At 73.8% G+C, this 56925-nt stretch carries 48 protein-coding genes and 1 riboswitch (1 of these 49 only partly in view); of the genes, 21 read left to right on the forward strand and 27 right to left on the reverse strand.

Annotation, left to right across the window (positions count from 1 at the left end):
* Nucleotides 1-189 precede the first annotated feature (189 nt).
* Nucleotides 190-960 carry a DUF5995 family protein gene (locus AB0C25_RS11250; RefSeq protein ID WP_357372019.1) on the reverse strand — a complete coding sequence of 257 codons (771 nt, stop codon included), beginning with the start codon at nt 958-960 and terminating at the stop codon, nt 190-192.
* A gap of 135 nt (nt 961-1095) precedes the next feature.
* Nucleotides 1096-3990 (reverse strand): AAA family ATPase, encoded by a 2895-nt coding sequence (locus tag AB0C25_RS11255; protein WP_357372021.1) that lies wholly within the window; start codon nt 3988-3990, stop codon nt 1096-1098.
* Between the two features lie 194 nt (nt 3991-4184).
* Between AB0C25_RS11255 and AB0C25_RS11260 the strand changes: the two genes are divergently transcribed.
* On the forward strand, nt 4185-6476 hold the full coding sequence (locus AB0C25_RS11260) for an adenylate/guanylate cyclase domain-containing protein (protein ID WP_357372023.1): 2292 nt from the start codon (nt 4185-4187) through the stop codon (nt 6474-6476).
* On the opposite strand, the gene AB0C25_RS11265 is transcribed toward AB0C25_RS11260, so the two are convergent.
* Nucleotides 6460-7023 (reverse strand): YciI family protein, encoded by a 564-nt coding sequence (locus AB0C25_RS11265; protein ID WP_357372025.1) that lies wholly within the window; start codon nt 7021-7023, stop codon nt 6460-6462. The genes AB0C25_RS11260 and AB0C25_RS11265 overlap by 17 nt on opposite strands.
* 56 nt (nt 7024-7079) lie before the next feature.
* The gene (locus AB0C25_RS11270) at nt 7080-7898 is read right to left on the reverse strand and encodes a class I SAM-dependent methyltransferase (protein WP_357372027.1); all 819 of its coding nucleotides are present in this window, start codon (nt 7896-7898) and stop codon (nt 7080-7082) included.
* Between the two features lie 151 nt (nt 7899-8049).
* Between AB0C25_RS11270 and AB0C25_RS11275 the strand changes: the two genes are divergently transcribed.
* Complete coding sequence (locus AB0C25_RS11275; protein WP_357372029.1) at nt 8050-11334, forward strand: BTAD domain-containing putative transcriptional regulator; 3285 nt, start codon at nt 8050-8052, stop codon at nt 11332-11334.
* A gap of 60 nt (nt 11335-11394) precedes the next feature.
* Nucleotides 11395-12117, forward strand: coding sequence for a hemerythrin domain-containing protein (locus AB0C25_RS11280; protein ID WP_357372031.1), 723 nt, complete (start codon nt 11395-11397; stop codon nt 12115-12117).
* Between the two features lie 33 nt (nt 12118-12150).
* On the opposite strand, the gene AB0C25_RS11285 is transcribed toward AB0C25_RS11280, so the two are convergent.
* Nucleotides 12151-12717, reverse strand: coding sequence for a dienelactone hydrolase family protein (locus tag AB0C25_RS11285; RefSeq protein WP_357372033.1), 567 nt, complete (start codon nt 12715-12717; stop codon nt 12151-12153).
* 171 nt (nt 12718-12888) lie between these two features.
* Between AB0C25_RS11285 and AB0C25_RS11290 the strand changes: the two genes are divergently transcribed.
* The gene (locus AB0C25_RS11290) at nt 12889-13431 is read left to right on the forward strand and encodes a hypothetical protein (RefSeq protein WP_357372035.1); all 543 of its coding nucleotides are present in this window, start codon (nt 12889-12891) and stop codon (nt 13429-13431) included.
* A gap of 95 nt (nt 13432-13526) precedes the next feature.
* Here the strand turns inward: AB0C25_RS11290 and AB0C25_RS11295 are convergent, their stop codons facing one another.
* The 3 genes from AB0C25_RS11295 to AB0C25_RS11305 form a co-directional block, all read right to left on the reverse strand.
* Nucleotides 13527-14186 (reverse strand): HAD-IB family phosphatase, encoded by a 660-nt coding sequence (locus tag AB0C25_RS11295; protein WP_357372037.1) that lies wholly within the window; start codon nt 14184-14186, stop codon nt 13527-13529.
* A 37-nt stretch (nt 14187-14223) separates the two neighbouring features.
* Nucleotides 14224-15531, reverse strand: coding sequence for a phenylacetate--CoA ligase PaaK (gene paaK / locus AB0C25_RS11300; RefSeq protein WP_357372039.1), 1308 nt, complete (start codon nt 15529-15531; stop codon nt 14224-14226).
* A gap of 78 nt (nt 15532-15609) precedes the next feature.
* Complete coding sequence (locus AB0C25_RS11305; protein ID WP_357372041.1) at nt 15610-16059, reverse strand: MarR family transcriptional regulator; 450 nt, start codon at nt 16057-16059, stop codon at nt 15610-15612.
* Between the two features lie 136 nt (nt 16060-16195).
* On the opposite strand from AB0C25_RS11305, the gene AB0C25_RS11310 reads away from it, so the two are divergent.
* From AB0C25_RS11310 to AB0C25_RS11340, 7 genes are all read left to right on the forward strand, one after another.
* Nucleotides 16196-17416 carry an MFS transporter gene (locus tag AB0C25_RS11310; RefSeq protein WP_357372043.1) on the forward strand — a complete coding sequence of 407 codons (1221 nt, stop codon included), beginning with the start codon at nt 16196-16198 and terminating at the stop codon, nt 17414-17416.
* Nucleotides 17417-17558: 142 nt separating this feature from the next.
* Entirely contained in the window at nt 17559-18317 is a 759-nt protein-coding gene (locus AB0C25_RS11315) for a class I SAM-dependent methyltransferase (RefSeq protein WP_357372045.1), read from the forward strand.
* Nucleotides 18318-18431: 114 nt separating this feature from the next.
* Nucleotides 18432-18908: a CrcB family protein gene (locus tag AB0C25_RS11320; RefSeq protein ID WP_357372047.1), complete on the forward strand. Its 477-nt coding sequence runs from the start codon at nt 18432-18434 to the stop codon at nt 18906-18908.
* Entirely contained in the window at nt 18905-19267 is a 363-nt protein-coding gene (crcB, locus tag AB0C25_RS11325; RefSeq protein ID WP_357372049.1) for a fluoride efflux transporter CrcB, read from the forward strand. The genes AB0C25_RS11320 and crcB overlap by 4 nt, the downstream gene beginning before the upstream one ends.
* Before the next feature lie 78 nt (nt 19268-19345).
* Nucleotides 19346-19870, forward strand: a complete 525-nt coding sequence (locus AB0C25_RS11330) for a PadR family transcriptional regulator (RefSeq protein WP_357372051.1) — start codon at nt 19346-19348, stop codon at nt 19868-19870.
* On the forward strand, nt 19867-20547 hold the full coding sequence (locus AB0C25_RS11335) for an ABC transporter ATP-binding protein (RefSeq protein ID WP_357372053.1): 681 nt from the start codon (nt 19867-19869) through the stop codon (nt 20545-20547). The genes AB0C25_RS11330 and AB0C25_RS11335 overlap by 4 nt, the downstream gene beginning before the upstream one ends.
* Complete coding sequence (locus AB0C25_RS11340) at nt 20544-22700, forward strand: FtsX-like permease family protein (protein ID WP_357372055.1); 2157 nt, start codon at nt 20544-20546, stop codon at nt 22698-22700. Before AB0C25_RS11335 ends, AB0C25_RS11340 begins: the two co-directional genes overlap by 4 nt.
* 3 nt (nt 22701-22703) lie before the next feature.
* On the opposite strand, the gene cobA is transcribed toward AB0C25_RS11340, so the two are convergent.
* From cobA to cobN, 12 genes are read right to left on the reverse strand one after another with little or no spacing between them, the layout of a single operon-like run.
* Nucleotides 22704-24491, reverse strand: coding sequence for a uroporphyrinogen-III C-methyltransferase (gene cobA, locus AB0C25_RS11345; RefSeq protein WP_357372057.1), 1788 nt, complete (start codon nt 24489-24491; stop codon nt 22704-22706).
* Nucleotides 24488-25084 (reverse strand): precorrin-8X methylmutase, encoded by a 597-nt coding sequence (locus tag AB0C25_RS11350; RefSeq protein ID WP_357372059.1) that lies wholly within the window; start codon nt 25082-25084, stop codon nt 24488-24490. The genes cobA and AB0C25_RS11350 overlap by 4 nt, the downstream gene beginning before the upstream one ends.
* Nucleotides 25081-25296 (reverse strand): 4Fe-4S binding protein, encoded by a 216-nt coding sequence (locus AB0C25_RS11355; RefSeq protein ID WP_357372061.1) that lies wholly within the window; start codon nt 25294-25296, stop codon nt 25081-25083. The genes AB0C25_RS11350 and AB0C25_RS11355 overlap by 4 nt, the downstream gene beginning before the upstream one ends.
* On the reverse strand, nt 25293-27137 hold the full coding sequence (gene cobJ, locus AB0C25_RS11360) for a precorrin-3B C(17)-methyltransferase (RefSeq protein WP_357372063.1): 1845 nt from the start codon (nt 27135-27137) through the stop codon (nt 25293-25295). Before cobJ ends, AB0C25_RS11355 begins: the two co-directional genes overlap by 4 nt.
* A complete protein-coding gene (gene cbiE / locus AB0C25_RS11365; protein WP_357372716.1) occupies nt 27134-28465 on the reverse strand; it encodes a precorrin-6y C5,15-methyltransferase (decarboxylating) subunit CbiE in 1332 nt (443 codons plus the stop codon). Before cbiE ends, cobJ begins: the two co-directional genes overlap by 4 nt.
* 5 nt (nt 28466-28470) lie before the next feature.
* Nucleotides 28471-29622 carry a cobalt-precorrin-5B (C(1))-methyltransferase gene (locus tag AB0C25_RS11370; RefSeq protein ID WP_357372065.1) on the reverse strand — a complete coding sequence of 384 codons (1152 nt, stop codon included), beginning with the start codon at nt 29620-29622 and terminating at the stop codon, nt 28471-28473.
* Entirely contained in the window at nt 29619-30452 is an 834-nt protein-coding gene (cobM, locus tag AB0C25_RS11375; RefSeq protein WP_357372067.1) for a precorrin-4 C(11)-methyltransferase, read from the reverse strand. The genes AB0C25_RS11370 and cobM overlap by 4 nt, the downstream gene beginning before the upstream one ends.
* A complete protein-coding gene (cobI, locus tag AB0C25_RS11380; RefSeq protein ID WP_357372069.1) occupies nt 30449-31246 on the reverse strand; it encodes a precorrin-2 C(20)-methyltransferase in 798 nt (265 codons plus the stop codon). The genes cobM and cobI overlap by 4 nt, the downstream gene beginning before the upstream one ends.
* Nucleotides 31243-32598 (reverse strand): cobyrinate a,c-diamide synthase, encoded by a 1356-nt coding sequence (locus AB0C25_RS11385; protein ID WP_357372072.1) that lies wholly within the window; start codon nt 32596-32598, stop codon nt 31243-31245. The genes cobI and AB0C25_RS11385 overlap by 4 nt, the downstream gene beginning before the upstream one ends.
* On the reverse strand, nt 32592-33203 hold the full coding sequence (gene cobO, locus AB0C25_RS11390; RefSeq protein WP_357372074.1) for a cob(I)yrinic acid a,c-diamide adenosyltransferase: 612 nt from the start codon (nt 33201-33203) through the stop codon (nt 32592-32594). Before cobO ends, AB0C25_RS11385 begins: the two co-directional genes overlap by 7 nt.
* Nucleotides 33203-35542 (reverse strand): VWA domain-containing protein, encoded by a 2340-nt coding sequence (locus AB0C25_RS11395; protein WP_357372076.1) that lies wholly within the window; start codon nt 35540-35542, stop codon nt 33203-33205. The genes cobO and AB0C25_RS11395 overlap by 1 nt, the downstream gene beginning before the upstream one ends.
* Nucleotides 35539-39207, reverse strand: a complete 3669-nt coding sequence (gene cobN, locus AB0C25_RS11400) for a cobaltochelatase subunit CobN (protein WP_357372078.1) — start codon at nt 39205-39207, stop codon at nt 35539-35541. Before cobN ends, AB0C25_RS11395 begins: the two co-directional genes overlap by 4 nt.
* A 262-nt stretch (nt 39208-39469) precedes the next feature.
* Nucleotides 39470-39599, reverse strand: a riboswitch (cobalamin riboswitch).
* 381 nt (nt 39600-39980) lie between these two features.
* Here cobN and AB0C25_RS11405 point away from each other — a divergent pair.
* The gene (locus AB0C25_RS11405) at nt 39981-40655 is read left to right on the forward strand and encodes an MBL fold metallo-hydrolase (protein ID WP_357372718.1); all 675 of its coding nucleotides are present in this window, start codon (nt 39981-39983) and stop codon (nt 40653-40655) included.
* An 11-nt stretch (nt 40656-40666) separates the two neighbouring features.
* Here the strand turns inward: AB0C25_RS11405 and AB0C25_RS11410 are convergent, their stop codons facing one another.
* Nucleotides 40667-41002 carry a hypothetical protein gene (locus AB0C25_RS11410; protein ID WP_357081086.1) on the reverse strand — a complete coding sequence of 112 codons (336 nt, stop codon included), beginning with the start codon at nt 41000-41002 and terminating at the stop codon, nt 40667-40669.
* A 207-nt stretch (nt 41003-41209) separates the two neighbouring features.
* Between AB0C25_RS11410 and AB0C25_RS11415 the strand changes: the two genes are divergently transcribed.
* From AB0C25_RS11415 to ileS, 6 genes are all read left to right on the forward strand, one after another.
* Nucleotides 41210-41704 carry an RNA polymerase sigma factor gene (locus tag AB0C25_RS11415; RefSeq protein WP_357372720.1) on the forward strand — a complete coding sequence of 165 codons (495 nt, stop codon included), beginning with the start codon at nt 41210-41212 and terminating at the stop codon, nt 41702-41704.
* Nucleotides 41697-42410: a hypothetical protein gene (locus AB0C25_RS11420; RefSeq protein WP_357372080.1), complete on the forward strand. Its 714-nt coding sequence runs from the start codon at nt 41697-41699 to the stop codon at nt 42408-42410. The genes AB0C25_RS11415 and AB0C25_RS11420 overlap by 8 nt, the downstream gene beginning before the upstream one ends.
* 232 nt (nt 42411-42642) lie before the next feature.
* Nucleotides 42643-43173: a hypothetical protein gene (locus AB0C25_RS11425; RefSeq protein WP_357372082.1), complete on the forward strand. Its 531-nt coding sequence runs from the start codon at nt 42643-42645 to the stop codon at nt 43171-43173.
* A gap of 19 nt (nt 43174-43192) precedes the next feature.
* The gene (locus AB0C25_RS11430; RefSeq protein WP_357372084.1) at nt 43193-44005 is read left to right on the forward strand and encodes a metallophosphoesterase; all 813 of its coding nucleotides are present in this window, start codon (nt 43193-43195) and stop codon (nt 44003-44005) included.
* Between the two features lie 20 nt (nt 44006-44025).
* Complete coding sequence (locus tag AB0C25_RS11435; protein ID WP_357372086.1) at nt 44026-44688, forward strand: hypothetical protein; 663 nt, start codon at nt 44026-44028, stop codon at nt 44686-44688.
* A 163-nt stretch (nt 44689-44851) separates the two neighbouring features.
* Nucleotides 44852-47998 (forward strand): isoleucine--tRNA ligase, encoded by a 3147-nt coding sequence (ileS, locus tag AB0C25_RS11440; RefSeq protein WP_357372088.1) that lies wholly within the window; start codon nt 44852-44854, stop codon nt 47996-47998.
* Between the two features lie 19 nt (nt 47999-48017).
* On the opposite strand, the gene AB0C25_RS11445 is transcribed toward ileS, so the two are convergent.
* Nucleotides 48018-48914, reverse strand: coding sequence for an aldo/keto reductase (locus AB0C25_RS11445; RefSeq protein ID WP_357372090.1), 897 nt, complete (start codon nt 48912-48914; stop codon nt 48018-48020).
* 79 nt (nt 48915-48993) lie between these two features.
* Nucleotides 48994-50262 (reverse strand): MFS transporter, encoded by a 1269-nt coding sequence (locus tag AB0C25_RS11450; RefSeq protein ID WP_357372092.1) that lies wholly within the window; start codon nt 50260-50262, stop codon nt 48994-48996.
* Nucleotides 50263-50423: 161 nt separating this feature from the next.
* Between AB0C25_RS11450 and AB0C25_RS11455 the strand changes: the two genes are divergently transcribed.
* Nucleotides 50424-51413, forward strand: a complete 990-nt coding sequence (locus tag AB0C25_RS11455; protein WP_357372094.1) for a LacI family DNA-binding transcriptional regulator — start codon at nt 50424-50426, stop codon at nt 51411-51413.
* Nucleotides 51414-51485: 72 nt separating this feature from the next.
* On the opposite strand, the gene AB0C25_RS11460 is transcribed toward AB0C25_RS11455, so the two are convergent.
* Both AB0C25_RS11460 and AB0C25_RS11465 read right to left on the reverse strand, forming a co-directional pair.
* Nucleotides 51486-52610: an FUSC family protein gene (locus tag AB0C25_RS11460; protein ID WP_357372096.1), complete on the reverse strand. Its 1125-nt coding sequence runs from the start codon at nt 52608-52610 to the stop codon at nt 51486-51488.
* Nucleotides 52611-52846: 236 nt separating this feature from the next.
* The gene (locus AB0C25_RS11465) at nt 52847-53473 is read right to left on the reverse strand and encodes a TetR/AcrR family transcriptional regulator (protein WP_357372098.1); all 627 of its coding nucleotides are present in this window, start codon (nt 53471-53473) and stop codon (nt 52847-52849) included.
* 66 nt (nt 53474-53539) lie between these two features.
* Between AB0C25_RS11465 and AB0C25_RS11470 the strand changes: the two genes are divergently transcribed.
* The gene (locus AB0C25_RS11470; protein ID WP_357372100.1) at nt 53540-54703 is read left to right on the forward strand and encodes an FAD-dependent oxidoreductase; all 1164 of its coding nucleotides are present in this window, start codon (nt 53540-53542) and stop codon (nt 54701-54703) included.
* Here AB0C25_RS11470 and AB0C25_RS11475 read toward each other — a convergent pair.
* Together AB0C25_RS11475 and AB0C25_RS11480 are read right to left on the reverse strand one after the other, a co-directional pair.
* Nucleotides 54700-55140 (reverse strand): NUDIX domain-containing protein, encoded by a 441-nt coding sequence (locus AB0C25_RS11475; RefSeq protein ID WP_357372103.1) that lies wholly within the window; start codon nt 55138-55140, stop codon nt 54700-54702. The two genes, AB0C25_RS11470 and AB0C25_RS11475, sit on opposite strands and share 4 nt — an antisense overlap.
* Entirely contained in the window at nt 55137-56126 is a 990-nt protein-coding gene (locus AB0C25_RS11480; protein ID WP_357372105.1) for an adenosine deaminase family protein, read from the reverse strand. The genes AB0C25_RS11475 and AB0C25_RS11480 overlap by 4 nt, the downstream gene beginning before the upstream one ends.
* 208 nt (nt 56127-56334) lie before the next feature.
* On the opposite strand from AB0C25_RS11480, the gene AB0C25_RS11485 reads away from it, so the two are divergent.
* Nucleotides 56335-56925, forward strand: partial view of a DUF3153 domain-containing protein gene (locus tag AB0C25_RS11485; RefSeq protein WP_357372107.1) — the 5' portion only. The gene runs 228 nt beyond the window's last position; the window shows 591 of its 819 coding nt (coding positions 1-591); it begins with the start codon at nt 56335-56337; the stop codon falls past the right edge of the window.

The following is a 56925-nucleotide window of genomic DNA, read 5'->3' on the forward strand; positions in this document are numbered from 1 at the left end:
CTCCCTTTCCGCCCCCCCCCCCCGGGGCGGGCGGCCGGTGGCCGCGGGCCGCCCCCCCCCGGCGCCGGCGGCCTCCACCCTCGGGTGGCCGGCCGCGGCCGGCCACCCGAGGGTGGGTGAATCTGATGGGACGCGCCCCCGCGCTCCGCCACCCCCCACGGGGCGGAACGCGGGGACCCCCCGTCCCGGCTACTGCAGAAACGCCCCCAGGGGCGACAGCAGTAGCCGGCCGAGCGCCGCGGCGTTGTCGTCCAACCGCGTGCGCTCACATTCGCGGGCGTCCGGATCGTGCCGGCACCGCCAGATCTTCTGCGCGTTACGCCAGGCGACATTGCGGGTGTACTCGACCAGCTCCCCCTGGTACCAGTCGTCGATGTCGCCGTTGAGCATGTCGATGAGCAGCTGCCACTGCTCCAGATAGCCCCGGCGCAGACCGGGGATCTTGTCCGCGAAGATCCTGTTGATCTCCAGGTAGTCGTGGTGCTGGTCACTGCCGTCGACCGGCTCCGACTCCAGGTGGTCGAACGTGGTCACCAGCGCGAAGGGCAGGTCGAAGTTGATGTGCGCGTTGACCCCGGCCGCCGCCGACGGCAGCGGACGGGCGTCCGGCCCACGCATCCGCTCGAAGAGGCACGACCACGCCTTCGGGGTGCCCGGGCTGGAGTCGGTCCAGAGCCGCATCGCGTCGAAATACCGCGCGGCGAACTCCACGTCCAGCCGGGACAGGAAGGCCGGGTCGACGAAACGATCCTCGTACAGCCCGTCCAACACGCTGCTGGTGATGGTCAGGTAGAGCCTGTTGAAGTCGGCCAACGGGCAACTGGCCTCCAACGGAGGAAACCGCACCAGCAGGTCCTGAAGTTTGGTGAGGTGATCGACCACGGCCGGCACGTCCGCGGGATGGTCCGCGAGCAGGTCGACGATGTCCCGGTGCACGGGACCCCAGACCGGTGCGGTCATCTCTCCTCCATAGTGGTCGGCGGCATCCCCCGTGCCGTCGTCGACGCGGCCCAGCCTTTCAGCCGACACCCACTCACCGAATCAGTAGAACGACGTATCCCGGCGCGCACACGCGCCAGTGGACGGTGCGGAACGTCAGCTTCGGACGTTGCGCAACTGGATCGCGCTGGCCTGGACCCGCGTACGGACCTGGAGCTTGTCGAAGATGTGCGACACGTGCACGCCAATGGTCCGCTCGCTGATGAACAGCCGCTGCCCGATCTCCTTGTTGGTCAGGCCCTCCGCGACAAGCGCGAGCACCTCCCGCTCCCGTGCCGTGAGCGGCGCCAACTCGTCGTCGGACGCCTCGGCCGGCGCGCTCCGCCCGCCGCTGACTGCCTCGTGCTCCTCCAGCGACACCCGGGCCCGCCCGGCCAGCTCGCGGATCTCCGAGGTCAGCGGCACCGCGCCCAGCCCCTGCGCCACCCGGTACGCCTCCCGCAACAGCTTGCCGGCGGTGGCCAGCCGGCTGCGGCGGGCCAGCAACGCCTCGGCCTGCCGCAGCCGCGAGTACGCCGCCGGGTAGGGGTGGTGGCGTCGGTCCCACTCGGCGACGGACGCGGCCCACAGGTCCGGGTCACTGCTGTCGAGGCGGCTCACCTCGGCGGCGCAGAGCGCCAGGAACCCCTCCACCACCGACCGCACCGGACCGGCCGCGCCGACGCTCTTGCGGGCCACCCGGTCCGCCACGTCACGCAGCCGGCGTACCACCGTCGGGTCCACCGCCACGGTACGGCTGGCGTGTGCCTCGGCCTCGGCCCGCAGCCCGTGCCAGACCAGCGCCGACAGGATCGTCACGTCGTCGGACCGGCTCTCGGTGAGGCCCCGCTGCACCGCCAACCGCGCCACATCGTGCCGGCCTTCCCACATGGCCAGCCCGGCGCGCAGGGTGAGCAGCGGAATGACGTGCCGCGCCCCACCACCGGCGAGCAGGGTCGCCACCGCGTCGAGGTCACGGCTGGCGGCGTCGATGTCGCCGTAGCCCACCGACAGCCGGCACCGGGCCAGCAGCAGCTCGACGGCGTCCGCACCGGACGGTCGGTGCCGCAGGGCGGCGGCGACCACCTTCTCCGCCTCGGCCCACTGGCCCACCCGGAACAGGCCGTTGATGGCGACGGCCAGCAGCCGGGTCTCCCAGGTGCGACCCAACCCCAGCTCGGCGACCCGCTCGGCACCACGACGGGCGACCACCACACCCTCTTCGAGGATGTTCAGTGGCCCGGTCAACAACTCCGCCAGGTGCAGGTACGCGCAGGCCACATCCTCGGGTTGGCCGGCGCGCTCGGCGGTGTCGAGGGCGTCGCGCATCACCGCGAGCCCCGCGTCCGGGTCCTCCAGATAGGCGTCGCTGAAGCCCAGCGCCGAGCTGGCCAGCACCACCTCGGTGGCGGAGCCCTCCACGTCGGCGGCCAACGCCAGCGCCTCCCGGGCCCACCGTCCGGCGTCGGCGTAGCGGCCCAGGTGCAGGAGCAGCTCGGCGAGGCGGGCGGCGGCGGTGGCCCGGTCGCGCGGGGAACAGTCGGCCGCGGTCAGCGCCCGCTGGTATTCCTCCTCGGCCGGCGCCGAGCGGCCGGCGGCGGCCAGGTAACGGGCCCGGCGGATGTGCAGCGCGCTGGGCTCGCCCCCCGGCAACGCGGCCACCTCTTCCAGGAGGACCAGCGCGCGGGCGTGTTCCCCGCAGTGGTGGGCGGCCTCGGCGGCGTTCTTGAGCAGCTCGACCCGGTCCACCGCCAGCGGTCCCGGGTCGGCGGCCAGTTGCAACGCCGCCGACCAGTGCCGGTGCGCCTCGGCGTAACCGTGCAGCCGCTCGGCCTCCTGCGCCGCCGCCACCGCGGCCGGCAACGCGCGCGCCGGCTCACCGGCCAACCGCCAGTGGTGCGCCAGCCGGGCCTGGTGCAGCTCACCCGGCGCGGCGGTCAGCGCCTCGGCGTAGCGGCGGTGCAGCCCGGAACGCTCGGCCGGCAGCAGTTCGTGCGCGAGCACCTCGGCGACCAGGCGGTGCCGCAGCCGGTAACCGTCGTCGGCGCCGACCAGCAGCCGGTGGGCCACCGCGGCGCGGGCCGCGTCGATCAGCTCGTCCTCCGGCAACCGCAGCACCTGCGCCAGCAGCCAGTGCTGGACCGGCTCGACGCCGGCGGCCACCGCGTGCACCACCGCGTGGGCGTGCTGGGGCAGCGCGTCGACCCGGTCGAGGAAGATCTCCCGCAGCGTCTCGGACAGGCCGTCGCGGCCGTCGCGGAGATCGCGGGCCAGCTCCTCGATGACGAACGGGTTGCCGCCGCTGCGCTGCCAGATCTGCTCGGCCGCCTCGGCGGGCAGCGTCCGGCCGACCACCGCGGCGGCGAGCTCCTCGGTGTCGGCCCGGCCCAGCGGAGCCAGGTCGAGCACCCGCACCGTACGCAGCCGACGCAGCTCGGTGAGCACCCGGCGCAGCGGGTGCGCGCCCTGCAGCGACTCGGCGCGCACCGCCGCCAGCACGGAGAGCTGGAGGTCGCCGAGCCCGGCCAACAGGTAGAGCAGCAACTGTCGGGTGCTGCGGTCGACCCACTGCAGGTCGTCGAGGATGAGCACCAGTGGTCTGCCCTCGGCGATCAGGTGCAGCCCGCGGCTGGCCCGCTCCAACAACGCGCCCGCGCCGTCCGGGCCGGCGGTCTCGTCGGCGAACATCTGCAGCAGCCCTCGTACCGCGGAGGAGGTGCGGGCGTGCGAGGTGGACAGATCGGCGTCGAAGCGGCGCAGCGCCTGCAACAGCGGGTGCAGCGGGGAGGCGTCGCCGATGTCCAGGCAGCTGCCGGTGAGCACCACGGCACCCTGCGCGCGCAGCCGTTCGGCGACCTCACCCAACAGCCGGGTCTTGCCCACACCGCTCTCACCGGTCAGGAAGACGCCGGCGGTCTGCCCGTGCGCGGCGTCACCGTGCAGCGCGGCCCGAACCGTCTGCACCAGCTCGGCCCGGCCCACGAGCGGTGCGGTGTCCCCATCGCTGGCCATGGCACGCAGCCTAATCACAGGTCCCCGAACCGTTCTACGGCCAACTGCCGCTTGTGGTACTCCTCGCGTCGACTTTGCGACAAAAGGTTGCGGGTGGCCGACATACGTCGTTCGGCAGATCCCCGGTCAGCCCAGGAATGCCAATCTCCGGAGGTCACCTGGCATCAGCGGGGGGAAGGGTTGGTGCGAAGCCCATGACCACCATCGCTACTACCAGCATAATCATCGCCGGCGACGCGCGGCGGCCCGTGACCCCGCACTGGCCCGTGCCGGAGGAGAGACGCACCGTCACGGTGCTCTTCGCCGACATCGTCGGCTCCACGGCGTTGGTGAGCCGACTCGACCCGGAGGACGTCCGCGCGATGCAGCGGGTCTACTTCGACACCGTCACCGGCGTGCTGCACCGCTGGCAGGGCGTGGTGGAGAAGTACGTCGGCGACGCCGTGATGGCGCTCTTCGGCGCTCGGCGCTCCGACGGCTTCGACGCGTACCGCGCGGTGCGGGCCGGACTCGAGATCCAGGCCGCGCTGGACCGCCGGCCGATGGTCGGGGACATCCGACTGCGGGTGCGCGTCGGTGTCGCCACCGGCGAGGTCGTGGTCGACCTGGGCGACGCGGTCAGCGGCGGGCACGGCGTGGCCAGCGGCGCGGTGATCACCACCGCGGCCCGCCTCCAGGAGTACGCGCCACCGGGTGCCGTCGCGCTCTGCGCGGCCACCGCACGGGCCACCGCCGGCCTGATCAACAAGCGTCAGCTGCCACCGGTGCCGGCCGCCGGCCGGATGTCGCCGGGGCCGCTCTGGCACGCCATCGGCCCCGTCCGCCCCGGCCCGGACCGGCACGACGGTCCGCTGATCGGTCGCCGCCGCGAACTGGCCACGATCCGCGACCAGCTGACCCTTGCCATCCGGGTGCGCAACCCGTGCTGGGTCTCGCTGGTCGGACCCACCGGCAGTGGCCGCAGCCGGCTGCTGCACGAGTTGACCCGTGGGCTGACCACCGTGTTCGGCGCGCCGGTGCGCTGGTCGGTGGCGGCCTGCCAGCCGTACCCCGATCAGGTTCTGGAACCGGTCGCCGAGCTGCTCCGCGGTGTCGCCGGGGTACGTCGCGGTGACGGCCCGGCGGCGGTCCACGACCGGCTCGTCGCCGCCCTGACCGCCCTGTTCCCACCGGCCCGGGTCGCCGCCGCGGTCCCGACGCTGCAGCGGATGCTGACCAACCCGGACGATTCGGCCGGGGCGATGGCCGGCGCGGCGATCTGCCGCGACGTCCTGCTGCGCCTGGCCACCCAGGCGCCGCTCGTCGTCGCGGTGGACGACGTGGACCGGGCGGCGCCCGCGGTGAGCGGATTCCTGCGGGCGCTGTTCGACGCGGCGACGGCACGGCGGCTACCACTGGCCGTGGTCACCCTGCACCAACCGCAGTGGGCCGACATCCGGCCCGGCCCGGCCCGTCGGATGGCGGTCCGACCGCTGGCCACTGTGCAGTCCGGGCGACTGCTGCGCCATCTCCTGACCCGGTCCGGTCAGCCGGTGACCCTGGTGGACCGGCTGCTGCCGCTGGTGGGTGGTCGGCCCGGGCACGCGACGGCGTACGTCGCGTCGATCGTGGCCGGGGCCGACCCGGCGGTGCTCCCGCTGCCCGAGGCGGTCCGCCGGACCGTCGGCGCCGAGGTGGACCACCTCGATGGTGAGCGGCGAGCGGTCCTGATGGCCGCCGGTGTCCTCGGCGGCGTGGTCTCCGGCGCGGCGGTCGACCGCGCGCTCGGCTGGTCGCCCGGCCGGTCGGTGTCGGCACTCCGCCGGCTGGTCGCCGCCGGACTGCTCATCCCCCAGCGCACCGGGGGGTACGCGTTCGCCTCGCCCGCGCTGCGCCAGGTCGCCGCCGAGCGGTTGCCCCGCGCGCTGCGGGCCGTCTTCACCCGCCGGGCCGCCGACGCCCCACGCCGCGACATCGCCCGGCGGCCCCACCGCGCTGCCGCGAACCCCGCTGGTGCCGCTCGTACGGCCGGCAGCGGCTCGACCGGGCGGTCCGTCGAGGTCGTGCGGCTGGACGCCGCGCGTTCCCGGGTCGGCCGCGACACCGCCCTCGTGGCGTTGGCCCCCGCGCCAGGATCCGGCCCGCCACGCCTCCCCGCCCCGACGATGGCGACTCCGCCAGCCGCGCCGCCCCGGGGAACCAACCGTGCGCCGGGCGTCAACCGGCTCCGAACCGTCGCGCCGGCCGGCGGCATGCCACCGACCTCGTCGGTGCCGGTGGCGGTGGCGCAGGCCAATACGGGCGGTCACTGGCCCTCGGCCGTCGACCGCATCCCGGTGGCGATCCGCGTGGTGCCTGCCGTGGCGGGGTCGACGAGACCCGGCACCGGCGTCGGCGGACTGCCCGATCGGGTACGCGCCTTACCCGTCCCACCGTTGATCCGCCAGCCGGACGGCCTGGGCTACGGGCACCCCGGCTCAGGCGGGTACGTCACGACGAACGACTGACCCCGGGCGGCCGCCCGCCGAACTGCCAGTTGTGCACCTCGACGTCGGCGTACCGGTCCACGGTCAGGATGGCGCGCGCCGCGTCCGGCGTCGGCGCCCGGACCAGCGCGGCAGTGCCGAGCCACGTGCCGCCGTCGTCGGACAGCAGCGGCCCGTACGCGATCAGCTCGTCCGGGTCGGGCGGCATGGGCAGGTCGACGGCCTGCCCCGCGCCGAGACCAAGTACCAGGTAGCGGTTGCCGCCCTCCCGACCACCGGGGAAGTCCCACATGGTGCGGCCCAGCGTGTTGCGCCATCGGCGCAGCAGCACATCCCGGTACACGCCGGCCTGGTAGTTGGGCTCCTCGAAGGCGAACGTCCGCGCGGCCGCCGGATCGGGCAGGTCGACGATGTGCACGCTGCCGGTGGCGGTGTCACCGGACAGGGTCGGGCCGCGGGCGATCAACTCCTCCGCGTACCGGTCCATGTAGGACCAGTGCTCGGCCAACAACTCGTCGCGCAACGTGCCGGAGTCGGGCCGGTCGCGGTGGTAGCACAGGAACTCCATGCCACGCATTCTCGACGTGGCGCCGGACCTCCGGGCGGTCGGGTGTCGCCCGCCGCCTACGGCACGGACGCCGAGGCCAGCAGCGCCGCGGTCGGCAGGACGAGCAGGCCGTCCGCGTCGCGGTAGGCGGCGGTCAGCTCGTCGTACGCGGCACGAATGCGGGTGACCACGTCCGGCGGCTGGGCCGCCAGCACCAGGCCCGCCTTGCTGATGCCGTTGGCCGGGCCGCTCCACCAGGCCTCCGGGTGGGTGCGGTGCGCCCAGGTGATCGTGTCGCAGCCAGCATCGGCGAGACCGGCGGCGTCGAGCAGAGCCGCGAACCCGTCGGGGGTACGCGGGAAGTCCCGCTCCGCGTCCACCGTCGGCACGGAGGTCGGACGCTCGACCCCGGCGGCGTCGAACACCGCTCCCCAGAGCCGCTGCGCCTCGGGTGGCGGGTCGGGCCAGATCGTCACCGCGATCCGCCCGGCCGGCCGGACGACCCGTCGCAGTTCGCTGATCGCGGCCACCGGATCACCGACGTGATTGATCACGAAGTTCGCCACCGCCGCGTCGAAGTGCCCGGTGGGAAACGGCAGGTGGGGCAGAGTCGCGAGGCGGACCTCGACGTCGGACGGGACCCGGCCGCGCACCAGCTCGACCATGCTGGGTTCGGCGTCCACGGCCACGACGGTGGCTCCCCGAGCGCTCGCCAGCGCGGCCACGGTGCCGGAGCCGGTGCCCGCGTCCAGCACCCGCATGCCCGCGGCGACGCCCGCGGCGTCCAGCAACGCCGGGGCGGGATGGGCGCAGAGGGCGGCGAAACTGCCGTCGTACGCCGCCGCCCGCCCGGCCCAGCGCGACCGCTCGTGCTCGTCGAACGCCGTCGTCGGCACCGCGCCACCCCCGCTCAGGATCTTGATGGTGGCGACGATATCGAACGGGATGTGTCCGGGGGTGCCCCGCGCCCTCGCGGGACGCCGCCCGTACCCCTGGTGAGCTGGGTGTCCGGTGTCCACCGGCAGCGGTGACTAGGATTGGCCGGTCATGCTGCTACGGGTGCTCGGGCCGCTTGAGGTCGAGGTCGACACAGGCGGACCGGTCGACCTCGGCGGCCCCCGCCAACGCGCCGTGCTCGCGCGGCTGCTGGCGGCCCGAGGCGAGGTCGTCTCCGTCGGTCAGATGATCGAGGACCTGTGGCGGGGTGACGCGCCGCCGCGGGCGATCGCCTCCGTCCAGACGTACGTCTCGCACCTGCGCCGCCTGTTGGAGCCGTCCCGCGAGCGCCGCACGCCGGCGCGGGTCCTGGTCACCGCGCCGCCCGGCTATGCGATCCGGGTGCCCACCGAGGCCGTCGACGCCGGCCGGTTCGAGACGCTGCTCGTCGGGGCGCGCACGGTCAGCGCCACCGATCCAGGTCGGGCGCGGCTGCTGCTGAGCAGCGCGCTCGACCTGTGGCGCGGTCGGGCGTACGCCGAGTTCGCCGGGGAGCCGTGGGCGCAGGCCGAGGTGCTGCGGCTGGAGGAGCTGCGGCTCGGTGCCCGGGAGTCGCTGCTCGACGTGGTCGTGCGGTGCGGCGACGCGGCCGAGGCGGTGGCGGAGGCGGAGGTGCTGACCCGGCAGGCGCCGCTGCGGGAGGAGAGCTGGCGGCTGCTGGCGTTGGCGTTGTGGCGGGCCGGCCGGCAGGGCGACGCGCTCGCCGCGCTGCGCCGGGCGCGGGCGACCCTCGTGGACGAACTCGGCCTGGATCCGGGCCCGGCGTTGGTCGAGGTGGAGTCCGCGATCCTGGGCCAACGACTCGACCTGCTCCCCCCGGTGGCCGCGGCACGCGTCGACGCCGGGCGACCGGCGACCGCTGAGGTGTTCGTCGGGCGGGAGGCCGAGCTGGCCGCTCTCGGACGGGCCGCCGCCGAGGCGGTGGCGGGCGGGCCGCGGGTGGCGCTGCTCAGCGGCGAGGCCGGCGCGGGAAAGACGAGTCTGCTCGCCCGCTTCCGGGAGGCGCTCACCGCCCGCGACTGGCTGGTCGTCGTCGGCCGCTGCCCCGAGGTCGAGGGCGCCCCGCCGGCCTGGGCATGGGTCGAGGCGCTGCGGCAGCTCACCGAGCAGGCGCCGCCGGGTGATCTCGCACCCGCGCTCGTCCCGCTGCTCGGCGGGAGCGCCGGCGAGTCCGGGGGCGACGTCACCGCCGGCCGGTTCCGGCTGCACCACGCCGTTGGCGCCTGGTTGGACGCGGCCGCGATCCGCAGACCGGTCGCCGTGATCCTCGACGACCTGCACGCCGCCGACGCCGAGACGCTGCTCCTGCTGAACAGCGTCATCGAGGTGACCACCGGGGCCGTGCTGGTCGTCGCGGCGTTACGCCCCACCGACAACCGCGAGCGGCTCGCCGACACGATGGCCGTCCTGGCCCGTCGGTCTCCCCACCGGATCCGGCTGGGTGGCCTGACGACGGCCGAGATCGAGACACTGCTCGGGGCGCTCGCCCGGCAGCCCGTCGACGCGGAGACGGTCGCCGCGCTGACCGAGCGGACCGGCGGCAACCCGTTCTACGTACGGGAGTCGGCGCGGCTCCTCGCCGCCGAGGGCACACTCGTCGCCACCAGCGACGTGCCGGACGGGGTACGCGACGTGCTGCGCCGACGACTGTCGCGCCTGCCGTCGCCGGCGGTCTCGGTGCTGCGCCTCGCCGCCACGCTCGGCCGGGAGGCGGACGTGCCGACACTGCTCGACGCCGCCGACACCGACGAGACCGCCACCCTCGAAGCGCTGGAGATCGGGCTGGCCGCCGGGCTGCTCACCGAACCGGCACCGGGGCGGGTGCGCTTCGTGCACGGGCTGGTCCGCGACACCATCTACACCGACCTGCCCCACCTGCGCCGTACCCGACTGCACGCCCGGATCGCCGCCGCCACCCGGCGGCTGGCACCCGACGACTATCCGGCCCTGGCCCACCACTACGCCCGTGCGGCGTCGGCCGACACCGCTCCGCTCGCCGTCGACTACGCCATCCGCGCCGCCGACCTGGCGGAGCGGCGGTACGCGTACGACGCGGCGGTCGAGGTGCTCGGCAACGCCGTCGACGCCGCCGGGTCGGCAACCGGGGATCGCGACGCGCTGCGGGTCGACCTGCTCGGCCGGCTGTTACGCGCCCAGGCTCGGGCCGGTGCGGTGGCCGCCGCCCGGCAGACCCGCGCCCGAGCCGTGGACGTGGCCGTCGCGTCCGGCCGGGACGAGCTGCTGATCGCGGCGTTCACCGCGTGGACCGTCCCCACGCCGTGGCTGACGCACGCGTACGGCGTCGTGGACCATCGGGTCGTCGAGCTGCTCAGCCGGCTGTTGCGGTCCGACGACCTGGACCCGGTGGCCCGCTGCCGTCTGCTCGACGCCCTGGCCACCGAGTTGGACGGCGAGTCGGACCCCCGGGGTGTGTCGGCCGGGCGGGAGGCGCTGACGATCGCCCGGCGGCTGGGTGACCCGGAGCTGCGGGCCCTGGGGCTGGCCGCCCGGGTCCGGACCATGAGCTACGAGCGGGAGGCGCCACACCGTCGGGAGTTGGCCCTGGAGCTGCGCGACCTCGCCGACGAGCACGGGCTGGTGATCTACCGCTGGGTCGCCGAGCAGGTGCTCGCCCACTGCGCCGCCGCGCTCACCGAACCGGCCGAGGTCCGCGCCGCGATCGCCCGACAGGGGTGGCTGGCCGAGACGTACCAGCTCAACGAGGGACAGGTGATCTACCTGTGCGGGCGGGGTGCCCTCGCGCACATCGCCGGCGACTTCGTCGCCGCTCGCCGACACTACGACGAGGTGGCCGCGCAGATGCGGCGCCAGGGTTCGCTGCACGCCGAGGCCTTCCACTATTTTTCGGTCGGGACCCTGCTGATCAGCCAGGGACGCTTCGGCGAGCATCTGGAGGCGACCCGCCGCATCCGTCGGTCGCTGGGGCCGATCGTGGACGACCTGCTGGCGCTGGCGCTGATCGAGAGCGGACGGGTGGACGAGGCGCGGGCCATGCCCGTCGGTCGGCACACCTACCGCCCGGACTACTTCGAGTCGGCGCTGCTCAGCGTCCGCGGGATGGTCATCGTGGCGCTGGGTCGGCGAGACCTGGCCCAGCCCGTGATCGACGCCCTGCTCCCGGTCCGCGACCAGCTGGCTGGTTTCTCCACCACCGCGGCCGTGCTGCGACCGGTCGCGCTGACGCTCGGGGAGCTGTTCCGGCTGGTGGGGCGCACCGAGGAGGCGGCCCGGCACTTCACGCTGGCGGCCGGGGTGGCCCGCCGGTGGGAATCGCCGCACTGGCTGGCCGAGGCGACGGCCGCGTTGACCGACTGAACGCCCGGTCAGTGGGTTCCAAGCCGATTCCAAGTGCCACCGAGCATGATCAACAGATCTGTGTCAGTTGATTTCCTCGGAAAGGTCACCGTGAACCAGAACCACCGCGAAGCCAGGGCCGACGTCCGCGACATGTACATGGCGCACACCGTCTTCCGTCGCGAGTTCGGCCTGCTGCCGCAGCTCGTCCGTGACGTCAGGCCGGGCGACGTCGGCCGCGCGGAGGTCGTCGGCGCCCACGCCGAGATGCTCTGTCACACCCTGCACCTGCACCACGAGGGCGAGGACCTGCTGCTGTGGCCCCGACTGCTGGAGCGCGGCGGCGCGGAGGCCGCCGCCATCGTCCCCACCATGGAGGCGCAGCACCACGCCATCGAGGATGCCCACGCGGCGGTGGTCGCCCTGCTGCCGGGGTGGCGGCGTACCGGGCACGGTGGTGACCACCTCGCCGACGCCTTCGAGCACCTCCGCACCGCGCTGATCGAACACATGGCCATGGAGGAGAGCGCGATCCTGCCGCTCGCCGAACGGCACGTCACCGCCGCGGAGTGGATGGAACTCGGCGAGCACGGGATGGCTAGGACCCCGAAGAAGCGGCTGCCGCTGGCCTTCGGCCTGGCCATGTACGAGGGCGACCCCGAGGTGATCAAGGCGGTGCTGGCGCACGCCCCGCTGCCGGCCCGGCTGCTCATGCCGATCATCGCGCCCCGGCTCTTCGCCGCCCACGCCAAGCGGGTGCACGGCACCGCGACTCCCCCGCGCATCGGCGCCGCCGCGCGCTGAGCGAGGCCGGCCACCAGCGGGACGTGCCGGTGCTCAGCGGGCAGCGAGGAAGGCCAGCACCCGCGGCCAGGTCTCCGCGTCGGCGCTCCTGTCGTACTCGCTCAGGTCCGGATCGGTGAACAGATGCCCCGCGCCGGGGTAGCGGAAGACCGTCAGCTCGGCACCGGCATCGGTCATCGCCTGCTGCCACTCGTCGACCTCGTCCGGCGCGTCGTACGGGTCGGGGTCGGCGAGGTGCAGCTGCACCGGCATCGCGGGCCGGACCGCGTCCGGTGCGCCACCGGTGCCGTGCAGCAGGAGCAGACCGGCGGCGTCGGGACGCTCGGCCAGCAGCGCCCCGGCCACGCCGGCGCCCATCGAGAGGCCGGCGAGCACCGTCTCCGGTGGCAGGTCGCGCAGCGCGGCTCGGGCGCGGTCCAGCACCACGTCGTGGCCGATCTTGTCGAGCAGCGCGAAGCCCTCCTCGACGCTGTCGGCGGCCGGTACGCCGTACAGGTCGGGGGTGCTGACCTGGTGCCCGGCGGCGCGTAACCGGTCGGCGGTCGCGCGCACGGCGGGCCGCAGCCCGTACACGGAGTGGAACAGCACGACGTGTGGCATCACGTCATCCTGCCGCAGTCGAGGGTCAACCCGGTGTGGGCACGCGGGGCGGACGCCAGACCAACGCGGTCAGCCGCGACCAGGTCGCTCGGCGGGCGCAGACCGTCGGGTACCACGAGCGGAAGAAACTGTCGCGCTCGGCGATCGTCAACTCGGATATATCGTGTGGCCGTGACCATTCTGCTGACCATCCACAATGAACTGTACGAGCGGGCGGGCCGGTTGTCGCCAGCGGCGCAGCGGGTGCTGTCGGTCGCGGCGGTGCAGCGGTCCCTGCCACTGCTGCGTCAGTCGGCGGAACGCGACGAGGTGCGGCGTCCGGTGGTCGACCTTGCCCCGGAAGGGCTGGCGGTCGCGTGGGCGGTGTGCGCCGGAGCCGCGGCGGGCAGTGACGTGGCCGACCGGCTGCGGGCCTATGGGCCGTCCGATTCCGGCGATCCGATTCTGTTCGACGACTCATCCGTGCTGGCGTTCGTGCGGGACCTGCCCGATCTGATCGACGAGCCCGGCCTCTATCTGGCCGGCCTCGCGAACCTCCTCTACAACCACAACATGAGTGACTTTCCCGACCGGCCGTACAGCTCGGGCGAGTTGCTCGAGGTCGCGGCTCAGGCGTTCGAGATCGAGCTGCTGGAACGGGAGCCGGTGACGCCGGAGCTGATCGAGCGCATCCGCGAACACGCGATCGCCGTCGGTGACGACCTGGCCGGTTGACGATCATCACGGTGCACGGTGCACGGTGCACGGTGCACGGTGCACGGCGTCGCGTCGCCGGACGAGAGGACCTTCTTCGGCGTCTGGCTCGTTTGTCAGCCAGCGGGCAGGGCGATGGTGTCCAGCCAGGCGCTGAGGACGGGCGCGACGGCGTGGAGGTCGGGGCCGTCCACCGTTTTGCTGGCGGCGGCACGAGCTTCGGGGGTCGCGTTGAATGCGATGGCGCAGCCGACCACGCCGAACAGCGGTACATCCGAGCGCCCGTCGCCGATGGCCGCGCAGTGCCGGAGTTCGACGCCCAACTCGGTGGCCGTCCTGATGGCGAAATCGCGCTTGGCCTGCTCGTCGAACTGCTCGGCGACCTCGCCGCTGTAGCGGCCGTCGACAATGTGCAAGCGTGGTCCGCACGCTCGCTCGAAGCCGAAGCGGCCGCACAGGTAGGTGCCGACGAAGTCCCACGCCAGCGTGGTCAGTACAGGCACGAGCGAGTGTGCCCGGCACCACGAAACCGTCTCCGCTATGCCGTCCACCAGCGGCATCGACTCCAGATACGCCTGCGCCTCGGCGGGTGTCCTGCTTGCCCACCCACGAGCTTCGAGTACGCACGCCTCGTCGCTGCTCAAGGTGCCGGCCGCGTAGCCCGCTTGTATGTGCGCGATCTCCTTGGCATTGCCGACGAGTTCGGCGAGGTGCTGGCCGCTACTGCTCGGCGTCAGTGTCCCATCGATATCAAAAAACACCGCTCCACGGATCATGGCCGAGACAGTACCCGTCAGGCGTGGGCGGGGCGGTTCAGCCGGCCGACCGCTGGTCGACGATGCGGCGCATCTTGCCCATCGACCGCTCCACCCCGTCCGGGGCGATGACGTCGACCGCCACGCTCACACCGATGGTGTTCTTCACCAGCTCCACAAGCGTCGCGCCGGCCCGCTCGGCGGCGTCCACGGCGACGCCGGCCCGCCGCTCCACCCGTACCGTGAGGGTGTCCAACCGGCCCTCCCGATCGAGGACGCACTGGAAGTGCGGCGACAGCTGCGGGGTCCGCAGGATCAGCTCCTCGATCTGGGTGGGGAAGATGTTCACCCCGCGCACGATCATCATGTCGTCCGTGCGGCCGGTGATCTTCTCGATCCGGCGCATCGGGCGGGCGGTGCCGGGCAGCAGTCGGGTCAGGTCGCGGGTGCGGTAGCGCACGACCGGCATCGCCTCCTTGGTCAGCGAGGTCAACACCAGCTCACCGCGCTCACCGTCGGGCAGCACCGCCCCGGTCACCGGGTCGATGATCTCCGGATAGAAGTGGTCCTCCCAGAGGTGCAGCCCGTCCTTGGTCTCGACGCACTCGGTGGCCACGCCGGGGCCCATCACCTCGGAGAGCCCGTAGATGTCGACGGCGTGGATGTCCAGCCGCTGCTCGATCTCGCGGCGCATGTCCTCGGTCCACGGCTCGGCGCCGAAGATGCCCACCCGCAGTGAGGTGGCCCGCGGGTCGATGCCCTGGCGTTGCATCTCGTCGACGATGGCGAGCAGGTAGCTGGGCGTGACCATGATGACCTCGGGTTCGAAGCCGCGGATCAGCATGACCTGACGCTCGGTCATGCCCCCGGAGACCGGGATGACCGTGCAGCCCAGCTCCTCGGCCCCGTAGTGCGCGCCCAGGCCGCCGGTGAAGAGCCCGTAGCCGTACGCGATGTGCACCCGGTCGCCGGGACGGCCGCCGGAGGCACGGATCGATCGGGCCATCAGTCGCGCCCAGGTGCGCAGGTCGTCGCGGGTGTAGCCGACCACCGTCGGTCGGCCGGTGGTGCCGGAGGACGCGTGCAACCGGGCCACCCGCTCCCGGGGTACGGCGAACATGCCGAACGGGTAGTTGTGCCGCAGCTCCGCCTTGCCGGTGAACGGGAAGCGGGCCAGGTCGTCGAGGTCCCGGCAGTCGTCGGGGTGCACCCCGGCGGCGTCGAACGCCCGTCGGTAGTGCGGCACGTTGTCGTACGCGTGCCGCAACGACCAGCGCAGTCGGTCGCGTTGCAGGGCGCGCAGCTCGTCGATGCCGGCGCGCTCGATCGGCTCCAGCTCCTCCGGACGAGGGGTGCGGTCCTGCATCGGCTGCCTCCTTGGCGCGGCGGTCCCGGTGGGGCTGCGGGTACCGTACGCCCGCAGTCGCCGGGTCCGGCGGGGCGGTCAGCGGGTGGCCGGCAGCCGGTGCAGGGCGTCGACCAGCGGAGCCAGCTCGGGGGTGGCCTCCGCCTGGGCGAGCGCGTCGCTGAGCACCCGGTCGTGGGTGGGGCGGGTCTGGGCGAGCAGCTCGGAGCCGGCCGGCGTCAGCTCGGTGTAGATCCCGCGCCGGTCGTCGGCGCAGAGGATGCGGGTGAGCAGCCCCCGCTGTTCGAGGCGGGTGACCAGCCGGGTGGTGGCGCTGCCGGAGAGCGCGGCGGCGCGGGCGAGCTGGCTCATCCGCATGTGCCAGCCGTCCTGGCGGGAGAGCGCGTCGAGCACCGTGTACTCGACGACGGACAGGTCGTGGCCGGCCTGCAACGCCCGTTCCAGGGATGTCTCGATCAACCCGTGCAGGGCGGCGAGGGTGCGCCAGCCCTGCGCGCGGATCTCGACCGCGTCGTCGGCGATGCCCATGCCGGCCCTCCTCGGGTGTGCTCTCGACGGCTCAGGCTACCACGCTTGCGCCGACATCCGGCGCGTGCAAGTATTTCGTTGTTGACGCGTGTAGTTGCACGCGCCGCGCATCTGCCGCCTCCCCGATGGGAAGACCATGTCCGTACGCCACAAGTCCCTGCCGCCCGGCCTGATCGCGCTGGCCATCGGCGCCTTCGGCATCGGGCTCACCGAATTCGTGATCATGGGGCTGCTGCCCGAGGTTGCCGCCGACTTCGCGGTCACCGAACCGGTGGCCGGCTGGCTGATCTCCGGCTACGCGCTCAGCGTGGCCGTCGGTGGGGTGGCCCTCACCGCGGCGGTCACCCGACTGCCGCGCAAGCCGGTGCTCCTGGGTCTGATGGTGCTGTTCATCATCGGCAACCTGCTCTCCGCCGTCGCCGGTGACTACGCCGTGATGATGGCCGGCCGGATCGTCGCCGCGCTCTGCCACGGCGCGTTCTTCGGCATCGGCGCCGTGGTGGCCGCCGGCCTGGTCGCGCCGGCCCGCCGGGCGGGCGCCATCGCCATGATGTTCGCCGGTCTGACCATCGCGAACGTGCTCGGCGTGCCCTTCGGCACCTTCCTCGGGCAGCACTTCGGCTGGCGGTCGACGTTCTGGGCGATCACCGCGATCGGCGTGGTGGCGCTGATCGGGCTGGCCCTGCTCATCCCGGCCGGCGACACCGCGAACGCCGACCGTCCGGCCGGTGGGCTGCGCGGCGAGTTGCGGGCCTTCACCCACTCGCAGGTCTGGTTGTCGCTGGTGATCACGGTCCTGGGCTTTGGCGGCATGTTCGGCGCGTTCACCTACATCGCCTACACGCTCACCGAGGTCAGCGGCTTCGCCAGCAGCACCGTGCCGTGGCTGCTCGTCCTCTTCGGCGTGGGGCTCTTCGTCGGCAACCTGCTCGGCGGCCGGGCCGCGGACAGGTCACTGTCGCGCACCCTGGTCACCGTCCTGGCGGTACTCACCGTGGTACTCGTCGGCTTCGCGCTGACCGCCACGAACCCGGTGCTGACAATCGTCGCGCTGGTGCTGATGGGTGGGTTCGGCTTCGCCACCGTGCCGCCGTTGCAGATGCGGATCATGCATTACGCCCATCAGGCGCCGACCCTGGCGTCCGGGGCGAACATCGCGGCGTTCAACCTCGGCAACGCCCTGGGCGCGTGGATCGGCGGGGTGACGATCGCCGCCGGACTCGGCTACACCTCGCCGATCTGGGCCGGCGCGGCACTCACCCTGGTCGGCCTGGGCGTCCTGCTGGCAGCGCTGCGGCTGGCCCGCCGCCAGGAGCCGGCGAAGGGCGACGCGGCCCTGGTGGACACGGCGGCCTGACCGGGCGGACGTGCGGACGCGGGGCCGGGCATCCACCCGGCCCCGCGTCACTCTGATCATCGCCCTGCCATCATCCCGCAATTGCAAGTTATGTGCAACAAGGTCTGGACAACGCGATCGGTCCGTAACTAGCCTGCTTGCCATGAGTCCTTACATCTTGGAGCCCTGGTCCTGGCAGGAGAGCTGGGATCGTCAGCAGGAGGCATTCATGCCGGACCGGGAACACCGGTTCGCCACCATGCTGGACACCGTCGACGCGGTGCGCGACGGACGGCCGCCGCGCGTGCTCGACCTGGCCGGCGGCACCGGCACGATCTCGCTGCGGACACTGGCGCGCTTTCCCGACGCCGAGGTGACCCTGCTGGACCTCGACCCGGCACTGCTGGCCATCGCCGGGGCCACGCTCGGCGACCGGGCCACCATCGTCCCGACCGACCTCGGCACCCCCGAGTGGCGCGCCGCGCTCCCCCACCGCGACTACGACGCTGTCCTCACCGCCACCGCCCTGCACTGGCTGCCGGCCGACCGGCTCGGGCAGCTCTACGCCGAACTGCGCGACGTGCTGCGCCCGGGCGGAGTCTTCGTCAACGCCGACCACATGCCCGACGACACCCTGCCGGAGCTGACCAAGCGGCTGATGGACCGGGCCCGGGACCGGCGCAACGCCCGGTACGCCGCCGGCGCGGTGCTGTCCTGGTCGGGCTGGTGGGAGCGGGCGGGGGCCGATCCGGCGCTGGCCCCGCTGGTCACCCAGCGGCAGGACATCTACCCGACCGGGCACAGCCCGGAGTGGAACCCGCCGGTCTCCTGGCACCTGGCCGCACTCACCGCAGCCGGGTTCAGCGAGGTCGGCACGGTGTGGCGCGGCGGCCCGGACGCCGCCGTCGCGGCGGTGCGCTGACGCAGCCATCGCCGGGCGGCACGCTCGATGCCGCCGTCGCCGGCAGAGCACCAGATGCCGCCAACGCCGGCAGTGCACCAGATGCCGCCGTCGCCGGCACTACGCTGAGCACTCGTGCCAGAACCATTCGAGCCGCGTACCGACCCCGACGTCGACCTGCGCGTCCCCGCCGACCGTCGCGAGCTGACCGCACGCCCCGCGACGGTTCTCGCCACCATCGCGGCCGGCGGGGTGCTCGGTGCGCTGGCCCGGGCCGGCCTGCAACACGCCGCCCCGCACCCGCCGACCGGTTTCCCCTGGGCGACGTTCGGCATCAACCTGTCCGGTTGCCTGCTGATCGGGGTGCTGATGGCGACGCTCGGGCACCTCGGCGGTGGGCACCCCCTGGCCCGCCCGTTCCTCGGGGTGGGGGTGCTCGGCGGGTTCACCACGTTCTCCGCCTACGTGGTCGACATCCAGCAGGCGCTGGTCGCGGGCGCGCCGGGCACCGCGCTGGCGTACCTGGCGGCGACACTGCTCGGGGCGCTCGTCGCGGTCGGGCTGGGCGACGCCGCCACCACTGCCCTCCTGGTCCGGAGGGCGACCCGGTGACCGTGCTGCTCATCGCCCTGGGGGCGGCCGTCGGGGCGCCGTTGCGCTACCTCGCCGACCGGGCCGTGCAGTCCCGACACGAATCGGCGTTTCCCTGGGGGACGCTCACCGTCAACGTGGTCGGCTCGCTACTGCTCGGCGTGCTCGTCGGGTGGCCGAGCGGCCCCGCGGTCACCGCGCTGCTCGGCACCGGGTTCTGCGGGGCGCTGACCACCTACTCCACCTTCAGCTACGAGACGCTGCGGCTGACCCGGGGCGGTCACCGCCTCCTCGCGCTGGCCAATGTCGTGGGCAGCGTCGCCGCCGGGCTGGCCGCGGCCACCGCCGGCTACGCCCTGGCCCGCGCCCTGACCGGCTGACCTGCGAAAATCGCGCCCTGAACGGGGAACGCACCGGGCGTATATACGCGATGTATACCTTCGGTGTATTCTCCTCCCATGAGCGTGCCACTGACCCTTCTCGGCCTCCTCGAACGGGAGCCCAGCCACGGCTACGACCTGAAGCGCGACTACGACGCCTTCTTCGGCCGGGGCAAGCCACTGCCGTTCGGCCAGGTCTACTCCACCCTCAGCCGCCTGGCCCGCGACGGCAAGGTGGTGATCAGCGACGTCGCGCCCGGCTCCGGCCCCGACCGCAAGCGCTACGTCATCACCGACCTGGGGGCGACCGAGGTCCAGCAGTGGCTGACCCAGCCGGTCGATCCGGAGCCGCACCTGCAGACGGTGCTCTTCGCCAAGGTCGTGCTCGCGCTGATGCTCGAACGTCCCGCCGACGAATACCTCGACACCCAGCGCAGCGCGCACCTGCACCGGATGCGCGAGCTCACCGAGATCAAGCGCGCCGGCAGCCTGGTCGACGCGCTGCTGGCCGACCACGGCCTCTACCACCTGGAGGCGGACCTCCGATGGATCGAGATGACAAGCGCCCGGCTGGACGCCCTGCGCACGGAGGTGCGGCCGTGAGCGTGGTGATCGAAGCACGCGACGTGGAGTTCTCCTTCGGCCAGACACCCGCACTGCGCGGCGCCAGCGTCGCCGTGGAGGCGGGCGAGATCCTCGCCGTGATGGGTCCCAGCGGCTCGGGCAAGTCCACCCTGTTGCACTGCCTGGCCGGCATCCTCGTGCCCGACTCCGGCGAGATCCTCTTCGACGGGGTCCGGATCGACACCATGACCGAGACCCAGCGCAGCAGCCTGCGCCGGGACCGCTTCGGTTTCGTGTTCCAGTTCGGTCAGCTCGTCCCCGAACTGACCGCCGTGGAGAACGTCGCCCTGCCGCTGTTGCTCAGCGGCGTACACCGCAAGCAGGCGCTGCCGAAGGCGAGTGCCTGGTTCGCGCGCCTGGGCCTGGACGGCCTGGAGCATCGGCGCTCGGGTGAGCTGTCCGGCGGGCAGGCGCAACGGGTCGCCCTGGCCCGCGGCCTGGTCGCCGAGCCGCAGGTGCTCTTCGCCGACGAACCGACCGGCGCGCTCGACTCGCTGACGGGCGAGCAGGTGATGGACCTGCTGGTCAGCGCTGCCCGCGAGCAGGGCACGACTGTCATCCTGGTGACCCACGAGGCCCGGATCGCCGCGTACGCCGACCGCGAGGTCATGGTCCGCGACGGGCGCGTGAACGCGCCGGACCGGATCGCCTCATGATCGGCTTCGGGCTCCGCCTCGCCGTGGCCGGCGGCCGGGAGGCGCTCACCCGCCTGCTCGTCATCGCCGCCGCCGTCGCGATCGGCAGTGGGCTGCTGCTGACCACCCTGGCCGGGGTCAACGCGGTAAACGCCCAGCTCACCCGGTTCGCCGCGATCTATCCCAACGCCTCGACCGGCGGCGCCGCCGATCCCCTGCTGTGGTCGACGCGGGAAGACTACTTCCACGGCGAGCAGATCATCCGGATCGATGTCGCCGCGACCGGCCCGAGCGCACCCACCCCGGTCGGGATCCCGACCACGCCCCGACCTGGGGAGTACTACGCCTCACCCGCGTTGCAGAGGCTGCTGGCCGCCCACCCGGCCGATCAACTGGGTGACCGCTACCCGGGGCGTGACCTCGGCAGCGTCGGGCCGGCCGCGCTGACCTCGCCGGACACCCTGCTCGTCATCATGGGCGGCACTCCCGACGAGGTCGCCACACTGCCGAACGCCGAACAGCTCACCCGAATCGGCGACGCCCCCGCGCTGCCGGAGACGACCGTCAACCTGATCCTGGGCGTGATCGCCGGCGGGCTGCTGTTTCCGGTGCTCATCTTCATCGGTACGGCCACCCGGCTCAGCGCGGCCCGCCGCGAGCAGCGCTTCGCCGCGATGCGCCTGGTCGGCGCGACACCGAAGCAGATCTCGGTGGTCGCCGCCGTGGAGGCGGCCGTCGCGGCCGGCGCCGGCACCGCCCTCGGTTTCCTGCTGTTCTACGCGTTCCGCGGCCCGCTCGCGGGCATCCCGTTCACCGGCATGCCATTCTTCCCCAGCGACATGTCGCTGGGTGTGCTGGACGCCCTGCTCGTCGCGCTCGGTGTCCCCGCCGGTGCGGCGATCGCGGCCCACGTCTCGCTGCGCCGGGTACGAATCTCGCCACTGGGCGTCACCCGGCGGGTCACCCCACGCGCACCGCGCGCGTACCGGCTGATCCCACTCCTGCTCGGCGTCGGCGTGCTGGTGCTCGCGCTCGGCTTCCGACCCCCGACCTCCGACGGCCAAACGGCGGTGTTCCTGCCCGGCCTGCTGCTCATCATGGCCGGGCTGGTCGTCGCGGGCCCGTGGCTGACGATGGTCGGCGCCCGGGTCCTGGCCCGGTACGCCAACCGACCCGCCACGCTCATCGCCGCGCGACGGCTCGCCGACAATCCGCGGGCCGGCTTCCGGGCGATCAGCGGCGTCATGCTCGCGCTCTTCGTCACGAGTGTGGCCGTCGGCGTGATCACCACGATCGTCGCCGAGCGCGGTCCGGCCCCGGTCGGGTCGGCCGAGGCGGGACAGGTGTCTCTCTACCTGCCCGACGATGCGCCGGCGACGCCTGACACGCTCTTCACCGAGCTGCGCTCGGTCAACGGCGTACGGTCCGCGACGGCGGTCCGCGAGAACCCGGACTGGATGAACACCAGCGAGCCCGGCGTGATCGCGTGCGCCGACATTCCGAGCGCGTTCGGCCGGTGCGCCGAGGGCGTCACCGTCGCCGAGGTGCCGACGGGCCTCGTCCCCTTCCGGGAGTCGGCGTCGTCCGCCCGGGTCTGGCCCTCCGCGTCGGTGCCGCTCGGCGATCTCCAACGACTGCCGGTGATGTCGATCCTCGTCGACACGGACGGATCGGCAGCCGCCGTCGAACGTGCACGCACCGTCCTCGAGGCCGCCTTCCCGGCCTTCCAGGTGGCGCCGAACGTGCCCGGGGACTTCGAGTCGGAGTTCGCCAACACCCTGCGTGGCTGGGAACAACTGGCAAACGTCATCATCGTCGCCAGCCTCGCCCTCGCCGGGTGCAGCCTCGCCGTCAGCGTGATCGGCGGTCTCACCGAGCGCAGACGACCGTTCAGCCTGTTACGCCTCAGCGGCGCTCCGGTACGCGTCCTGCGCCGGGTGGTCGCGCTGGAGAGCGCCGTACCGATGCTCGCCGTCGCCGCGGTCGCCACCGGCATGGGTCTCCTTGCCGCGCAACTGTTCCTCAAGGCGCAGATGGACTACACGCTCGTCGCGCCGGGACCGCGCTTCTACGCGATCGTCGTCGTCGGCCTGGCCGCCTGCCTCGGCATCATCGCCTGCACCATGCCGTTGCTGGAACGCATCACCGGCCCGGAGACCGCCCGCAGCGAGTAACCGTCAGTCCGCCGGCCCGGTGGTCGTGAGTGCGACCACCGGGCCGAGGACGAAGACGGCCGGCGGACCGATGTCCTCCCGGGCGGCGAGCGCGCCGATCTCGTCCAGCCGGGCCGGCACGGACCGCTGGCCGGGATGCCCGGCGTCCTGCACGGCGAGCACCGGAGTCTCCGGGGCGCGGCCGTGCTCGATCAGCACTGCGGCGATCTTGGCGATGGTGTCGACGGCCATCAGGAGCACGACGGTCCCCCGGGCCCGGGCCAGCGCCGCCCAGTCGACGAGCGAGTCGGGGTGCCCGGGGGGCAGGTGCCCGGAGACCACCGTGACGTCGTGCGCCACTCCCCGGTGGGTGACCGGCACGCCGGCGAGGGCCGGGGCGGCGAGGGCGCTGCTCACCCCGGGGACCACGGTCACCGGCACGCCGGCCGCCACGCAGGCCTGCACCTCCTCGTGGCCGCGTCCGAAGACGTACGGGTCGCCGCCCTTGAGCCGGACCACCCGGCGGCCGGCACGCGCGTGCGTCACCAGGGCCTCGTTGATCGCCTCCTGGGCCATCGACGGGCCGCGGGGCACCTTCGCGGCGTCCACCACCAACACGTCGGGGCGCAGTCCGGCGAGCAGCCCCTGCGGGGCGAGCCGGTCGACCACCACCACGTCGGCGGCGTCGAGCAGGGCCTTTCCACGTACCGTGATCAGGTCGTCGGGTCCCGGCCCTCCGCCGACCACCGCGACCGACCCGTGGCCGTGGTGCTGGCCGTGGTCGTGGTGCTGGCCGTGGTCGTGCCCGTGGTGATGGTGGTGACCGACCGGGTCGTCGGGGTGGTCGTGCGGGCGTTGCGGGCGGCCCACCTTGTCGGCGAAGCCGGGCATCAGCACCCGGTACGCGCAGGTGTCGCAGTTCATCCGGATGTCGCCGCCCAGCGCCTCGGCGTAGCGCTCCCGCACCAGGTCGGCGAGGGCGTCGCAGTCGCCGATCACCTCGGCGACCCGCACGTCCAGGTCGGGGTGGGCGGCGGCGAACTCCGCCGACTGGGCGACGATCCGGTCGGGCAGCACCCCGGCGAACAGGAAGTACGGCGCCACGACGATCCGCCGCGCGCCGAGGCGGCGCAGCCGCTCCAGCACCGCCGGCACCGATGGTTGCGCCAGGGAGACGAAGCCCGGTTCGACACCGGCGTAGCCGCGCCCCTCCCAGAGCAGCCGGGCCACCTTGGCCACCTCGGCGTTGGCGTCCGGGTCGGTGGAGCCCCGCCCGATCAACGCGACCCACGTGCCGGCCCGGTCGGCCGTGTCCGCCGGAACCGAACCCGCCAGCGCCGCGCCGGCCCGATCGGTGCCTGCCAGCGCCGCGCCGGCCCGATCGGTGCCTGCCAGCGCCGCGCCGGCCCGGTCGGTGCCTGCCAGCGCCGCGTCGATGCGGTCGGTGCCCGCCAGCGCCGCGTCGATGCGTTGTTCGAGGGCCTCGTGCAGCAGCGGGTGCGGGCCGAGCGGACGCCCGTAGCGGTAGGTCAGCCCCGGGTGCCGCTCCTGTTCCCGCGCCATCGCGGCGGGGATGTCGCCCTTGCCGTGCCCGGCGGCGGTGAGCACCAGGGGCAGCGCCACAAGTGCCCGGTGCCCGCGCGCGACGAGCGCGCCGACCGCGTCGGTCAGCGGCGGGCGGGACAGCTCGATGAAACCGCCCTCGACGTCGCCGGTGTCACCGCGCCGGCGGACCCGCTCGACGAGGGCGGCGAACTGGTCGACCCCGGCCGCGCTGCGCGTGCCGTGCCCGACGATGACCAACCCGGTCATGACTTCTCCTCGATGTAGAGCAGGGCGTTGAGGGCGGCGGCGGCCACCGCCGAGCCGCCCTTCTCCCCTACGTTCGACACGGCGGGCAGGCCGCTGGCCCGCAGCGCCGCCTTCGACTCGGCGGCCCCCACGAAGCCCACCGGCAGGCCGACGACGAGCGCCGGCGCGGCGTCCAGGGTGAGCAGTTCGACGAGCGCGGTCGGCGCGCAGCCGACCACCCAGACCGCGCCCGGACCGACCCGGTCGAGGGCGATCCGCACGGCCGCCGCCGAACGGGTGATACCGGCCGCGCGGCCCAGCTCGGCGGCGGCCGGCTCGGCGACCGGGCAGACCAACTCCCGGCCGGCGCGGGTGATGCCGGCGGCGACCATCGCCACGTCGGTGACGACGGGCGCCCCGGCGCGCAACGCGGCCAGCCCCGACTCCAGGGCGGCCTCGTCGCAGACCAGCTCGTCGACGTACGCGAGGTCGGCGCTGGCGTGCACCACCCGCTCGGTCACCGCGCGGCTCAGCGGCGGCAGGTGCGACAGGTCGACGCGTTCGCGCAGGATGCGGTACGACTCGACCTCGATCGGATGCACCACCCGGTTCATCGGGCTCCTCCAGCAGGGTCGGGCTCGACGACGCGGATCGCGTCAGGGTCAGCGACGACGCGGATCGCGTCGACGGGGCAGATCTCCAGGCACTCCAGGCAGCCCGTGCACCGGTCGGCGCGGACCGTCAGGCCGCCGGCGACCGGCCGGATCGCGTGCGTGGGGCAGGTGAGCAGGCACGCGCCGCAGCCCTGGCAGGCGTCGATCGTCACGAGCGCCACCGGTACCCCCGAGGTGTCACCATCCGGCCGGCGACCAGCCTCGTGTCGCTGTTGCCGACCACCACCACGCTGTACATGTCGACGACGGTCGGGTCGAGGGTGGCCAGGGTCGCCAGGTGGACCCGTTCGCCGGGGCGGCTGGCGTTGCGGACCACCCCGACCGGGGTGTCCGGTGGCCGGTGGCCGGCGAGGATGCCGAGCGCCTTGCCGAGCTGCCAGTCCCGGGCGCGGCTGCGCGGGTTGTAGAACAGCGTCACGAAGTCACCCTCGGCCGCCGCGGTCACCCGCCGCTCGATGACCTCCCACGGGGTGTGCAGGTCGGACAGGCTCACGTAGGCGTGGTCGTGGCCGAGGGGCGCGCCGAGCAGCGCGCCGGCGGCCAGCGCCGCGGTCACCCCGGGCACGCCCACCACGTCGATGCGCTCGTCGGCGTACTCCAGGGCCGGACTGGCCATCGCGTACACCCCGGCGTCGCCGGAGCCGATCAGCGCGACCGCCCGACCGGCGACGGCCTCGGCGACGGCGGCACGGGCCCGCGCCTCCTCCGCGCCCAGCCCGCTGGACAGCACCCGGGTGCCCGGTCGGAGCACGTCGCGAACCTGGTCGAGGTACTGGTCCAGGCCGACCACCACGGCCGCGCGACGCAGCTCGGCCACCGCGCGAGGGGTGCGCAGGTCGGCGGCGCCGGGTCCGAGCCCGACGACGGCGAGCCGGCCGCGTGGCGCGTGCCGGGCCACCGCCACGGTGGCCATCGCCGTCGCGGTCTTGCCCACCAGCAGCGTGGCGTCCTCCGGCCGGCCCGCCGGGCCGAGCAGCGCTGCGGCCTCCGCGACGCTCGGCGTGCCGACGGCGGCGCGGACCACCTCGCTGGGATGCGGCACGTCGACAGTGGCCAGCCGCGTCGCCGGCCAGGTCACCAGGGGTACGCCGAGCGCGTCGACGGTGCTGCGGATGCCCGCCTCGTCGGCCTTGATGTCGGCGGTGGCCAGGCAGCGCAGGCTCGCCGGGTCGAGGCCGGCCTCGGCCAGCACCCGGTGCAGCAGCTCCGCCACCTCGGCGGCCGGTACGCCCCGACTCGCCCCGACCCCGGCGACAAGCGACGGTGGTCGCAGCACGGCGGTCCGCCCGTCCAGCGGCACCACCCGATCGGTGACCAGCAGCCGGTAACCGGCACCCGCCGCCTCGTCGGTGCCGGCGGTATCGGCGGTATCGGCGCTGTCGGCGGTATCGGCGCTGTCGGCGGTATCGGCGCTGTCGGCGGTATCGGCGCTGTCGGCGCTGTCGGCCCCGATCCCCGTGCCGAGGGGCTGTGGGTGGACATTCGGGGGCAGGGCGGGCAGCGGCCAGTGGGCGTCGGCGAACAGGTGGACCGGTTCGCCGTCCAGGATGGCCCGGGACACCGCGGCGACCGCGCCCTGCACGGGCCAGCCGAGGGTGTCCAGCCCCGGCAGGCCGACCGTGTCGGTGGCGGTGGTGATCACCGGGCGGGCGTCCAGCAGGGCGCCGACCTGCTCGGCGAGGTCGTTGCCGCCGCCGGCGTGCCCGCCCAGCAGTGCCACGGCGTGCCGGGCCGCCTCGTCGACGACCACCACGGCCGGGTCGCTGCGCTTGTCGGTGAGCAGCGGCGCGAGGATCCGCACCACCGCGCCGGTGGCCAGGAACGCGACCACCGCGTCGCACTCCACCCAGGCGGTCCGCAGCGCGTCGGTGACGCTCTCCCCCTCCACCAGACGCGCGTGTGGCCAGGCGGCGGCGACGGTGTGCGCGTGTCGACGGCCGGCGGCGGTGGCCGCCACCAGCCCGATGTGCGCGGGCGGGTTCGGGTGGTTCACGGGCGCTCCCCGGTGAGGACGACCACCGGGTTGGTGGCCGCGAGGCGGATCGACCCACCGGGCAGGTCGGCGAGGCGGGCGGCGGAGAGCTGAGCGCCCTCGACCGGGTAACCGGCGGCGCGCAGCAGACCCACGGCCGGGGCGACCCGGTCCAGGGCGGCCAGGGTGAGCACCACCCGCTCGGGTCGGCGGGCCACCACGGCGGCGAGGACGTCGACCCCGCCGCCACCGACGAAGACCGCGTCCGGCTCGGGCAGGCCGACCAGCGCCTGCGGGGCTCGACCGGTGACGATCCGCACGTCCACCGCGTGCGCCCTCGCGTTGGCCCGGATGGTCGCGCAGGCGTCGGCGTCCTGTTCGACGGCGAGCACGGCCGCGCCGAGCAGCGCGCACTCGATGCCGACCGAGCCGCTGCCCGCGCCGATGTCCCACACCAGCCGGCCCAGTCGGGGGCGGAGCCGGGCGACGACGAGGGCGCGCACCTCCGACTTGGTGATCATGGAGTCGCGGTGGGCGTACCGGCTCTCCGGCAACGCCCAGCCCTCGGCCGGGGCGGCGGCCGGCTGGTTGTCGGCACGCATCCCCCCGAGCACGAACCGATCAGGTGCGGCGTCGGCCGGGTCGGGCACGGCGTCGGCACGGTCGGATGCGGCGTCGGGGCGGTCGGCCGGGTCGGCTGCGGCGAGGCTGAGCAGGACGTGCGGGTCGGCCCAGGTCTCGGCGGCGGCCTGTTCGGGAGTCACCGCGCGGATCCGTTCGGCGTCGGTGCCCAGGTGCTCGGCGACAAGTAGGCGGCGGGACCAGCCGATCAGGCCCTCGCCCAGCTCGGTGGCACCGGCGCCGGGCGCGGTCAGCACCGCGACCAGCGGCAGCGCCCGGCAGGCGTTCAGGGCCGGGCGCGGGTCGCGGCCGTGCGCGGTGACCACGGCGGCGCCGTCCCAGGGCAGGCCGGCGCGGGCGAACGCGGCGGCCACACTGGACACCGCCGGCACCACCCGCAGCGGCAGCCCGGCCGCGCGCAGCCGCCGGACGATGCCGAACAGGCCGGGGTCCCCGCTGGCCAGCACCACGGCCGGCACCCCGGCGGCGACGGCCTCGGCCAACCGGTCCAGGGCGGGGGCGAGTGGCCCGAGGGTGACGGTGTCCGCGCCGGCCGGTACGGGCACCGCGGCCAGGTGCCGCGCAGCCCCGACGACAAGCCCGGCGGCGGCCAGCACCGGTCCGAGGGCGGGGTGTGCCGGTGCGCCGGCAGCGTCCAGGCCGACCACGGTCACGGCGTTCGCCGGGGCCGCCGACGCCCCAGGCGTCACCGAGGCCCCCGCAACCATCCGCGTCATCGGGACCACCGGCCGGACGAGGCGACGACCTGCGCGCCGGCGAAGTCGACCATCGCCACGTCCACGGTGACCGTCGGCCCGGCGAAGCGCCGCAGCACCTGACGGACCCGCTGGCAGAGCAGGTCGCCGGCCGGGGCGAGCAGCCCGGCGGCCTCCCACAGCTCGTACGCGTGCCGCCCGGTGTTCGCCTCGGTCACGGCGGCGACGAGCGTCGGGTCACCACCGGCCTCGGCGGTCACCGCGCCGAGCAGGGACAGGTCCACCTTCGAGCGGGTGTAGTGGGTCATCAGGATGCCCGCCGCGAGTTTGGCCAGCTTGCCGGCCATGCCGACGAAGACCACACCGGTCATCTCGTCACCCACGGCGGCCGTGACGGCGGCCCCGGTGAAGTCACCGACCTCCACGAAGCACACCTCGGGCAGGTCGGGTAGGAGCGCGCGGGCGGCCCGCTCGGTACGCCCGCCGGTGCAGAGCACCACGGTCCGCTCGCCCTGGGCGGCCATCACGTGCACGGCCTGCACGACGCTGGCCCGCCAGGAGGCGGTGGAGAAGGGACGGACGATCCCGGTGGTGCCGAGGATCGAGATGCCGCCGAGGATGCCGAGCCGCCGGTTGGTGGTCTTGCGCGCCATGATCTCGCCGCGGGGCACGCTGATCACCACCCGTACGCCGACCTCGCTGAGGTCGACCACCTCGGCCACCGCGTCGCCGATCATCCGGCGGGGGGTGTCGTTGATCGCCGGGCCGCCGACGGCGAGCCCGAGGCCGGGTTTGGTGACCGTGCCGACGCCGACGCCGCCGGCGAGCCGCAGACCGGGGACGTCGGTCCAGTCCACGGTGGCGGTCAGCTCGGCGCCGTGGGTGACGTCCGGGTCGTCGCCGGCGTCCTTGACCACCACCGCCTCGGCGCGAACCGGTGGCGTGCCGGTCACCTCACAGCGTTCCACTCCGAAGCGCACCCGTTGCCCGGCGGGCAGGCCGATCTCCACGTCCGGCTGAACCTCGCCGGTGACCAGCGCGGTGACCGCCGCCTTGGCCGCCGCCGTCGCGCACGCCCCGGTGGTCCAGCCGGTACGCAGCGCGGTGGGCCGGACCTTCGCGGTACGCGGCAGGTCCGGCTCACGCAGCGGCGGCTCGGCGTACGTCATGGTGTGGCTGTCCCCCCGGTGCGGGCGCTGGCCTGGCGACGCAGCTCGGCACGGGCGGCCGGCTCGGCCCGGCGGAAGGTGTGGAAGTGCCCGGGGTGGTAAAGGTGCGAGCGGGTGCCCTCGGCGGCGAGTGCCGGCCCGACCAGGAAGAGGGTGTGCTTCCACAGCTTGTGCTGCTTGACCGTCGCCTCCAGGGTGCCGACCGTGCAGCGCACCACCAGCTCGTCGGGCCAGGTCGCCTGGTACGCCACCACGGCCGGGGTGTCCTCCGGGTAGCCACCGGCCAGCAGCTCGGCCTGCACCTGCCCGGAACGGGCGGCGGAGAGGAACAGCGCCATCGTGGTGCCGTGCCGGGCGAAGTCGCGGACCCGCTCACCGGGCGGCATCGGGGTCTTGCCACCCTCGAGTCGGGTGAGGATGACCGACTGGGCCACCTCGGGCACGGTCAGCTCCCGCCCGACGATCGCCGCGACGGCGGTGAACGAGGACACCCCGGGCACGATCTCCACGGCCAGGTCGAGTGCCCGGCACACGTCCAGTTGTTCCTGCACCGCGCCCCACAGCGCCGGGTCGCCGGAGTGGATCCGGGCCACGGTCAGCCCCTGCTCGGCGGCCCGCTGGTAGAGCGGCAGCACACCCTCGATGGGCAGCTGCGACGAGTCGACGATCTCCGCGTCGGGGCGGGCGTGGTCGAGCACGTCGGCGTGCACCAGGCTGGCCGCCCAGATCACGATGTCCGCCTCGGCGATCACCCGGGCGGCCCGCAGGGTCAGCAGGTCCGCCGCCCCCGGGCCGGCTCCGACGAACCACACCTTGCCGTCGCTTGTCACAGTTTTCCTCCTCGGTGCTCGCGGCGGGCCGGGACCAGCAGCGTCGACAGGTACGGCAGGTCGTGCGTGGTCTCGTCGACCGGTCCGATGTGTTCACCGGGCAGCCCCAGACTGCGCCCGAGCACCGCGTCGGAGAGCCGGCCCTGTCGGCGCAGCTCGGCGAGCAGCTCCGGGTGCCGCCGCCAGCCCTTGTAGGCGACCACGGTGCCCGGCCCGGCGAGGGCGTCGGCGAACAACGCCAGGTCGGCGGTGGCCGGCAGCAGGGTGAGCGGTTCGCGTCCCTCGCAGAGCGGGGTGCCGCTGCGCGCGGCCAACTCCTGCATGGCGGTGACGCCGGGGACGGTCGCCACCCGCACCGCCGGGCGCAGCGCCCGGACGCTCTGCGCCAGATAACCGAAGGTCGAGTAGACGTTGGGGTCGCCGATGGTGGCGAACACCAGGGACCGTGCGCCCGCGTCGATCGCCTCGACCACCACCCGGGCCGCGTCGTCCCAGGCCGCCGCCCGGCGGGCGGTCACCCCACCCCGGTCGTCCAGGGCGAACGGCAGCCGACGCAACCGGTCCACCGCGACGTGGGACCGGACGGTCGCCTCGGCCCGCCCGGCGTCCGCCCCTGCCGGCGTCGCGGCGGCGGTCGCGGTGGTCGCGACCCGATCCGCCATCACGGGTACGAAGACCAGCTCGGCCTCGCGCAGCACCCGCACCGCCTTGACGGTGAGCAGTTCCGGGTCACCCGGGCCGACCCCCACCCCGGTCAACGTGGCGTCGCCGGCCCGGCTCGCGTCGGCGCTCATCGGCACGCCTCGACCAGTCGACGGGCCGCGTCCGGGTGACCGGCCCAGTGGGTGTGCAGGTAGGAGGCGTGCACCCGACGGCTCACGAAGCCGTGCTGCGTGTCGTCCCAGCGCCACGCCGGCCGGTCGCCGTGCCCCGGGTCGGTGGTGGTGCGGTGGAACTCGTGGCCGCGTACGCCCTCGCCGGCGCGGGCCACCGGGGAGTCGGTGACGGCCACGGCCTCGCGGTAGCCGAGGGTGAGCCGGCCGGTCATCCGGGCGGTCAGGTCCAGCCGTCCGCACATCGGTACGCCGTCCAGGGACCGCCCGAGGTAGAGCAGCCCGGCGCACTCGGCCACGATCGGCCCGTCGAACTCGGCCAGCTCGGCGCGGAGCGTGGCGTTGCCGGCCAGCGCCTCCGCGTACGCCTCGGGGAAGCCACCGCCGATGACCACCGCACGGGTGCCGGCGGGCAGCATGGGGTCGCGCAGCGGGTCGACGGTGACCACGTCCGCGCCGGCCGCGGTGAGCAGTTCGGCGGTCTCCGCGTACGAGAAGGTGAAGGCCGGACCACCGGCGAGCGCGACCCGTGGCCGCTCGACGCCGGCCGGCCCGCCGACGGCGGCGACCGGGTCCCACGCCGGGGCGGTCAGCGGCGGTGCGCTGCGGGCCAGGTCGAGCACCGCGTCGAGGTCCACGGTGGCCTCGACCAGTTCGGCCAGCGCGGTGACGATCGCCAGGGACTCGGGTGCCCGCTCGGCGACCGGGACCAGCCCGAGGTGCCGGGCCGGCGCGGCCACCTCGACGGCGCGGGTGACGGCCCCGAGCACCGGTACGCCCACCTCGGCGAGGGCGTCGCGCAGCAGCGTCTCGTGTCGGGGTGAGCCGACCCGGTTGAGGATCACCCCGCCGATCCGTACGGCCGGGTCGAAGGCGGCCATGCCCAGTGTCAGCGCGGCGGCCGAGCGGCCCTGCGCGGTGGTGTCCAGCACCAGCAGCACGGGCGCGTCGATCAGCCGGGCGACGTGCGCGGTGGAGGCGTAGTCGCGGCGGCCCACGGCACCGTCGTGCAGGCCCATGACGCCCTCGACGACGGCGATGTCGGCAGGTGTCGGCACGCTCGCGCCGTGGCGCAGCAGAGCGGCGATCCGCTCGGCCCCGACCAGGAACGGGTCGAGGTTGCGCCCGGGCCGCCCGGCGGCGAGCGCGTGGTAGCCGGGGTCGATGTAGTCGGGGCCGACCTTGTGCGGGCTGACCGTCAGGCCCCGACGGCGCAGCGCGGCGAGCAGCCCGGTGGCGACGGTCGTCTTACCGTGGCCGCTGGCCGGCGCGGCGACCACCAGCCGGGGCAGCGCCCAGGGTGCGCTCACCACTCGATGCCCTTCTGGCCCTTCTGGCCGGCGTCCATCGGGTGCTTGACCTTGGTCAGCTCGGCCACCAGGTCGGCGGCGGCGACCAGACGCGGGTCGGCGTCCCGACCGGTGATCACGACGTGTTGGAAGCCGGGCCGGTCGGCCAGGGTGGCGACCACCTCGTCGACGTCCACCCAGCCCCACTTCATCGGGTAGGTGAACTCGTCCAGCACGTACAACCCGTAGCGCTCGGCGGCCAGGTCACGCTGAATCTGCCGCCAGCCCTCCAGGGCGTCGGCGGCGTGGTCGGCCTCGCCGCCGCGCTGGATCCACGACCAGCCCTCGCCCATCTTGTGCCAGGCCACCGGCGCGCCCTCGCCGGTGCGCTCGTGCACGGCGCCGAGCGCCCGGAAGGCGTTCTCCTCCCCCACCCGCCACTTGGCGCTCTTGACGAACTGGAACACGCCGATCGGCAGACCGGCCGTCCAGGCCCGCAACGCCAACCCGAAGGCCGCCGTCGACTTCCCCTTCATCTGCCCGGTGTGGACGATCAGCAGGGGTCGGTGCCGCCGCTGCCGGGTGGTCAACCCGTCGAGAGGCACCGAACTCGGTTGTCCCTGCGGCATCAGGCAACGCTCCTGTCGGTGGTGGGGCCGGTCGAGATCTTGGAAGGAATGCGCCCCTGGGAGGGCCGTTTCCCTCCAAGATCTCCACGGGGCGGGGCTTGGGGGGCGAGGGCCACGTCACTCAGGGGGCGGCACGGGGCTTGCAGTTGAGTTGCCAGGCGGTTCGCCAGGTTGAGGCGGACGGGACCCGACTCGCAGTCGACGACCACGCAGGGCGCCGCCGTCGCGGCCAGCACCTTCGCCGCTGCCGCCGCGCGGTCCAGCGGACGGTGACCCGCGGTGGCTCGGCCGTCGGTGACGATGAGCACCAGCGGGCGGCGCTTCGGGTCGCGCAGGCGTTCCAGCCGCAGCAGATCCGCGGCGGCGAGCAGCCCCTCGGCCAGCGGCGTACGCCCGCCGGTGGGCAACTCGGCCAGCCGGGTCGAGGCGGCCAGCACCGACGAGGTCGCCGGCAGCAGAGTCCGCGCGCCGGCACCCCGGAACGCGATCACCGCGACCTTGTCCCGCCGCTGGTACGCGTCGGTGAGCAGGGCGAGGACCGCGTCCTTGACGGCGGTCATCCGCTGCCGGGCGCCCATCGAGCCACTCGCGTCCACCACGAACAGCACCAGGTTGCCCTCGCGTCCCTCGCGAACCGCCTCGCGCACGTCGTCCGGGCGCAGTCGCAGCGGACCGCTGCGCCGGCCCCGGACCGCCTGGTGCGGCGCGGCGGCGCGGATCGTGGCCGGCAGGTGCAGCGCGCCGACCCGGCCCGCCGGCACCCGCGCGCCGGTGGTGCGACCCCGTCCGGTGCGCGCCCGCGACCGCCGGCCCGGCACCCCGTCACCCACACCGGGCGCGGTGAGCACCCGCGCCTTCAACCCACCCCGGGGTACGGCCACCGACTGGGACTCCCCGCCGCGAGTCGGGTCGTCGTCACCGGTCGCCGGTTCCCGGCCGGCGCGCATCCGCGCGTTCTGGTCGTCGGCGCGCCGGTCGTCCGCCGGGCGCTGCGGCCAGCCGTCGTCGTCGCCCCGGTCGCCCGTCTGCTGCTGCGGCCGACCGCCGGCACCGTCCGGGCCGTCGGTGCCCCCGTCCGGACCACTGCCGTCCCACGCCGCCGAGTGCTCGGCCGACTCGGGTCCACCCTGGTCGACACCGTCACCGCCCTGCGGGCCGTTGCCGTTCGGGCCCCCGCCACCGACCGGGCCACCGCCGTTCGGGCCACCGCCGCCGGCCGGGCCACCGCCGTTCGGGCCACCGTCGCCGGCCGGGCCGCCGCCCCGCGGGCCGGTGTCGTCCGGGCCACGGTCGTCGGGGCCGTCGTCGTCCGGCTCGTCGGGGTGGGCGTCCTGGGCACGCTGCAACGCCTCGTCGAGGCGTTTCTCGTCCAGCCCCGGGGTGTCGAACGGGTCGCGACGGCGACGGTGCGGCAGAGCCAGCCGGGCGGCCACCCGGACGTCGTCCACGGTGACCCGGTCGCGACCGTGCCAGGCGGCGTGCGCGAGAGCGGCACGGGCGGTGACGATGTCGGCGCGCATCCCGTCCACGTCGAACGCGGCGCACACCTCGGCGATCTGTCGCAGCGCGGCGTCCGGCAGGCGTACCCCGGGAAGTCGGCGGCGGGCGGCGGCCACCTGGGCGGCGATCTCCGCGTCGGCGTCGGCCCAGCGGGCGGCGAACCCGGCCGGGTCGGCGTCGGCGGCAAGCCGGCGGCGAACCACCTCGACCCGCACCTCCGGGTCCCGGCTGGCGCCCACCTCCACGGTGAGCCCGAACCGGTCGAGCAACTGCGGACGCAGCTCCCCCTCCTCCGGGTTCATCGTGCCGACCAGCAGGAACCGGGCCGCGTGGCTGACCGAGACACCCTCCCGCTCGACGTGGCTGCGACCCATCGCCGCCGCGTCCAGCAGCAGGTCCACGAGGTGGTCGTGCAGCAGGTTGACCTCGTCGACGTAGAGCACCCCCCGGTGGGCGGCGGCGAGCAGACCCGGCTCGAAGGCGCGGACGCCCTCACCGAGGGCCTTCTCCAGGTCCAGCGAGCCGACCACCCGGTCCTCGGCGGCACCGACCGGCAACTCCACCAGGCGGGCCGGACGGGTCTCGGCGGTGGCGTCGGCCGGATGCGGCCCGTCCGGGCAGGCCGGGTCCGGCTCGGCCGGGTCACAGCCGAAGCGGCAGCCGGCGACCCGGCGGACCGGGGGCAGCAGCGCGGCCAGGGCGCGCACGGCGGTGGACTTGGCGGTCCCCTTCTCCCCCCGGACCAGCACCCCGCCGATCGCCGGGGACACCGCGTTGAGCAGCAGCGCCAGCCGCATGTCGGCCATGCCGAGCACCGCACTGAACGGGTAGACCGTCATGCCCGATCCTCCAGGTCGCCCTCGCTGGCCAGGTACGTGTCGCGCAGCCGGTCCAGGGTGTCCGGCTCGGGTTTGGCCCACAGCCCCCGGTCGGCGGCCTCCAACAGGCGCTCGGTGATGCCGCGCAGCGCCCACGGGTTGGACTGCTCCAGGAACTGCCGGGTGGTGTCGTCGAACAGGTACGCGGCGGCCAGGTGCTCGTACATCCAGTCGTCGACGACGCCGGCGGTGGCGTCGTAGCCGAACAGGTAGTCCACCGTGGCCGCCAGCTCGAACGCGCCCTTGTAGCCGTGCCGGCGCATCGCCGCGATCCACTTCGGGTTGACCACCCGGGCGCGGAAAACCCGCCGGGTCTCCTCGCCCAGCGTGCGGGTGCGCACGTCGTGCGGCATCGCCGAGTCACCCACGTACGCCTGCGGTGACGTGCCGGTGAGGTGACGGACCATCGCCACCATCCCGCCGTGGTACTGGAAGTAGTCGTCGGAGTCGACGATGTCGTGCTCGCGGGTGTCCTGGTTCTTCACCGCCACCGCGATCCGGGCGAAGGAGCGTTCCATGTCGGCGCGCGCCTCCCGCCCGTCCAGGCCCCGGCCGTACGCGTAGCCGCCCCACACCGCGTACACCTCGGCCAGGTCGGCGTCGCTGCGCCAGGTCCGCGCGTCGATCAGGGGCAGCAGGCCCGCGCCGTACGCCCCCGGCTTGGAACCGAAGATCCGGGCGGTGGCCCGCCGCTCGTCACCGTGCTCGGCCAGGTCGGCGGCTACGTGCGCCCGCAGGTAGTTGTCCTCGTCCGGCTCGTCCAGGGCGGCGACCCGCCGCACGGCGTCGTCGAGCAGCGCCACCACGTGCGGGAACGCGTCGCGGAAGAAGCCGGAGATGCGTACGGTCACGTCGACGCGCGGCCGGCCCAGCTCGGCGGTCGGCACCACCTCGATGCCGGTGACCCGCCGCGACCGGTCGTCCCACACCGGCCGGCAGCCCAGCAGCGCGAGCACCTCGGCGATGTCGTCGCCCTGGGTGCGCATCGCGCTGGTGCCCCAGACGGTCAGACCCACCGAGCGGGGGTACGCCCCGGTGTCGGCGAGGTGCCGGGCCAGCAACGAGTCGGCGAGGGCCACCCCGACGTCCCAGGCGTTGCGGCTGGGGATGGCCTTGGGGTCGACGGAGTAGAAGTTGCGGCCGGTGGGCAGCACGTTGACCAGGCCCCGGGTGGGTGAACCGGACGGGCCGGGCGGCACGAACCGCCCGTCGAGCGCGCCGAGGGTGTTGGTCAGTTCGTCGGTGGTCCGGTCCAGCCGGGGCACCAGCTCGGTGGCGGCGAAGTGCAGCACGGCGGCGACGTCCGGGATCGACTGGCCGGTCACCTCGGTGACCACCGCGTCGACGGCCTCGGCGTCCCAGCCCAGCGTCTCCATGCCGAGGACCAACCGCCGGGCGAGGGCCTCGATCAGGTCGACGGCGTCGGCGGCGGTGCCGGCCGGCCCGTCCACCACGTCGGTCAGCGCCGTGGGCACCGCCAGTCGTTCGCCCGGTGCCGCGAGCAGCTCCTGCTCGTCGAGGGAGTACGCGACGGCGAGCGCCTGCCGCAGGCCGGGCAGGGAGCGGGCGCCACCCCAGATCTGCGGGGCGCGCAGCACAGCGAGGACCAGGTTGACCCGGGGCTCACCGGTGGGCGCGTCGGCGAGGATGTGCAGCCCGTCGCGGATCTGCACGTCCTTGACCTCGCAGAGGTACCCGTCGAGGTGCAGCACGAACTCGTCGAAGTCGTCCGCGTCGGGCATCGCCTCGGCGTGCAGGTCGTGGTGCAGCTCCGCCGCGCGTACGAGGTCCCAGATCTGCGCCCGCACGGTGGGCACCTTCGCCGGGTCGAGGGCCTGCACGGTGGCGTACTCGTCGAGCAGTTGCTCCAGTTTGGCCAGGTCGCCGTAGGTTTCGGCGCGGGCCATCGGCGGCACCAGGTGGTCGATGACCACGGCGTGCGCTCGGCGCTTGGCCTGGGTGCCCTCGCCGGGGTCGTTGACGATGAACGGGTAGACCAGCGGCAGGTCACCGAGGACCGCGTCGGGGGCGCAGTCGGCGGCCAGGCCGAGGCCCTTGCCGGGCAGCCACTCCAGGGTGCCGTGCTTGCCCAGGTGCACCACGGCGTCCGCGCCGAAGCCGCCGTCCGCGAGCGGGGCGGCCAGCCAGCGGTACGCGGCCAGGTAGTGGTGACTCGGCGGCAGGTCCGGGTCGTGGTAGATGGCGATCGGGTTCTCCCCGAAGCCGCGCGGCGGTTGGATCAGCAGCACCACGTTGCCGAAGCGCAGCCCGGCGAGGACGATGTCGCCGCTCTCGGTGTAGAGCTGGCCGGGCGGCTCACCCCAGTGTTCCCGCATCCGCTCGCGCAGCTCGGCGGGGACCTGGTCGAACCACCGCCGGTAGGTCTGCCCCGGTATCCGGGCCTCGGCGGCGGCCAACTGCTCCGGGGTGAGCCACTCTACGTCGTGTCCACCGGCGGCGATCAGCGCGTGGATCAGGGCGTCGCCGTCGTCGGGCACCGGCGCGTCGCCCAGGTGGTAGCCGGCCTCGGCGAGCGCGGCGAGCAGTCGGACCGCCGAGACCGGGGTGTCCAGCCCGACGGCGTTGCCGACCCGGGAGTGCTTGGTGGGGTACGAGCTGAGCACCACGGCGACCCGCTTGTCGGCGGCGGGCACGTACCGCAGCCGGGCGTGGCGCACGGCGATCCCGGCGACCCGGGCGGCCCGGTCGGCGTCGGCCGCGTAGACCGACAGCCCGTCGGCGTCGATCTGCTTGAACGAGAACGGCACACTGACGATCCGGCCGTCGAACTCGGGGATGGCCACCTGCATCGCCGCGTCCAACGGGGACAGCCCGGCGTCGCTGCCGGCCCACTGCTCGCGGGTGCTGGTCAGGCAGAGCGCCTGGATGATCGGCACGTCCAGGGCGGCCAGGGCGCCGACGTCCCAGGCGTCCTCGTCGCCGCCCCCGGAGGCGTCCGCGGCGACTGCGCCACCGGCGGCCAGCACGGTGACCAGCAGCGCGTCGCAGCGGGCGAAGAGCCCGAGCGGTCCCGCGCCGGTGGTCAGCCCTCGCAGCGAGCCGCAGAAGATCGGCAGCGGGTTGCCGCCGGCGTTGTGGACCGCGTCCGCGAGGACGTCGACGAACCCGGTGTTGCCGGCCAGCGCGTGCGCCCGGTAGAAGACGATCCCCACGGTGGGCCGCTGCGGGTCGGTCGGGTGCTCGCCGTGCACGCCGTACGCGGGGGTGGGCGCGGGTGGGGCGAACCCCTCGCCGGTGAGCAGCACCGTGTCGGAGAGGAACCGGGCCAACTGCCCGAGGTTGTCCGGCCCACCCTCGACGAGGTACGCCAGCGCCTGGGTGACGACCCCGGACGGCACTGTGGAGATGGCCATCAGCTCCGCGTCGGGCAGCGCCTCGCCGCCGAGCACGACCGTCGGCACACCGGTGGCGAGCACCGCGGCGAGGCCGTCCGGCCACGCCTGCCGACCGCCGAGCAGGCGTACGACGACGAGGTCGACCCCGTCGAGCAGGGCGGGTACCTCGTCGGCGGCGACCCGCGCGGGGTTGGCGAGCCGGTAGTCGGCGCCGCTGGCTCGGGCGGCCAGCAGGTCGGTGTCGGCGGTGGAGAGCAGCAGGATGCGCACGGCGGGCTCCGGGGAGTCACGCCCTGGCCGCTCACGGAGGCGACCTGGACGAAGCGGGTGGGTGCGGCGTCAGCCGGTACGACGGCGCGGCCGGACGCACCGACACGGGCGTCGGGGCCGGTCAGCGCCGGGCGCTCGGCTCAGCGGTGCCGGAAGCCAGTGCCCCGGAGTGCAGTGCGACGATGATCGTCGATGAATGAGACGCCGTGCGTCATCGGGTCCTCCTCGGGTGTCCACGCCCTGGGGTACATCCCGACGGCCGAAGTATCCTGGCTTCCGGATCGACGCTCTCCCCCGGCCTTCCAACCGCAGACACACGGTCGTGACTCACGAGGGGGGATCGCTCCCCGGTGACAGTGGCGGGACCGCGTCGGAATCGCACCGACTTCCTTCACTGCCGTCAGGCCGCGAATGCTGCCACACCCCTCCGCCGCCGGTCAACGCCGACCCGACGTCGCGAAGCGGGCGACATCCATCGAAAACTACCAATGGTTGCGGGCGAGGAAGCCCTGCTTCGCCGGCGTCAGGTCAATGTGCCGCGTCCTTTGCTCTGCTTCAACCCGCGCAACAATGCGACGCCTTACTGGTGCGTCGGTTGAAGCAGAGCAAAGGACGCGCGCACGTCCCCTGGCCTGCGCCTATCGTTCGCGGGACGGTGGCATCCGGCGCGGTCACCTAGGATCGGTGATCACTGGCCCAACGTCCGCGATCAATCTCGGGGGTCGATCACCATCAGCGCCGCCCGATTCCACCACCTCGCCGGTCGGGTCTGGATCTGCCCTGGCGGCTCGGACCCGGACGCGGTCCAGGCCGGCGTCGCCGTCGTCGCCGACGAGCACGGCAGTGTGATGATCGACGCTGGGCAGAGCCCCGCGCACGCCCGGGAGATCCAGGCCGCGCTGGCCGCCGCAGGCCTTCCGCAGCCGCGCTGGCTCGTCTACACCCACCACCACTGGGACCACGTCTGGGGCGCCTGCGCCTGGCCCGGAGTGGAGATCGTCGGGCACGAGACGGCCGTACCGTTGCTGCGCGCCGAGGCCGCCCGCCCGTGGAGTCACCGCTACCTGCGCGAGCAGGTACACGCCGATCCACGCCTCGGCCCGAGCTTCCGGGCCCGGGCGCTCGCGGTGGACTCCTGGGAGGATTTCGCTATCCTGCCGCCCACCCGGGTCTTCGCCGATCTGGACGAGCTGCCGGTCGGGGTTCGGCTACGCCACGTCGGCGGCGGCCACGCGACGGACTCGACGGTGGTGCTGGTGCCGGACTCGGGCGTCATGCTGCTGGGCGACTGCTTCTACCCGCCGCCGGCACACCTGCGCCGACCGGAGGACGGCATCGACCTCGACTTGGTCCGGCGACTGCTCGACGACACCTACCACTGGTACGTCTCCAGCCACGCCGAGCCGATGACACGTGAGCAGGCCCGCTCGGTCGTCGAGGCCGCCTGAGCGGACGGGCCTCAGCGGGCGTGGCGTTCCGGGTGTGCGCGGTTCCACACCCGCATCCGTTCCGGGTAGCCGGTGCGGCCCGCCTCGTACAGCGGCACCGCGTGCTTGCGGGCGATGGACCCGGCCGCGCGGGGCGTGCCGGTGCGTCGGCGGATCCACTCCCCGTCGTGGGCGATCGCCACCACCGTGGTGTCCGTCGCGGTGGTCTCCGGCTCCAGGTAGAACTCCACCCCGCGCCGGCTCGTGACGAACGCCTCCAGCGCGGCGAGGTCATCCCGGGTCGCCTCCCGGTCCAGCTTCGTCGGGGTCGCCTCGGCGCCCCGTGACCGGCGACTGAACCAGCTCATGCCCCACCCCTTCCCTCGACGCCCCTCCAGTGCAGCACCGAATCCTGGCAATACGCTGCACGGCGGATGGGAGACAGCTGACCCGACGGGGGTGGAACCCGCCACGCGTGGGCGGTGTCATGAGTGTGACCCGAACGGAGGTTTCCCCTGGACGACGACGCGCTCGTCACCCGCGCTCGCTCCGGTGACCTGGAGGCGTACGACCTCCTGGTCGCCCGGCACACCGCGTCCGCGTACCGGACGGCGGCGCTGCTCGGCGCGGGCTCGGACGCCGAGGACGTCATCCAGGAGGCGTTCGTGAAGGCGTACCGCAAGTTGTCCCGTTATCGGGGCGAGTCGTCCTTCCGGTCCTGGTTGCTCGCGATCGTCGCCAACGAGACCCGCAACCTGCACCGGTCGCGCGGCCGCCGCGACGGGCTCGTCCTGCGCGCCGCGGCGGCGGACCCGACGGCGGAGTTCGCCGAGGACGGCGCGGTGGGTGCGGTCCTCGCCGGGGAGCGCCGCGCCGCCCTGGTGCGGGCACTGCGGCAACTGCCGGTACGCGACCGCGAGGTGATCGTCTGCCGGTTCTTCCTCGACCTCAGCGAGGAGGAGACGGTGGCGGCACTGGGCTGGCCCCGGGGCACGGTGAAGTCGCGCACGTCCCGGGCACTGGCGAAGCTTCGCGGCCTGCTCGACCGGGAGGAGGTCCGGCATGGGTGACCTCGAACGGGAACTGCGGGACCTGTCCGCCTGGCTGGAAACGCCCGAGCCGCCCGACGTGCGGGCCCAGGTCCGAGGGCGGCTGCACCGGCCGGTGCGACGGTGGCGTCCGCTCGCTGCGGCGGCGCTCGCCGCCCTGCTGCTGGTGGCGGTGTTGCCGCCGACCCGTGCCGCCGTCGCCGACGCGGTCACCGGGCTGCTGCGCTTCGCCGGCGTCAGCATTGCCGTCGCGCCCGCGCCGACGGTGCCCGGCGGCGTCGCGTCGCCGCTGCCCGGGCAGCGGGTCGCCGGTCTGGACGAGGCACAACGGGCGGTACGGTTCCCGATCCGTCTGCCGGCGAAGCTGGGTCCGCCCGAGCGGGTGCTGGTCGCCGACCCCGACCCCGCGGGCACCTGCCGGGTCGCGACGCTGCTCTACGACGGCGGCGCGCTGCGCGTCGACGCGTTCGACGGTCGCCTCAACCTGTCCTTCCACAAGGAGGTCATCCCGCCGGGAGCCGACTGGGTCGAGGTCGGCGGCGACTTCGCGGTATGGGTCGAGGGCCCGCACGTGCTGTCGTACGTGGACCGTTCGGGCGTGGTCCGCAAGGAGAGCGCCCGACTTGCCGCCTCGACGCTGATCTGGCAGGACGCCGACGTCAGCTACCGGCTCGAGGGCGCGGTCACCAGGGCCGAGGCGATCGAGATCGCCCGCTCACTGCGCTAGGGCGTGTTTCGGACGTGCTGGCCGGCCTGCGCCGGGCCCAGCCGCCGCCCGGCTGCGTTGTCGCGGTGTCCGGATACAACACCGGTATCCGGACACCGCTCCGCCTTGCCGGACGACGCCTGGACTCCGGCTCGGCTCGACCGACACGTCCGAAACACGCCCTAGGAACCCGACGGGCGCGGCCGGTGTCCTGAAGATGAGGTGAGTCGTCGACACGTACCGGAGGGTCGAGATGGGTTCATGGGGCAGGCCGCTGTTGGCGGCATCGGTGGCTCTGCTGGCGGGATGCGCGACCGCGACCGACGGTGGGTCGGCCGCACCGCCCGCCGCCACCGGGAGCACCGCGAACGCCGGGAGCACCGCGAACGCCGCGACGGGCTGTCATTCGCCTGTCCAGGTGGAGTCGCTGCCCGACTGGGCGGACGCCGGGTTCCACGGGAGTAGCCGGGGACCGCACGTCTTCGGCGCGAAGGGCGACATCGTGGCGGTGCTGTTCGCTCATCCGCTGCGCCAGGTGCGAAGCGACGGGTCGAACAACAAGATCCTGTGGGTGGCCCGTGCCGCCACGACGTCACCCGACCCGACGGCACCGGCGACCCTGGTGATCACCGCGACGCTGGACGGCACCGCCACCCGGGTGACCCGAGAGGTCGCCGGTGGGCCAGGGCCGTCGATCATCGACATGCCGCAGGCCGGCTGCTGGCATCTCGACCTGCGCTGGTCCGGGCACACCGACACGATGGACCTAGTCTACGCCCCCTGAGCTACGTACCGTGGCGGCCATGGTGAGTCTGCTCGACGGCATGACGCCGCTGTACGTGGCGGCGGACATCCACGGTCACCGGTCGGAGTTCCGGGAGTCCCTTCGCGAGGCTGGGCTCGTCGACCACACCGGCCACTGGTCCGGGGGTGGCGCGCGGTTGTGGCTGCTCGGCGACTACGTCGACCGCGGCCCGGACGGTGTCGGCGTCATCACCGACATCCAGCGGCTCGCGGTCTCCGCACGTGCCGCGGGCGGCCACGTCGGGGTGCTGTTGGGTAACCACGAGGCGCAGTTGCTCGCCGCACACCGGTTCGGCACCAGGCCCGTTGCCGGGTGGGACGAGCCCGGTGGGTTCCAGGGTGGCTGGACCCGGTTCGGCGGACGTGCGGAGGACCTGCGCCAGCTCACGCCGCAGCATGTCGACTGGATGACGCGGCTGCCCGCGGTCGCGGTCGTCGACGGGTTCCTGCTCGTGCACTCCGACACCGTCCGGTACCTGGAACTGGGATCCAGCGTGGCCACCGTGAACGCGGCGGTCAGCGCGGCCCTGGGCTCCGACGACCCCACGGCGTGGCGGGACTTCTGTGGCCGGATGAGCGACCGGGGCGCCTTTCGCGACGCCGTGCCGACGAACCCCGACGACCCGGTGTCGATGATGCTGCGCACGCTCGGGGGCAGCGTGCTCGTCCACGGACACAGCACCCTCACCAAGCACTTCGGAGTGGCGCCGCAGGATGTCACAGTCGCGCTGCGCTACGCCGACGACAGGGTCATCGCCATCGACGGCGGCGTCTACGAGGGCGGCCGGATCCTGCTCACTCGACTCCGCTGACCCTGACTAGGCTGCCCGACGTGCTGGACGACGTGCGGACGGCGGCCCGCGACAACGCCGAATGGTGCGACATCGTCTGCGGCAGCCACGGGCTGGCCGGCCGTACCGACGCCGACGCCTGGTCGGTCCCCCACCGGTCGCCGCCGTGGTATCCGGACGCGGTCACCCTGCGGCCGGGCGTCGACACCGGTGCCCTGCTGGCCCGGATCGACGCGGGGCCTGGCGCGTCGGTGAAGGACAGCTTCGCCGACCTCGACCTGTCCGGGTACGGGTTCCGGGTGCTCTTCGACGCGCGGTGGATCCACCGGCCACCGTCGCCGCCACCGGCTGACGAACCCCTCACCCCGGTCACCAGCGCCGACGACCTGGTGGTCTGGGCGGCGACCCACGGCGGTGCGGAGCTGTTCCGCCCCGCGCTGCTGGCCGACCCCCGCGTACGGGTGCTCGCCCGCCACGACGACCGGGGTGTGCTCACCGGCGGAGCGGTACTCAGCGGCGACGGCCCGTACGGCGTCTCCAACGTGTTCACCCGCACCGACGACCCCCGCGACATCTGGCGCGCGGTGTGCGCCACCGTGCCCGACGCGCCGCTGGTCGGCTACGAGACCACACCCGACCTGGCGGCGGCCCTCGCCGCCGGCTTCACCACCACCGGCCCGCTCCGCGTCTGGCTGCGGGACTAGCGCACCGGCCACTGGCTCCACCTACGGACGGCTATGCTGGGCGGCATCGGCACCGATCCGGCCATCACCGGGGGAGGCCTGGCCATCCGCCCGGCGCTTCGTCCCCGTGTGGGCAGTGAGCTGATGCCCGCGCGAGCGGATGTGGAGTGTAGGGAGAACGTCGGTGCCAGACGGTCCGTCGAAGTCGCCATTCGTCCCACTGCCCACCAAGATCGATCTTGGTGGGATGGACCGTGCGGTCATCGAGTGGTGGCAGACCAACAACGTGTTCGACCGGAGCCTGGAGCAGACTGCCGACGGTCCGTCGTGGGTGTTCTACGAGGGGCCGCCGACCGCCAACGGCACGCCGGGCACCCACCACATCGAGGCGCGGGTCTTCAAGGACCTCTTTCCCCGGTACCGGACGATGCGCGGCTTCTCGGTGCCCCGCCGCGCCGGGTGGGACTGCCACGGCCTGCCGGTCGAGCTCGCGGTGGAGAAGGAACTGGGGCTCAGCGGCAAGCCCGACATCGAGAAGATGGGCATCGCCGAGTTCAACGCCCGGTGCCGCACCTCCGTGCTGCGGCACGTGGACGAGTTCGTCCAGCTCAGCGAGCGGATGGGGTACTGGATCGACCTGGAGCACCCGTACCAGACGATGTCCCCCGAGTACGTGGACAGTGTCTGGTGGTCACTGAAGCAGATCCACGACGCCGGCCGGCTGGTGGAGGACTTCCGGGTCGCGCCGTACTGCACCCGCGACGGCACGACCCTGTCCGACCACGAGGTGGCGCAGGGGTACGAGACCGTCACCGACCCGTCCGTGTACGTGCGGTTCCCGGTGCAGGACGCGGTGGCCGGACACCACGGTGTCGAGCTGCTGATCTGGACCACCACCCCGTGGACCCTGGTGTCCAACACCGCCGTCGCCGTCCATCCGACGGTGACGTACACCCTCGCCCGCACCGGGCAGGGCACGTTCGTCGTCGCCGAACCGCTGACCCGGCGGGTGCTCGGTGACGAGGCGGAGATCCTGGCGACCGTACCGGGGTCGGCCCTGGAGGGGTTGCGGTACGAGCGGCCGTTCGACCTGGTGGACATCCCGGACGCCCACCGCGTGGTCCTCGCCGACTACGTCACGACCGAGGACGGCACCGGCCTGGTGCACCAGGCGCCCGCCTTCGGCGCGGACGACCTCGCCGTCTGCCGCGCCTACGGGTTGCCGCTGGTGAACCCGGTCGCCCCGAACGGGCGGTTCGACGACGGCATCGAGCTGGTCGGCGGGGTGTTCTTCAAGGACGCCGACGCGCTGCTCATCGACCGCCTCCGGACGTCCGGTCGGTTGTTCCGGCACGAGCCGTTCGAGCACCCCTACCCGCACTGCTGGCGGTGCCACACCCCGCTGATGTACTACGCGCAGCCGTCCTGGTACATCCGGACCACCGAGGTCCGCGACGAGCTGACCCGGGAGAACGAGCACACCAACTGGTTCCCGGAGCACATCAAACACGGCCGGTACGGCGACTGGCTGAAGAACAACATCGACTGGGCGGTGTCCCGTTCCCGGTACTGGGGCACCCCGCTGCCGCTGTGGCGCTGCCCGGACAACCACGTGACCGCGGTCGGCTCCCGGGCCGAGTTGGGGGAGCTGGCCGACGCGGACCTGTCCGAGCTGGATCCGCACCGCCCGTACGTCGACGAGATCACCTTCGCCTGCCCGGACTGCGGCCGGACCGCCACCCGGGTGCCCGAGGTGATCGACGCCTGGTACGACTCCGGAGCGATGCCGTTCGCGTCGGTGGGCTACCCCCACGTGCCGGGCAGCAAGGAGATCTTCGAGCGCACCTATCCGGCCCAGTACATCTGCGAGGCGATCGACCAGACCCGGGGATGGTTCTACACGCTGATGGCGGTGGGCACCCTGGTATTCGACAGGTCCCCGTACGAGAACGTCGTCTGCCTCGGGCACATCCTGGCCGAGGACGGCCGCAAGATGAGCAAGCACCTGGGCAACATCCTGCTGCCGATCCCGTTGATGGACACCCACGGCGCGGACGCGGTGCGCTGGTTCATGGCCTGCTCCGGCTCACCGTGGTCGCCCCGCCGGGTCGGGCCCGGCCCTCTCGACGAGATCGTCCGCAAGGTGTTGATGACGTACTGGAACACGGCGGCGTTCTTCTCCCTCTACGCCGCGAACTCGACGTGGGCACCGGAGCTGGCGCAGCCGGTCGCCCAACGACCCGTGCTGGACCGGTGGATCGTCGGTGCGGTCCACGCCCTCGCCGCCGCGGTGGACGAACGACTGCAGAACTACGACACGGCCCGTGCCGGCCGACTGCTCGCCGACTTCATCGACGACCTGTCGAACTGGTACGTACGGCGCTCGCGGCAGCGCTTCTGGGAGGGCGACCCCGACGCCCTCACCACCCTGTACGAGTGCCTCGACATCCTCACCCGGCTCCTCGCTCCGTTCATCCCCTTCCTCACGGAGGAGGTGTGGCAGCAGGTCATCCGGCGGGGCGACGGGTCGGCCCCGGAGTCGGTGCACCTGGCGACCTGGCCCACGCCCGACACCACGGTGATCAGCGCCGAGTTGTCGGCCCAGGTGGCCACGGCGCGGGCGTTGGCCGAGGCGGGCCGGTCCGCGCGCAAGGCGAGCAGCCTGCGGATCCGTCAGCCGTTGAGCCGGGCGCTCGTGGGACTACCGGCCGGCACGGTGCTTCCACAGGCGTTGCTCGACGACATCGGCGACGAGTTGAACGTCAAGGTCCTCCAGCCGCTCGACTCCCAGAGCGGGGTCATCGACGTGCGGGTCAAGGCGAACTTCCGGACCCTGGGCCGCCGGTTCGGCAACCGCACGCAGCACGTCGCGAAGGCCATCGCCGCCGTTGCCGCGCGGGAGCTGGTCGACGGTGTCCGGGCGAACGGGACGTTCCCGCTGATGGTCGACGGCGAGCAGGTCGAGGTGGGCCTGGACGACATCCTGGTCACGGAGGTGCCGCGCACGGGCTGGGTCGTGGAGTCCCAGCGGGGAGTGACGATCGCGGTGGACACCGAGATCACCCCCGAACTGGCGGCCGAGGGCGTCGCCCGCGACGTCGTCCGTACCGTCCAGCAGGCCCGCCGCGACGCCGACCTGGAGGTCGCCGACCGGATCACGGTGTCGATCGCCGCGCCCGCGCAGGTCGCGGCGGCGATCTCGGCGCATCAGTTGCTCATCGCGCACGAGACCCTCGCACGCACGCTGACCGTGGTGGACGCGTTGTCGGAGGGTTTCGCCGGCACCGTGGGCGACGGTCAGGAGATCCTGGTGCACGTGGTGCGGGCCTGACCGGTGCCGGGGTGGCCGTTCACCGCAGACGGGTCAGATCCTCCGGGGTCAGGCGGAGCGCTCCGGCGGCCACGTTCTGCGCCAGGTGCTCCGGGTCCGCGGTGCCGGGGATGGCGAGCACGTGGGACCCCTGGTGCAGCGTCCAGGCCAGGCGTACCTGCTGCGGTGTGACGCCGTGGGCGCGGGCGACGGCCTCGACGGCCTCGCTCTGCGTGGCGCTCGCGCCCGCCTCCCGACCGGTGCCGGCCAACGCGAAGAACGGCACGAAGGCGATCCCCCGCCGACCGCAGAGCTGGACGAGCTCGTCCTGGTTCCGGTAGGCGTCCACCCCGTAGTTGTTCTGCACGCAGACCACCGGCGCGATGTCGGCCACCTCGTCCAGTTGCTCGGGCCGGACGCCGGAGAGCCCGAGGTGCCGGATCAGCCCGGCGGCGCGCAATTCGGCGAGCGCGCCGAACCGGTCGGCCAACGGCACCGTGCCGATGCCCCGGCCGAGGCGCAGGTTCACCACGTCGAGCTGATCGCGGCCGAGCCGACGCAGGTTCTCCTCGACCTGGGCGCGCAACTGCGCCGGGGTGAGCGCCTCGGTGAAGCCCGCCTCCGGGTCGTACCCGAAGCCGACCTTGGTGGCGATCACCAGGTCCTCCGGGTACGGGGCGAGCGCCGCGCGGATCAGCTCGGTGGCGTAGCGGGCCGGGCCGGTGCCGACCCGCAGGGCCCCGCCGGGCGAGACGTAGAACGCGGCCGTGTCGATGTGGTTGACCCCCAGTTCCACGGCGCGGCGCAGCAGGGCGACCGCCCGGTCCGGGTCCGGGTCCGCGGTGATCCGCATGGAGCCGAAGCCCATCCGGCGGACGGTGCGGTCGCCCAGGGTCCAGGTGCCCGCCGCGGCGGCGGTGATCTCGTCGGTTGGCATTCGGCGACCCTAACCAGCGCGGGTACGCGGCGCAGTCGGCCGCGCACCCGATACCGCCCGGCGGTGCCGCGGGTTAGTTTTAGTGTGCGGCCGGAGTCGGCTCGGCGGTGTGCGGCTCGACGGTGTGCGGGGGGCGCAGCACCGGCACCAGCAGCAGGGTCGGCAGCAGCAGCAGCGGCACCACCAGCAGGGCGCGCAGCGTGCCGACCTGGTCGCCGAGCAGCCCCAGCAGCGGCGGCCCACCCAGGAACGCGGTGTAGCCGATCACCGCGACCACGCTCACCCGTACCGGCGCGTGTGCCTCCTCGTCGGCGGCCGCGCTCATCCCGACCGGGAAGCCCAGCGACGCACCGAGGCCCCACAGCGCGACGCCGACGATCGCCAGCGGCCCCGAACCGGCCAGCACGGCCAGGCCGGCGCCGAGCACGGCGAGCCCGATGGTGCCGGAGAGCACCGGCACCCGCCCCCACCGGTCCAGCGCGACCGTGCCCGCGGTGCGCCCGGCGGTCATGCCCACGACGAAGACCCCGAAGACCGCCGCGCCGGCTGCCTCGCTCAGGTCCCGTCCGTCGATGAACGCGACGGCCAGCCAGTCGTTGGCGGCACCCTCGGTGAACGCCGCCACCAGCACGAACAACCCGATCAGCAGGGTCCGCGGCTCCCGCCAGGCGGCGAGCTGCGCACGGCGGCGGGCCGCCGGGGTGGCGTCCGCCGGGTCGCCGGTGTGATCGCCCGCGACGGGCAGGAACGTCCGGGAGGCGAGCACGGTGCCGGCCAACACGACCACCGCCACCGCGACGAGGTGCGTGCCGACCGGCACGTCGAACCGGGCCGCACCGGCGCCGAGCCCCGCTCCGGCCACCGAACCGAGGCTCCATCCCGCGTGGAAACGGGGCATGATCGTACGGTTCAGACGCCGTTCCACCGCGGCGCCCTCGACGTTCATCGCCACGTCGCAGGCGCCGGAGCCGTAGCCGAAGGCGACAAGTCCCAGGGCCACGACGGCGAACGACCCGGTCATCGTGGCGCCCAGCCCCGCCACGGTCAGGCCGAGCGCGACAAGCACGGTGGCCAGGGTCACGGTGCGGGCCGCGCCGAGTCGCTGCGCGAGCAGGCCGGAGGTGGGCATGGCGAGCAGCGCGCCGACGCTCATCGCCAGCAGGAGCAACCCGAGGCGACCGGCGGAGAGGTCCAACGCCTCGCGGACCGCCGGCACGCGGGAGAACCAGCTGCCGACGGCGAGCCCGTTGAGGGTGAAGGTGACAGCGACGCCGTTGCGGGCGAGCAGCACCGCCCGTGCGGGCGGTGCGGTGTCCGGGGTTACGGCTCTGCTGGTGGGGGCGCTCACGGGGTCTTGTCCTCTTTCTCGGGGTGTTCTCCTGGCACGATCGCACACCTGAGAGCGCTACCACCACAACCGGCAACCGCCCCTTACCGCCGACGGACCGGCCAGGGCATGATGTGAACAGGCGTTTGTCCGACCGGACGGGCCGCCGCGGGGAGGCGACGATGACGGCAGCGGCACAGCGACCGGCCACTCTCGAGGACGTCGCCCGGATCGCCGGGGTCTCGCGGTCCACCGCGTCCCGGGTGATCGCCGGCAGCGGGTTCGCGTCGCCGGCCGCCCGGGAACAGGTGGCGGCCGCCGTCGACCAGCTCGGCTACGTGCCGAACCCGGCCGCCCGGGCGCTGGTCCGCGGCGGCGGCCTTCGACTGGTCGTGACCGTCGTGGGCACCAGCGCGGCAGTGCTGGACGACCCGTACATGCATCAGGTGGTCGGGTCGGCCGCCCGGGTGTGCACGCCCGCCGGTGTCGGGGTGGCGTTGCACTGGCTGCCGCTCGGCGACACCCGTGGCCTGCACCAGCTCGGCGAGGATCGCACCGTGTGCGGGGTGATCCTGGTCAACACCACCGAGGACCTGTTGGCGGCGGTGCCGGAGTCACTGCGCGGTCGGGTGGTCTCGATCGGATTCGGCTCGGCGACCGTGCCGTCGTTCGACGTCGACAACGCCGCCGGTTCCGAGGCGGTGCTGCACCACCTGTACGCCGCGGGTCGCCGCCGGATCGCCATGGTGACCGGCCCCCGGTGGCTGCCCTGCGCGCAGCGCCCCGTGCAGACGTACCGTCGACTGATGCGCCAGGCCGGCCTGCCGGAGCGGGTGCTGCCCGGGGACTTCACGGCGGCGCGCGGTCGGGCGGCGGCCGGCGTGGCGCTCCGGCACTGGCCGGACGTCGACGCGATCTACGCGATCAACGATGACAGCGCCCTCGGGGTGATCGCCGGCCTGCGCGACGCCGGTGTGCAGGTGCCGGGCGACGTCGCGGTGGCCGGCTTCGACGACATTCCGCTGGCCGGGATGACCGCCCCGGCGCTGACCACGGCGAGCCACCCGGTCGGGCGGATCGCCGTCGCCGCGGCCAGCGCCCTGTTGGACGGGCGTCCGGCCGCCCGGGTGACCCTCTTCCCGTCCACCCTGGTGGCCCGCTCCAGCGCCTGACCGCCACGAGATTCCCGCCCCGGTCCGCGACTTCGCCACCACCCAGCACACCCCGCGCACGCCGGTGGGACGTCAGACGGCGGGGAGCCCGAGGGCTTCGTCGACGCGGGCGAGGACGGCGGCGTCGTCCTCCGGGTTGACACCACGCAGGAGGTCGATGGCCGTGGCCCGGACCTGACCGATGATCATCGCCAGGGGCAGGGTCGGCGTGGCGCCGAAGAGCTGCCCGGCGGTGTGCACGGCGGCCAACGCGGACTCGTCGGCCCGGCCGCCGTGCCGGTCGGCGGTCTCCTCTTGGCCGTCGAGGTCGGCGGCGAGGGCGGCACCGGCCTGGCGGACGGCCTCGGCCAGGGATCGCAGGGCGGCGCCCAGCTCGGGCGGCGCCGGGGTGTGCAGCCGGCTCAGTGTCACGCCCGCGCGGGCCAGCACCCGGACGTTGCGGACCGCGTAGTCGATCTGCCGGATCGACTCGTCCACCGACCTCAGCCGACCGATGTGCCGGCGCCGACGGACGTTGAGCCGCAGCGCCTCACCGGCGGCCAGCACCCCGTCGCGCAGCCCGTCCACCCGGGCGTCCATTCCCCGGGCCTGGGTCAGCGCCGCGAACGCGGCGGCCTCGTCGCCACGGTCCAGCGCGTCGGCGATCCCACCCAGCAGCCCGGCGAGCTCGTCGAAGGTCCGCCGCACCTCGGCGACCAGCGGCGCGAGGGGGCGCCGGGCGTCGACCAGCAGGCTGGCCGCGAGCGCGACCGCACCGCCGACCAGCGCGTCGACGAACCGGAACGGCACCAACGACCCGTCCGGCGGCGCGACCACCACCAGGTAGAGCGCGGAGACGGCGGCCTGCACCAGCGTCACGCCGGTCGCGCCGAAGGCCACCGCGAGGAGAACGGTGAGCAGGATGACGGTGCCGACCGTCCAGGTGCTGCCCGGGCCGAGTGCCTGCACCACCAGGTCCGCGACGAGCACCCCGGCGGCGACCCCGAGTACGACCTCGACGGCTCGACGAATACGTTGACCGCGCGCCTGACCGAGAACGATCAGCGCCGCGGCTGGCGCGAAGAAGGGCTGCGGGTGCCCGAGCAGCCGGGTGGCCAGCAGCCACGCCACGGTCGCCGCCGCGGTCGCCTCCAGCACCGGCCGCCAGCCGTGCCGCAGCCGTCCGCCGGCCGTCCGCAGGCCACTGAACCGCACCATCGCCACCCTCCTCCCCAACGATTCAGCTCCACCGCGTCGGCCCGGGGCACCGGGCCCTCGGCACCCGAGGCGATCGTCTCCCATCACGTGGCAGACCTGCTCACCGGGGCTGCCCCGAGCCACGCCGCCGGGGTGCCGGGCTGCCGGGGTGCCGGGCTGCCGGGGTGCCGGGCTGCCGGGCTGCTGGGCTGCCGGGCTGCTGGGCTGCCGGGGTGCTGGGCTGCCGGGGTGCTGGGTCAGTTCCCGGTTAGGGCGTGCAGCAGCGTACGGACCGCGCTGCTCAGGTCGGCACGACTGGCCGCGCTTCCGGGCTGCGGGGCACTGAGCGCGCCCGCGCCGACCAGCCGGTCGAAGAGCAGCCCGTCCACGAACGCGACGAACTGGTCGCCCTGCCGATCGGGGTCGGTGGCCCCGGCCCGGGTCAACAGGTCCCGGGCCTGCGCCCGCAGGCCGGTGCCGTGTTGCAGGATGCCGCGCAGCTCGGGCCGGTGCACCGCCTCGAGGAGGCAGGCGTATCGGGCCAGGGTCCGGCTGCGCCCGGTGCTCAACCAGCGGTCGAGCACCTCGGCGACGCCGACGGCGAGGCCGTCGAGATCGTTTCCGTCGAGCCGGGGGGCGGCTGTCGGCGGCGGACCGGTCGGCAGGTCGTGACGCGCCAGGTCGGCCCGGTCCCGTTCGGCGAGCCGCCCCACCACGGCCTCGATCAGTGCCTGTCGGGTGCGCAGGTACGCGGAGGTGGTGCCGGGCGGCATCCCGGCGCGGCCGTCGACCGCCCGGTGGGTCAACGCCCGCATGCCACCGTCGGCGATCAGTTCGATGGCCGCGTCGGTGAGCGTCGCGATCCGGTTCGCCCGCGCCGTCATGGCACTCCTTCTTCTCGGGGTCCGCAGGTAGTATCACTCTTCTACAGATGTAGAAGGAGGATCGACATGGACGACGCACACGCGGTCGTGGTGGGCGGCGGAATCGGCGGGTTGAGCGCGGCTCTCGCCCTGCACCGGCACGGGTGGCGGGTCACCGTGCTGGAGCGCGCCGCCGAGCTGCGCGAGGTCGGCGCCGGCCTGAGCCTGATGGCCAACGCGGTGCGCGGGCTGGACGCCCTCGGCCTCGGCCCGGCCCTGCGCCGGGGTGGCCACGGCGAGGCACCCGGCGGCGTCCGCGACCGGCACGGGCGGTGGCTGTCCCGGATAGACGCCTCCGAGATGGTCCGGCAGCTCGGCACCACGGCGCTCGGCGTGCACCGGGCCACGCTGCACCGCACCCTGCGCGAGGCCCTGCCGCCCTCCTCCCTGCGCACAAACGCCAGTGTGGAACACGTCGAGTCCGGCCCGGACCACGCCGAGGTGCGCTACCAGGGTCCCGACGGCCCACACACCCTCGACGCCGACCTGGTGGTCGCCGCCGACGGCCTGCGCAGCCGGGTCCGCGCCCAGCTCTGGCCGCAACACCCCGGCCCGGTGTACGCCGGATCGACGACGTGGCGCGCGGCCATCGCGTTCCCGGACCCGATCCCGGCCGCGATCACCTGGGGACCGGGAGCCGAGTTCGGCATGGTGCCGATCGGCGACGGCCAGCTCTACTGGTACGGCGCACTCAACGCCCCGCCCGGCGGCCACGCCCCCGACGAGCTGGCGGTCCTGCGGGAGCACTTCGGCGACTGGCACGCCCCCATCCCGGCGCTGCTCGCGGCGACCCCACCGGACGTGGTGCTGCGCAACGACATCCACCACCTGGCCGTCCCGCTGCCCTCGTACGTGCGGGGACGGGTGGCGCTGCTCGGCGACGCCGCCCACCCGATGACGCCCAACCTGGGGCAGGGCGCCGGGCAGGCGATCGAGGACGCCGTGGTGCTCGGCGCGGTCTGCGCCGGCGGCGCCGAGGGAGTGCCGGCCGCCCTGGCCGCGTACGACCAGCAGCGTCGACCGCGCAGTCAGTCCGTCGCCCGGGCCTCCCACGTCGCCGGGCGGTTCGGACAGCAGCTGCACAACCCGATCGCCTTCGCGGTACGCAGCACCGCGTTGCGCCTCATCCCGGCCCGGGTCGCCCTGCGGAGTGCGGCCCGGTACGCCGACTGGCGACCGCCCGCCCGTTAGGCCGGCTCGGTGGGGGCCGGGCCGGTGAACGCGGCGGCGTAGTCGGGCGCGGCGAGGAACGGGGTCAGCACCTCGACGGTGCCCGGCGTCCAGGGACGACCGTTGAGCACCTCGTCGCCGGGCACGAAGACCATCGCCGCGCCCTCACCGAGCACCACGTCCTCCTGCCGGGCCCGGGTGCGGCCGAGAAAGTAGTGCATCTCCCGGTTCAGCTCGGGTCGCGACTGCACGGCGATCAGGCGCAGCGGCCCGTCGGCGCGCAGGCCGGTCTCCTCCCACAGCTCCCGCTCGGCGGCCTGCTCGGGCGTCTCCCCCGCCTCCGCGTGGCCGCCGGGCAGCCCCCACACGTCCGGGTGGTGTATCGCGCCGCCGTCGCGCAGTTGCAGCAGCAGCCGCCCGGCGGGATCCACAAGCAGCACACACGCGACGACGATCACCGGCTCAGCTTAGGGCGGGCCGCCCGGTACGCCTGCTCCCCCACCGCCACCAGTCGCGCGTGGTCGGCGGCGTCCCCGAGCAGGCCGCGCAGGCCAGCGGCGTAGGCGGTCGCGGGGGTCACCCCGAGCTGGGCGGCGAACGCGTACTCGTCGGCCAGGGTGATGTCGAAGATGGCCGGGTCGTCGGTGGACACCGAGCAGGCGACCCCGGCGTCGGTCAGCACGGTCAACGGATGCGGACGGTCCTCTCGGGCCACGCCGAGGCGCAGGTTGGAGGTGGGCGTCACGTCCAACACGACGCCCCGCGCGGCCAGCTCGGCGACCAACTCCGGGTCCTCCACGGCCCGCACCCCGTGCCGGATCCGGGCCGCGCCCATCGCCAGCACCTCGCGGACCGCCTCCGGCCCGGCCGCCTCGCCCGCGTGCGGCACGAACGGCAGGCCGCCGTCGCGGGCCAACTCCACCATCCGACGGTACGGCGTGGTCGGGTGCCGCCCCTCGGCACCGGACAGCCCGAAGCCGACCACCCCCTGCCCGGCGAACCGGGTGGCGATGCGGGCCGCGCTCTCGGTGAAGTCGACGTCGTGGCCCCGGCAGACCTGCGGGGTCAGCCCGATCGACACCCCGTACGACTCGCGGGCCTCGGCCGCCGCGTCGACCAGGGCGGCGAGCAGGTCGGCCCAGCCGGACAACCCGTGCCGTTGGTCGGCGTCCACGATCGGTTCCAGGTGGACCGCGCCGTCGCGGGCGGCCTCCGCGGCGTACGCCAGCAGTGCCCGCTGGTAGTCCTGCGGCGTCCGCAGCACCGTGGTCATCGCATTCCAGGTGGTGATGAAGTCGTACAGGTCGTCGAACCGTCCGGACGTCTCGGCCGGCACCGGGAGGCGATGGCCGTGGGCCAGCGCGGCGAGCAGCGCCGGACGGACCGCCCCCTCCAGGTGGACGTGCAGTTCGATCTTCGGGGTGTGGCGCTGAGCCGGCGTCATCGCGGTCCTCGAGGGTGGGCTGAACGGGTGCGCCCAGCCTGCCCCACCCCGCCCCGGGCTGACCTCCCCCAGGCGGGGGATCACCACCGGAAAAATGTTCTCGGCCCAAAGCTCCAGAGTAGTCAATTGCGCCCCGATTCACCTCGGTCACATATGACAGTGCGTCGGTACAATCGGCGACTGCCTTGTGACTGATCGCTGACTGCCGATGGTGAAATGGATCACACACACTGAGCCCATGAACAGGAGAGTCAACCGCGGTAAGGCACTCCGCGTCGCGGTGTGCCTCCTTCTGGTGGCGGCGTTGAGTGGCTGCATGCAACTCAACATGGGGCTCACCGTGAACGCCGACGACACGGTCGACGGGCAGTTGCTGCTGACCGCCGAGAAGTCTCTGCTGACCTCGCGAAACAAGAACATCCCGGCGGCCTTCGCGGAGCTGCGGCAGAACATTCCCGCCCTGCCGGCGGGCGAAGAGACCCGGTACGAGGACGACAAATTCTTCGGTGCCCAGATCAGTTATCGCAAGGCGCCGCTGGCAGGTTTCGACACGGAGAGCGTAAAACTGGTCCGGGACGGCGACTTGTACCGTTTCACGTTGCCGCTCGATCCGTCGAAATACGGCGGAAAGGTAGCGCAGCAGAATCCGCAGCAACAGCAGGCGTTCCTCAAGCTGATGTCGTTCGAGATCTCGGTGGCATTCCCCGGCCGGGTGATCGACAGCAACGGCACCGTCAACGGCCGCTCGGTCAGCTGGAAGGTCGAACCCAACCAGGACAAGCCGATCGAGCTGCGCGCG

The sequence above is a fragment of the Micromonospora sp. NPDC048839 genome (assembly GCF_040649915.1).
GTDB lineage: Bacteria > Actinomycetota > Actinomycetes > Mycobacteriales > Micromonosporaceae > Micromonospora.

What these genes read in the sequence shown, in the direction of transcription:
- AB0C25_RS11445 (WP_357372090.1), bottom strand. Translation starts at nt 48,914, where the DNA reads ATGCCAACCGACGAGATCACCGCCGCCGCGGCGGGCACCTGGACCCTG.
- cobA (WP_357372057.1), bottom strand. Translation starts at nt 24,491, where the DNA reads ATGACCGGGTTGGTCATCGTCGGGCACGGCACGCGCAGCGCGGCCGGG.
- AB0C25_RS11250 (WP_357372019.1), bottom strand. Translation starts at nt 960, where the DNA reads ATGACCGCACCGGTCTGGGGTCCCGTGCACCGGGACATCGTCGACCTG.
- AB0C25_RS11330 (WP_357372051.1), top strand. Translation starts at nt 19,346, where the DNA reads ATGAGCGTGCCACTGACCCTTCTCGGCCTCCTCGAACGGGAGCCCAGC.
- AB0C25_RS11285 (WP_357372033.1), bottom strand. Translation starts at nt 12,717, where the DNA reads ATGCCACACGTCGTGCTGTTCCACTCCGTGTACGGGCTGCGGCCCGCC.
- cobI (WP_357372069.1), bottom strand. Translation starts at nt 31,246, where the DNA reads ATGAGCGCCGACGCGAGCCGGGCCGGCGACGCCACGTTGACCGGGGTG.
- AB0C25_RS11465 (WP_357372098.1), bottom strand. Translation starts at nt 53,473, where the DNA reads ATGACGGCGCGGGCGAACCGGATCGCGACGCTCACCGACGCGGCCATC.
- AB0C25_RS11480 (WP_357372105.1), bottom strand. Translation starts at nt 56,126, where the DNA reads ATGACGCCGGCTCAGCGCCACACCCCGAAGATCGAACTGCACGTCCAC.
- AB0C25_RS11420 (WP_357372080.1), top strand. Translation starts at nt 41,697, where the DNA reads ATGGGTGACCTCGAACGGGAACTGCGGGACCTGTCCGCCTGGCTGGAA.
- AB0C25_RS11265 (WP_357372025.1), bottom strand. Translation starts at nt 7,023, where the DNA reads ATGGAGTTCCTGTGCTACCACCGCGACCGGCCCGACTCCGGCACGTTG.
- AB0C25_RS11370 (WP_357372065.1), bottom strand. Translation starts at nt 29,622, where the DNA reads ATGACGTACGCCGAGCCGCCGCTGCGTGAGCCGGACCTGCCGCGTACC.
- AB0C25_RS11470 (WP_357372100.1), top strand. Translation starts at nt 53,540, where the DNA reads ATGGACGACGCACACGCGGTCGTGGTGGGCGGCGGAATCGGCGGGTTG.
- AB0C25_RS11425 (WP_357372082.1), top strand. Translation starts at nt 42,643, where the DNA reads ATGGGTTCATGGGGCAGGCCGCTGTTGGCGGCATCGGTGGCTCTGCTG.
- AB0C25_RS11310 (WP_357372043.1), top strand. Translation starts at nt 16,196, where the DNA reads ATGTCCGTACGCCACAAGTCCCTGCCGCCCGGCCTGATCGCGCTGGCC.
- AB0C25_RS11410 (WP_357081086.1), bottom strand. Translation starts at nt 41,002, where the DNA reads ATGAGCTGGTTCAGTCGCCGGTCACGGGGCGCCGAGGCGACCCCGACG.
- AB0C25_RS11350 (WP_357372059.1), bottom strand. Translation starts at nt 25,084, where the DNA reads ATGAACCGGGTGGTGCATCCGATCGAGGTCGAGTCGTACCGCATCCTG.
- cobO (WP_357372074.1), bottom strand. Translation starts at nt 33,203, where the DNA reads ATGCCGCAGGGACAACCGAGTTCGGTGCCTCTCGACGGGTTGACCACC.
- AB0C25_RS11315 (WP_357372045.1), top strand. Translation starts at nt 17,559, where the DNA reads ATGAGTCCTTACATCTTGGAGCCCTGGTCCTGGCAGGAGAGCTGGGAT.
- AB0C25_RS11460 (WP_357372096.1), bottom strand. Translation starts at nt 52,610, where the DNA reads ATGGTGCGGTTCAGTGGCCTGCGGACGGCCGGCGGACGGCTGCGGCAC.
- AB0C25_RS11455 (WP_357372094.1), top strand. Translation starts at nt 50,424, where the DNA reads ATGACGGCAGCGGCACAGCGACCGGCCACTCTCGAGGACGTCGCCCGG.
- AB0C25_RS11430 (WP_357372084.1), top strand. Translation starts at nt 43,193, where the DNA reads ATGGTGAGTCTGCTCGACGGCATGACGCCGCTGTACGTGGCGGCGGAC.
- AB0C25_RS11275 (WP_357372029.1), top strand. Translation starts at nt 8,050, where the DNA reads ATGCTGCTACGGGTGCTCGGGCCGCTTGAGGTCGAGGTCGACACAGGC.
- cbiE (WP_357372716.1), bottom strand. Translation starts at nt 28,465, where the DNA reads ATGGTTGCGGGGGCCTCGGTGACGCCTGGGGCGTCGGCGGCCCCGGCG.
- AB0C25_RS11395 (WP_357372076.1), bottom strand. Translation starts at nt 35,542, where the DNA reads ATGACGGTCTACCCGTTCAGTGCGGTGCTCGGCATGGCCGACATGCGG.
- AB0C25_RS11255 (WP_357372021.1), bottom strand. Translation starts at nt 3,990, where the DNA reads ATGGCCAGCGATGGGGACACCGCACCGCTCGTGGGCCGGGCCGAGCTG.
- AB0C25_RS11340 (WP_357372055.1), top strand. Translation starts at nt 20,544, where the DNA reads ATGATCGGCTTCGGGCTCCGCCTCGCCGTGGCCGGCGGCCGGGAGGCG.
- AB0C25_RS11295 (WP_357372037.1), bottom strand. Translation starts at nt 14,186, where the DNA reads ATGATCCGTGGAGCGGTGTTTTTTGATATCGATGGGACACTGACGCCG.
- AB0C25_RS11260 (WP_357372023.1), top strand. Translation starts at nt 4,185, where the DNA reads ATGACCACCATCGCTACTACCAGCATAATCATCGCCGGCGACGCGCGG.
- paaK (WP_357372039.1), bottom strand. Translation starts at nt 15,531, where the DNA reads ATGCAGGACCGCACCCCTCGTCCGGAGGAGCTGGAGCCGATCGAGCGC.
- AB0C25_RS11305 (WP_357372041.1), bottom strand. Translation starts at nt 16,059, where the DNA reads ATGGGCATCGCCGACGACGCGGTCGAGATCCGCGCGCAGGGCTGGCGC.